This window comes from Pseudomonas sp. GW822-FHT07A10, assembly GCF_058798795.1.
Genome location: NZ_JBXAKV010000002.1, coordinates 567,086 through 624,756, shown reverse-complemented (window position 1 = coordinate 624,756; position 57,671 = coordinate 567,086). Strand labels below are relative to the sequence as shown.

Annotated in this window: 45 protein-coding genes; 14 read left to right on the top strand and 31 right to left on the bottom strand. The window is 60.4% G+C overall.

Annotation, left to right across the window (positions count from 1 at the left end):
* Positions 1-67 precede the first annotated feature (67 nt).
* From bioD to bioB, 5 genes are all read right to left on the bottom strand, one after another.
* On the bottom strand, positions 68-748 hold the full coding sequence (gene bioD / locus AC1RL4_RS06325; protein WP_230175406.1) for a dethiobiotin synthase: 681 nt from the start codon (positions 746-748) through the stop codon (positions 68-70).
* Entirely contained in the window at positions 745-1,557 is an 813-nt protein-coding gene (gene bioC / locus AC1RL4_RS06320; RefSeq protein ID WP_019580706.1) for a malonyl-ACP O-methyltransferase BioC, read from the bottom strand. Before bioC ends, bioD begins: the two co-directional genes overlap by 4 nt.
* Positions 1,550-2,281: an alpha/beta fold hydrolase gene (locus AC1RL4_RS06315; RefSeq protein WP_028940261.1), complete on the bottom strand. Its 732-nt coding sequence runs from the start codon at positions 2,279-2,281 to the stop codon at positions 1,550-1,552. Before AC1RL4_RS06315 ends, bioC begins: the two co-directional genes overlap by 8 nt.
* Positions 2,274-3,452, bottom strand: a complete 1,179-nt coding sequence (gene bioF, locus AC1RL4_RS06310; RefSeq protein ID WP_019580704.1) for an 8-amino-7-oxononanoate synthase — start codon at positions 3,450-3,452, stop codon at positions 2,274-2,276. The genes AC1RL4_RS06315 and bioF overlap by 8 nt, the downstream gene beginning before the upstream one ends.
* A gap of 121 nt (positions 3,453-3,573) precedes the next feature.
* Positions 3,574-4,629, bottom strand: a complete 1,056-nt coding sequence (bioB, locus tag AC1RL4_RS06305) for a biotin synthase BioB (RefSeq protein WP_008008198.1) — start codon at positions 4,627-4,629, stop codon at positions 3,574-3,576.
* A gap of 90 nt (positions 4,630-4,719) precedes the next feature.
* Between bioB and AC1RL4_RS06300 the strand changes: the two genes are divergently transcribed.
* The 5 genes from AC1RL4_RS06300 to rarD all read left to right on the top strand — a co-directional run bounded on the left by AC1RL4_RS06300 (position 4,720) and on the right by rarD (position 10,448).
* On the top strand, positions 4,720-5,460 hold the full coding sequence (locus AC1RL4_RS06300; RefSeq protein ID WP_493119300.1) for a ComF family protein: 741 nt from the start codon (positions 4,720-4,722) through the stop codon (positions 5,458-5,460).
* A gap of 63 nt (positions 5,461-5,523) precedes the next feature.
* On the top strand, positions 5,524-6,288 hold the full coding sequence (locus tag AC1RL4_RS06295; protein ID WP_493119298.1) for a TOBE domain-containing protein: 765 nt from the start codon (positions 5,524-5,526) through the stop codon (positions 6,286-6,288).
* 72 nt (positions 6,289-6,360) lie between these two features.
* Positions 6,361-8,262: a PhoX family protein gene (locus AC1RL4_RS06290; RefSeq protein WP_230175410.1), complete on the top strand. Its 1,902-nt coding sequence runs from the start codon at positions 6,361-6,363 to the stop codon at positions 8,260-8,262.
* 163 nt (positions 8,263-8,425) lie between these two features.
* The gene (locus tag AC1RL4_RS06285; protein ID WP_018928813.1) at positions 8,426-9,400 is read left to right on the top strand and encodes a serine/threonine protein kinase; all 975 of its coding nucleotides are present in this window, start codon (positions 8,426-8,428) and stop codon (positions 9,398-9,400) included.
* A 160-nt stretch (positions 9,401-9,560) separates the two neighbouring features.
* Positions 9,561-10,448, top strand: coding sequence for an EamA family transporter RarD (rarD, locus tag AC1RL4_RS06280; RefSeq protein WP_019580701.1), 888 nt, complete (start codon positions 9,561-9,563; stop codon positions 10,446-10,448).
* Between the two features lie 215 nt (positions 10,449-10,663).
* On the opposite strand, the gene AC1RL4_RS06275 is transcribed toward rarD, so the two are convergent.
* Positions 10,664-11,182 carry a glycine cleavage system transcriptional repressor gene (locus tag AC1RL4_RS06275; protein ID WP_493119295.1) on the bottom strand — a complete coding sequence of 173 codons (519 nt, stop codon included), beginning with the start codon at positions 11,180-11,182 and terminating at the stop codon, positions 10,664-10,666.
* 581 nt (positions 11,183-11,763) lie between these two features.
* Here AC1RL4_RS06275 and AC1RL4_RS06270 point away from each other — a divergent pair.
* Positions 11,764-13,941 carry a malate synthase G gene (locus AC1RL4_RS06270; protein WP_230175412.1) on the top strand — a complete coding sequence of 726 codons (2,178 nt, stop codon included), beginning with the start codon at positions 11,764-11,766 and terminating at the stop codon, positions 13,939-13,941.
* 261 nt (positions 13,942-14,202) lie between these two features.
* Here AC1RL4_RS06270 and AC1RL4_RS06265 read toward each other — a convergent pair whose 3' ends face one another.
* On the bottom strand, positions 14,203-14,649 hold the full coding sequence (locus AC1RL4_RS06265; RefSeq protein ID WP_019580699.1) for a response regulator: 447 nt from the start codon (positions 14,647-14,649) through the stop codon (positions 14,203-14,205).
* Between the two features lie 265 nt (positions 14,650-14,914).
* Between AC1RL4_RS06265 and AC1RL4_RS06260 the strand changes: the two genes are divergently transcribed.
* The 3 genes from AC1RL4_RS06260 (at position 14,915) to AC1RL4_RS06250 (ending at position 18,350) form a co-directional block, all read left to right on the top strand.
* Positions 14,915-16,855, top strand: coding sequence for a putative nucleotidyltransferase substrate binding domain-containing protein (locus tag AC1RL4_RS06260; protein WP_230175413.1), 1,941 nt, complete (start codon positions 14,915-14,917; stop codon positions 16,853-16,855).
* Entirely contained in the window at positions 16,852-17,559 is a 708-nt protein-coding gene (locus AC1RL4_RS06255) for a 3'-5' exonuclease (RefSeq protein ID WP_413697357.1), read from the top strand. Before AC1RL4_RS06260 ends, AC1RL4_RS06255 begins: the two co-directional genes overlap by 4 nt.
* A gap of 161 nt (positions 17,560-17,720) precedes the next feature.
* Positions 17,721-18,350 carry a glutathione S-transferase gene (locus AC1RL4_RS06250; RefSeq protein WP_018928807.1) on the top strand — a complete coding sequence of 210 codons (630 nt, stop codon included), beginning with the start codon at positions 17,721-17,723 and terminating at the stop codon, positions 18,348-18,350.
* A 234-nt stretch (positions 18,351-18,584) separates the two neighbouring features.
* Here AC1RL4_RS06250 and creD read toward each other — a convergent pair whose 3' ends face one another.
* The 4 genes from creD to rloA2 all read right to left on the bottom strand — a co-directional run bounded on the left by creD (position 18,585) and on the right by rloA2 (position 22,748).
* The gene (creD, locus tag AC1RL4_RS06245; protein WP_019580697.1) at positions 18,585-19,955 is read right to left on the bottom strand and encodes a cell envelope integrity protein CreD; all 1,371 of its coding nucleotides are present in this window, start codon (positions 19,953-19,955) and stop codon (positions 18,585-18,587) included.
* Between the two features lie 119 nt (positions 19,956-20,074).
* Positions 20,075-21,502, bottom strand: a complete 1,428-nt coding sequence (gene creC / locus AC1RL4_RS06240) for a two-component system sensor histidine kinase CreC (RefSeq protein WP_230175554.1) — start codon at positions 21,500-21,502, stop codon at positions 20,075-20,077.
* Positions 21,502-22,182, bottom strand: coding sequence for a two-component system response regulator CreB (gene creB, locus AC1RL4_RS06235; RefSeq protein WP_096479449.1), 681 nt, complete (start codon positions 22,180-22,182; stop codon positions 21,502-21,504). Before creB ends, creC begins: the two co-directional genes overlap by 1 nt.
* A 59-nt stretch (positions 22,183-22,241) precedes the next feature.
* Positions 22,242-22,748, bottom strand: a complete 507-nt coding sequence (gene rloA2 / locus AC1RL4_RS06230; protein WP_019580694.1) for a retropepsin-like aspartic peptidase RloA2 — start codon at positions 22,746-22,748, stop codon at positions 22,242-22,244.
* Positions 22,749-22,968: 220 nt separating this feature from the next.
* Here rloA2 and yihG point away from each other — a divergent pair, with 220 nt between their 5' ends.
* Positions 22,969-23,853, top strand: coding sequence for a 1-acylglycerol-3-phosphate O-acyltransferase, YihG family (gene yihG, locus AC1RL4_RS06225; RefSeq protein ID WP_028939046.1), 885 nt, complete (start codon positions 22,969-22,971; stop codon positions 23,851-23,853).
* 1 nt (position 23,854) lies between these two features.
* Here the strand turns inward: yihG and AC1RL4_RS06220 are convergent, their stop codons facing one another.
* From AC1RL4_RS06220 to AC1RL4_RS06180, 9 genes are all read right to left on the bottom strand, one after another.
* A complete protein-coding gene (locus tag AC1RL4_RS06220) occupies positions 23,855-24,469 on the bottom strand; it encodes a DUF2780 domain-containing protein (protein ID WP_230175553.1) in 615 nt (204 codons plus the stop codon).
* A gap of 350 nt (positions 24,470-24,819) precedes the next feature.
* Complete coding sequence (fdhA, locus tag AC1RL4_RS06215; RefSeq protein WP_019580688.1) at positions 24,820-26,019, bottom strand: formaldehyde dehydrogenase, glutathione-independent; 1,200 nt, start codon at positions 26,017-26,019, stop codon at positions 24,820-24,822.
* A 138-nt stretch (positions 26,020-26,157) separates the two neighbouring features.
* Positions 26,158-27,015, bottom strand: coding sequence for a formyltetrahydrofolate deformylase (gene purU, locus AC1RL4_RS06210; RefSeq protein ID WP_018928799.1), 858 nt, complete (start codon positions 27,013-27,015; stop codon positions 26,158-26,160).
* Positions 27,016-27,213: 198 nt separating this feature from the next.
* Positions 27,214-27,846 (bottom strand): sarcosine oxidase subunit gamma, encoded by a 633-nt coding sequence (locus AC1RL4_RS06205; RefSeq protein WP_019580687.1) that lies wholly within the window; start codon positions 27,844-27,846, stop codon positions 27,214-27,216.
* A gap of 58 nt (positions 27,847-27,904) precedes the next feature.
* On the bottom strand, positions 27,905-30,922 hold the full coding sequence (locus tag AC1RL4_RS06200; RefSeq protein WP_018928797.1) for a sarcosine oxidase subunit alpha: 3,018 nt from the start codon (positions 30,920-30,922) through the stop codon (positions 27,905-27,907).
* Positions 30,919-31,248, bottom strand: a complete 330-nt coding sequence (locus tag AC1RL4_RS06195; RefSeq protein ID WP_007907563.1) for a sarcosine oxidase subunit delta — start codon at positions 31,246-31,248, stop codon at positions 30,919-30,921. The genes AC1RL4_RS06200 and AC1RL4_RS06195 overlap by 4 nt, the downstream gene beginning before the upstream one ends.
* A 14-nt stretch (positions 31,249-31,262) precedes the next feature.
* Positions 31,263-32,513 carry a sarcosine oxidase subunit beta gene (locus AC1RL4_RS06190; protein ID WP_007936415.1) on the bottom strand — a complete coding sequence of 417 codons (1,251 nt, stop codon included), beginning with the start codon at positions 32,511-32,513 and terminating at the stop codon, positions 31,263-31,265.
* Between the two features lie 23 nt (positions 32,514-32,536).
* The gene (gene glyA / locus AC1RL4_RS06185; RefSeq protein WP_019580686.1) at positions 32,537-33,790 is read right to left on the bottom strand and encodes a serine hydroxymethyltransferase; all 1,254 of its coding nucleotides are present in this window, start codon (positions 33,788-33,790) and stop codon (positions 32,537-32,539) included.
* A gap of 316 nt (positions 33,791-34,106) precedes the next feature.
* Complete coding sequence (locus AC1RL4_RS06180; RefSeq protein WP_230175552.1) at positions 34,107-34,823, bottom strand: TraX family protein; 717 nt, start codon at positions 34,821-34,823, stop codon at positions 34,107-34,109.
* 127 nt (positions 34,824-34,950) lie between these two features.
* Here AC1RL4_RS06180 and AC1RL4_RS06175 point away from each other — a divergent pair, with 127 nt between their 5' ends.
* The 3 genes from AC1RL4_RS06175 (at position 34,951) to AC1RL4_RS06165 (ending at position 37,785) form a co-directional block, all read left to right on the top strand.
* Positions 34,951-35,991 (top strand): threonine aldolase family protein, encoded by a 1,041-nt coding sequence (locus tag AC1RL4_RS06175; RefSeq protein WP_018928794.1) that lies wholly within the window; start codon positions 34,951-34,953, stop codon positions 35,989-35,991.
* Positions 35,992-36,288: 297 nt separating this feature from the next.
* Positions 36,289-37,113, top strand: a complete 825-nt coding sequence (locus AC1RL4_RS06170; RefSeq protein WP_019580684.1) for an SDR family oxidoreductase — start codon at positions 36,289-36,291, stop codon at positions 37,111-37,113.
* Positions 37,114-37,374: 261 nt separating this feature from the next.
* Positions 37,375-37,785: a hypothetical protein gene (locus AC1RL4_RS06165; RefSeq protein ID WP_019580683.1), complete on the top strand. Its 411-nt coding sequence runs from the start codon at positions 37,375-37,377 to the stop codon at positions 37,783-37,785.
* A gap of 92 nt (positions 37,786-37,877) precedes the next feature.
* Here the strand turns inward: AC1RL4_RS06165 and gbcB are convergent, their stop codons facing one another.
* A complete protein-coding gene (gene gbcB, locus AC1RL4_RS06160; RefSeq protein ID WP_019580682.1) occupies positions 37,878-38,978 on the bottom strand; it encodes a glycine betaine monooxygenase reductase subunit in 1,101 nt (366 codons plus the stop codon).
* Positions 38,979-39,261: 283 nt separating this feature from the next.
* Here gbcB and gbca point away from each other — a divergent pair, with 283 nt between their 5' ends.
* Positions 39,262-40,557, top strand: a complete 1,296-nt coding sequence (gbca, locus tag AC1RL4_RS06155; protein WP_019580681.1) for a glycine betaine monooxygenase oxygenase subunit — start codon at positions 39,262-39,264, stop codon at positions 40,555-40,557.
* A gap of 48 nt (positions 40,558-40,605) precedes the next feature.
* Here gbca and AC1RL4_RS06150 read toward each other — a convergent pair whose 3' ends face one another.
* From AC1RL4_RS06150 to AC1RL4_RS06105, 10 genes are all read right to left on the bottom strand, one after another.
* A complete protein-coding gene (locus AC1RL4_RS06150; RefSeq protein ID WP_230175551.1) occupies positions 40,606-41,850 on the bottom strand; it encodes a metallophosphoesterase family protein in 1,245 nt (414 codons plus the stop codon).
* Positions 41,851-41,876: 26 nt separating this feature from the next.
* The gene (locus AC1RL4_RS06145; protein WP_019580679.1) at positions 41,877-43,745 is read right to left on the bottom strand and encodes a c-type cytochrome; all 1,869 of its coding nucleotides are present in this window, start codon (positions 43,743-43,745) and stop codon (positions 41,877-41,879) included.
* A 208-nt stretch (positions 43,746-43,953) separates the two neighbouring features.
* Positions 43,954-47,406: a GMC family oxidoreductase N-terminal domain-containing protein gene (locus AC1RL4_RS06140; protein WP_230175550.1), complete on the bottom strand. Its 3,453-nt coding sequence runs from the start codon at positions 47,404-47,406 to the stop codon at positions 43,954-43,956.
* Between the two features lie 1,708 nt (positions 47,407-49,114).
* On the bottom strand, positions 49,115-49,681 hold the full coding sequence (locus AC1RL4_RS06135) for a GNAT family N-acetyltransferase (protein WP_230175549.1): 567 nt from the start codon (positions 49,679-49,681) through the stop codon (positions 49,115-49,117).
* A 99-nt stretch (positions 49,682-49,780) separates the two neighbouring features.
* Positions 49,781-50,557 carry an electron transfer flavoprotein subunit beta gene (gene etfB / locus AC1RL4_RS06130; protein ID WP_018928786.1) on the bottom strand — a complete coding sequence of 259 codons (777 nt, stop codon included), beginning with the start codon at positions 50,555-50,557 and terminating at the stop codon, positions 49,781-49,783.
* A gap of 15 nt (positions 50,558-50,572) precedes the next feature.
* Entirely contained in the window at positions 50,573-51,793 is a 1,221-nt protein-coding gene (etfA, locus tag AC1RL4_RS06125) for an electron transfer flavoprotein subunit alpha (protein WP_064620846.1), read from the bottom strand.
* Positions 51,793-53,742, bottom strand: coding sequence for a dimethylglycine demethylation protein DgcB (gene dgcB, locus AC1RL4_RS06120; RefSeq protein WP_230175548.1), 1,950 nt, complete (start codon positions 53,740-53,742; stop codon positions 51,793-51,795). The genes etfA and dgcB overlap by 1 nt, the downstream gene beginning before the upstream one ends.
* 173 nt (positions 53,743-53,915) lie before the next feature.
* Positions 53,916-55,976 (bottom strand): dimethylglycine demethylation protein DgcA, encoded by a 2,061-nt coding sequence (gene dgcA, locus AC1RL4_RS06115; protein WP_086944436.1) that lies wholly within the window; start codon positions 55,974-55,976, stop codon positions 53,916-53,918.
* Positions 55,977-55,991: 15 nt separating this feature from the next.
* Positions 55,992-56,522, bottom strand: a complete 531-nt coding sequence (locus AC1RL4_RS06110) for a DUF5943 domain-containing protein (protein WP_007926354.1) — start codon at positions 56,520-56,522, stop codon at positions 55,992-55,994.
* A gap of 79 nt (positions 56,523-56,601) precedes the next feature.
* Positions 56,602-57,579: a dipeptidase gene (locus AC1RL4_RS06105; RefSeq protein ID WP_007907542.1), complete on the bottom strand. Its 978-nt coding sequence runs from the start codon at positions 57,577-57,579 to the stop codon at positions 56,602-56,604.
* Positions 57,580-57,671 lie beyond the last annotated feature (92 nt).

The following is a 57,671-nucleotide window of genomic DNA, read 5'->3' as shown; positions in this document are numbered from 1 at the left end:
CTAAAAGGCCCGACAAAAACACTAATGGCACAGTGCCTTATCATAGGTAAAACCCACGCCAGAAACGTCAGTCCAGCAGATCCAGCTGTAGATGTTCGGCCACCGCTTCGGCCGTCACCGACTTGAGTTTCGGCACCCGCCCCAGGCACGGCGCGGGAATCCGCTCGGCCAGTGTCGCCAGGTTCTCTTCAAGACGCGAGGTCTTCGGATCGATGATGTTCGCCACCCACCCCGCCAACTGCAAACCATCGCGAGCAATTGCCTCGGCCGTCAGCAGCGCATGGTTGATGCAGCCCAGGCGCACGCCGACCACCAGGATCACCGGTAGATCCAGCGCCATGGCCAGGTCTGACAGATTGTCTTGATCCGCCAACGGCACTCGCCAGCCGCCAGCGCCTTCGATCAAGGTGAAGTCCGCCCGCATATCGAGAATCTGCCGCATCGGTGCCAGCAGCGATTGCACGGTCAACGCCACGCCGGCCTCCCGCGCCGCCAGATGCGGTGCGATCGCCGGCTCGAACGCGACCGGATTGACCTGATCGTAGGTCAACGGTATCGAGCATTCGGCCAGCAGTGCCAGTGCGTCGGCGTTGCGTAATCCCTTGGGCGTCAGCTCACACCCGGAGGCTACCGGCTTACCCGCCGCTGTGCTCAAGCCTGACAATCGCGCGGCATGCAGCAAACCTGCGGCGACGGTGGTCTTGCCGACATCGGTGTCAGTACCGGTGATGAAATAGGCTGCGCTCATAAGGGTTTCTCCAGCACGGCGTAAACCACTTGATAAGTCGCCGGCAGTCCCTGTGCCTGACGAAACTGCTCGTAAGCCTCGATCAAGCCGAGGATTCGCGCCCTGCCGGTCAAACCGCCCGGCCGACCGGGGTTCAGGTTATGCGCCCCGAGTGCCTTGAGCTCATGGGTCAGGCTGCGGACATCGGGGTAATGCAACACATGTGGATGTGTTTCAAGGCTGATGACCTTCAAGCCACTGCCTGCGCAAAGCTGCTGGTAAACACCGAACTCGCGGAAGCGGTTGACGTGCACCATGCCATCCACCTGACGCCAGCTGTCGCGCAATTCGTACAGAGTCCCTACACACAGACTAGCAAACGCGAAAATACCACCCGGTTTCAGCACCCGATGAGCTTCGTTGAGCACCGAGGCGAAATCCGCGCACCATTGCACCGCCAGGCTGGAGAAGACCAGGTCGCAGGTCGAATCCTGCAACGGCAAGCGTTCGGCATCACCGGCGATGAAATGGTTGGCGCCGCCCAAGGGACGGGCGTGATTGAGCATCCCCTCTGCGATATCAAGGGCCAGCCCGTTGCCGGCAGGAAAACGCTCACCGAGCGCACGGCTGAAATACCCGGTGCCACAACCCATGTCCAGCCATCGACCCGGGACAAAATCCTCCGGTAAGCGACGCAACAATTCATTGCCAACGTCGCGCTGCAATTCGGCCACGCTGTCGTAGCTCGCTGCCGCTCGGGAAAAGGACGCCGCTACCTGGCGTTTATCGGGCAAGCCGCCGGGCAGGTTGGGAAGGGACAAATCAGTCATCACCGGACTCATGCAAAAAGGCCTGAATCGCCCCCGCCACACCATGGGGGTCTTCCAGAAGAAACGCGTGGCTGGCCTGTTCAATCAGACCGATTTCGACATCCGGCAGCAGCGTCAGCAAATCCCCCGCCGCTTCGGCCGGGACCAATCCGTCGAGGCCACCGAACAAGTGCAATTGCGGACCACGAAACGCCTGCAACGCTTGCCGGGTATCCAGCTGTGCAAGCAACTCCAGGCCGCTCATCAGCACCGATGGAGACGAAAGCGGTGCGCCAGCGAGCAACAGCCGCGATAGCCCGCGCGGGTCTGCGGCACCTTGGGTGCACAGCAGCGAGAAACGTTTCAACGTTATGCCTGGGTCGACTTTGCAACCGGCCAGAAACGCGTCGAAGGTCTCGCCGGGCATCCCGCTCGACCACTGCTCATGGGCGACAAAAGAAGGATTACTCGCCAGGGTCACCAAACCGCAGCAACGGTCACCACGCTTCGCCGCCAATTCGGACGCCAGCATGCCGCCCAATGACCAGCCACCGAGCCAGGCATCCTGGGGCAGCGTCGAATCCAGTTCATCGAGCCATTCTTCAAGGTCGCTCGATTCCAGTTCCGGCAGTGGTTCGATTTCGACGCGCAGATGCTCATCCAAGCCTTGCAAGGCAGCCGCCAAGGGTTCCAGCGGCGAAATCCCGAGACCCCAGCCCGGCAGCAGAATCAGACGATCACGCATGGCTTGGCTCCGGTCCCAGTTGTTGAAAACAATCGGCCAGTCCATTTAACAATAGCTGCACCTGCGCCTCGCTGTGAGCGGCGGTCAGGGTTACGCGCAAGCGGGCGCTGCCGGCAGGCACGGTCGGTGGACGGATCGCGGTCACCATCAAGCCACGCTCACGCAGCATCTGCGACAGCCGGACCGCGCGCCCGGCATCGCCAATCATGATCGGCTGAATCGGCGTGAAGCTGTCCATCAACTCCAGGCCAATCTGCTCGGCGCCTTGGCGGAACTGGCGAATCAGCGCCTGCAAATGCTCACGTCGCCAGTGTTCGCTGCGCAACAATTCCAGGCTTTTAAGCGTCGCGCAGGCCAGCGCCGGCGGCTGGCTGGTGGTGTAGATGTAGGGGCGAGCGAACTGGATCAGGCTCTCGATCAACTCCTCACTGCCAGCCACAAAAGCACCGGCCGTACCGAACGCCTTGCCGAGGGTGCCAACCAACACCGGCACGTCCTCCTGACTCAGGCCGAAATGCTCGACGACCCCACCGCCATTGGCGCCCAGCGGACCAAAGCCGTGAGCGTCATCGACCATCAACCAGGCGCCTTTGGCCTTGGCTTCCCGCGCCAGCGCCGGCAGATCGGCGATGTCGCCGTCCATGCTGAACACGCCGTCGGTGACCACCAGCGTATTGCCGGTGGCCTTCTCAAGGCGTTTTGCCAGACTGGCCGCGTCGTTATGCAGATAGCGGTTGAAACGCGCACCGGACAGCAAACCGGCATCCAGCAACGACGCGTGATTGAGCCGGTCTTCCAGCACCGTATCGCCCTGCCCGACCAATGCAGTGACCGCACCGAGGTTGGCCATGTAGCCGGTGGTGAACAGCAATGCGCGCGGACGTCCGGTGAATTCGGCAAGGGCTTCTTCCAGCGCGTGATGCGGGCCGCTGTGGCCAATCACCAGATGTGAAGCACCACCGCCCACGCCCCAACAAGACGCGCCGGCACGCCAGGCTTCGATCACTTGCGGATGATTGGCCAGCCCCAGGTAATCGTTGTTACAGAACGCCAGCAATGGTTGACCATCGACCACCACTTCCGGGCCTTGAGGGCTTTCAAGCAGCGGGCGCTGGCGATAAAGGTTTTCGGCACGACGGGCAGCAAGGCGTGCGGCGAGATCGAAAGACATGCAGGCCTCGAAGATCAGAGTGTAGGAGCCTGCTTGCTGGCGATAGCATCAACACGGTCTGTCTGAATGACCGTTGTGATGCTATCGCCAGCAAGCAGGCTCCTACAGGGTTTTGCGTGGGTTAAACAGCAGCGTTATAGAACTGCTCGCTGCTCTTCTGCTCCACCAGTGCCTGTTCGATAGCGGCCTGATGCACTTCGTCGGCGTGCTCTTCGCGGGCTTCCGGCAGGATGCCCAGACGCGAGAACAGTTGCATGTCCTTGTCTGCCTGCGGGTTGGCGGTGGTCAGCAGTTTTTCGCCGTAGAAAATCGAGTTGGCGCCGGCAAAGAACGCCAGGGCCTGCATCTGCTCGTTCATCGCTTCGCGACCGGCGGACAGGCGGACATGGGATTTCGGCATAAGGATGCGTGCAACGGCGAGCATGCGGATGAAGTCGAACGGATCGACGTCGTCGGCATTTTCCAGCGGCGTGCCGGCGACTTTCACCAACATGTTGATCGGCACCGACTCTGGATGCTCTGGCAGGTTGGCCAGCTGGATCAGCAGGTTGGCGCGGTCGTCGAGGGACTCGCCCATGCCGAGAATGCCGCCGGAGCAGATCTTCATCCCCGAATCACGCACGTAGGCCAGGGTTTGCAGGCGCTCGCTGTAAGTGCGGGTGGTGATGATGCTGCCGTAGAACTCCGGCGAGGTGTCGAGGTTGTGGTTGTAGTAGTCCAGGCCGGCTTCGGCCAGGGCGACGGTCTGGTCCTGATCGAGACGACCAAGGGTCATGCAGGTTTCCAGGCCCATGGCTTTCACGCCTTTGACCATCTCCAGCACGTAAGGCATGTCTTTGGCCGACGGGTGTTTCCACGCCGCGCCCATGCAGAAACGGGTCGAACCGATGGCCTTGGCGCGAGCGGCCTCTTCGAGGACCTTCTGCACTTCCATCAGTTTTTCTTTTTCCAGGCCAGTGTTGTAGTGACCCGACTGCGGACAATATTTGCAATCTTCAGGGCACGCGCCGGTCTTGATCGACAGCAGGGTAGAAACCTGGACGCGATTGGCGTCGAAATGCGCGCGGTGCACCGTTTGCGCCTGGAACAACAGGTCATTGAATGGCTGAACGAAGAGTGCTTTGACTTCAGCCAAAGACCAGTCGTGACGCAGGGTGGCAGTGGTGCTGGCGCTCATGGGCGATTCCTTGGTTATGCTTGGCAAGCGACTGGGGAATGGAATACCCACAGACGCGACACGGATGTTCGGCATATTTAAGGAAGACTCATGCACTGTCAACCACGATACGAAGGACCGGTTTACATCTGGTTAAAAAACAAACAATCCTGTTTGCTCTGCTCAGAGGTCGCGGACGACACCATACCGATCTGCATGGCCTGCGAAACCGAGCTGCCCTGGCTGGGCGACCAATGCCATACCTGCGCCCTGCCCTTGCCCGCCACCGGCCTGACGTGCGGCCAATGCCTGAAACAACCGCCAGCCTTCGAGCGAGTCGCCGCGCCCTGGACTTACAGCTTTCCCGTCGACAGTTTGATCACCCGCTTCAAGCACAGCGCAAAATGGCCGTTTGGCCGCCTGCTCGCCGAACTTCTTGCTCAGTTCCTGCAACATCGCTTCGATGAAGATCTGGATCGGCCCGACGCGCTGATACCGGTACCGCTGGCCCCCAAGCGGCTGCGCCAGCGGGATTTCAACCAGGCGGCGATGCTCGCCCGCTGGCTCAGCGCCGGCCTCGACATTCCCTGCGATGAAACGCTGTTATTGAGGACTCAGGACACCAGCGCGCAACAAGACCTGAACGCCGAGGCACGTAAAAAGAACCTGCGCCACGCTTTTGCCCTGGCGCCTGCGGCTTCGGTCAAGGGCCGCCACTTCGCACTGGTGGATGACGTGCTGACCACCGGCGCCACCGCACAGGCCTTGGCCCGGCTGTTGATGGCGGCGGGGGCGACGCGGGTCGACGTCTACTGCCTGGCCCGTACCCCCAAACCTGGCGATGGGGCCTGACTTGACTCCCGCACGCCAAGTCGCCAACGTCCCATCCATCGCCACAGCCCAAAGCGCCTTGCCATGTCCTTGCCTACGTTGTTGTCCCAGCAAATTGTCCGTCGTCCGCAACGCATTGCGTTGCTGCAACACATCGCCGAACAGGGCTCGATCACCCGCGCCGCAAAAAGCGCCGGCCTGAGTTACAAGGCCGCGTGGGACGCCATCGACGAGCTGAACAACCTCGCGCAGAAACCACTGGTGGAGCGCAGCGTTGGTGGCAAGGGCGGCGGTGGCGCCAAATTGTCCAGCGAAGGCGAGCGCGTGTTGCGCCTGTATCAAAAGCTGCAAGCGTTGCAGGCTCAGGTTCTGGAAGCCGCCGAAGAGGCCAGCGACCTGGACTTGCTCGGTCGGCTGATGCTCAGAACCAGCGCGCGCAATCAATTGCACGGCAAGGTCGTGGCGATCGATGCACAGGGGCGCAACGACCGGATCCGCCTTGAACTGGCCGAAGGCTTGCTCATCGACGCGCAGATCACTCACGACAGCACCCTGCGCCTGGAGCTGGAAACGGGTACCGAAGTGGTCGCACTGATCAAGGCCGGTTGGCTGGAACTGCTTGGCATCGATCAAGCTGCAACACATGGCAACAATTGCCTGAAGGGCACGATCGAAGAAATCCTCGACGCCGAAGACAGCCCCAGCGAAGTGCGCATCGGCCTGCCCAATGGCCAGACACTTTGCGCCCTGGCCGAGCCGCTGCACCTGAAAAACCTCGGGCTTGCCGCCGGTAAACCGGTGCAGGTGCAGTTCGCGCCATCGAACATCCTGCTGGGTACACCGCTCTAGCCTGTAGACACTGCAACAAAAGCTTCATCAACCGCCCTTAAGGTGACTGCAAAAACCCGCAGGGAGCCTGATGTGAGCCTATTAGAAGACAACCAACCCACCGACCTCGAAAAAATGGTCGGCCTCAGCCGTCGTGGCTTCATCAGCGCCGGCGCCCTCTGCGGTGCGGCGATGTTTCTCGGTGGCAACCTGCTGAGTCGCAGTGTGCTGGCCGCCAGCGTCAGCGCCGGCTCCAGCAAATTGTTGGGTTTCGACAGCATCGCCGCCGCCACGACCGACACCATCACCCTGCCGCCGGGCTACAAGTCCTCGGTTTTGATTAGCTGGGGCCAGCCTCTGCAAAAGAATGGTCCGGCATTCGACCCTAGCGGTAACGGCACGGCCCAGGCGCAGGAAGTCCAGTTCGGCGACAACAACGACGGCATGAGCCTGTTCGAATTCCCCGGTGACAAAGACCGGGCGCTGATGGCGATCAACAACGAATACACCAATTACCGCTACCTCTACCCCCACGGCGGCATGCCGCAATCGGCGGAAGATGTGCGCAAGGCCCTGGCCTGCGAAGGCGTGTCAGTGATCGAAGTGCAGCGCAAGAACGGCCAGTGGCAATTCGTCCAGGGCTCGCGCTACAACCGGCGCATTCACGGTAATGCGCCCATCAAACTGAGCGGCCCCGCAGCGGGTCACGACCTGCTGAAAACCAGTGCCGACAAACACGGCAAGAAAGTCCTCGGCACCTTCCAGAATTGCGCCAACGGCAAAACGCCGTGGGGCACTTATCTGACCTGCGAAGAGAACTTCACCGACTGCTTCGGCAGCAGCAATGCCGAGCAAAAATTCGACGTCGCGCAGAAACGCTACGGCGCAGTGGCAACCAGCAAAGACATCAACTGGCATCAACACGATCCGCGCTTCGACCTGGCGAAAAATCCCAACGAACTCAACCGCCACGGCTGGGTGGTGGAAATCGACCCGTTCGATCCGCAATCGACGCCGGTCAAACGCACCGCGCTGGGCCGCTTCAAACATGAAAACGCTGCCCTGGCTGAAACCAACGACGGTCGTGCCGTGGTGTACATGGGCGACGACGAACGTGGCGAGTTCATCTATAAATTCGTCAGCCGCGACAAGATCAACCACAAAAACCCCAAGGCCAACCGCGATCTGCTGGACCACGGCACCTTGTACGTGGCGCGTTTCGATGCGGGCGACGGCAACGCCGATCATCCGAAAGGCCAGGGTCAGTGGATCGAACTGACCCACGGCAAGAACGGCATCGACGCCAGCAGCGGCTTTGCCGATCAGGCCGAAGTGCTGATTCATGCACGTCTCGCAGCCAGTGTGGTAACCGCCACGCGCATGGACCGCCCGGAATGGATCGTCGTCAGCCCCAAGGACGGCCAGGTTTATTGCACCCTGACCAACAACGCCAAACGCGGCGAAGAAGGCCAACCGGTGGGCGGCCCGAACCCACGCGAGAAGAACGTCTACGGGCAGATCCTGCGCTGGCGCACCGACCGCGACGATCACGGTTCGAATAGCTTTGCCTGGGACCTGTTTGTGGTCGCCGGCAACCCGGGCGTCCACGCCGGCACGCCGAAGGCCGGCTCGTCAAACATCACCCCGCAGAACATGTTCAACAGCCCGGACGGCCTGGGCTTCGACAAGGCCGGACGCTTGTGGATTCTGACCGACGGCGACACGAGCAACGCGGGCGACTTCGCGGGCATGGGCAATAACCAGATGCTGTGCGCCGACCCGGCAACCGGTGAGATCCGCCGTTTCATGGTCGGGCCAGTGGGCTGTGAGGTGACGGGGATCAGCTTCTCGCCGGATCAGAAGACCTTGTTTGTCGGGATTCAGCATCCGGGGGAAAACGGCGGGTCGACATTCCCTGAACACCTGCCCAATGGCAAGCCGCGGTCTTCGGTGATGGCGATTACCCGCGAGGATCGCGGGATCGTCGGCGCCTGACAGGGCCTCTTCGCGGCAAGTCTCGCGCCTACTGTAGGAGCAAGGCTTGCCCGCGAAAGCGTCAGCCCAAACCACACTTACCTCAAGCCCACCCCCTAAAGATGCCCCGTCTGCGCTACCATGCTTGGCCGGACGCGGCAGCCTGCCGCGCGCAGGAGTCAGCATGGCCCACCCGTTTGAAACCCTCACCCCAGACCTCGTGCTCGATGCCGTCGAAAGCATCGGCTTTCTCAGCGACGCGCGCATTCTGGCGCTCAACAGCTACGAGAACCGTGTCTATCAGGTCGGCATCGAAGACTCCGAGCCGCTGATCGCCAAGTTTTACCGTCCGCTGCGCTGGACCAACGAAGCGATTCTCGAAGAACACCAATTCACCTTCGAACTTGCCGAGTGCGATATACCTGTGGTCGCGCCGCTGATCCACAACGATGAAAGCCTGCACGAACATGCCGGATTCCGTTTCACCCTGTTCCCGCGCCGGGGTGGTCGCGCACCGGAGCCGGGCAACCTTGATCAGCTGTATCGCCTGGGCCAACTGCTGGGTCGTCTGCATGCGGTCGGCGCTACAAAACCGTTCGAACACCGTGAAGTGCTTGGGGTGAAAAACTTCGGTCACGACTCACTGGCCACCTTGCTCGAAGGCAATTTCGTACCGCGCAGTCTGCTGCCGGCCTACGAGTCCGTCGCCCGCGACTTGCTCAAGCGCGTGGAAGAGGTCTACCAGGCCACGCCACACCAGAACATCCGCATACATGGCGATTGCCACCCCGGCAACATGATGTGCCGCGATGAAATGTTCCACATCGTCGACCTCGACGACTGCCGCATGGGCCCGGCGGTGCAGGATATCTGGATGATGCTGGCGGGTGACCGCCAGGAATGTCTGGGGCAATTGTCGGAACTGATGGACGGCTACAGCGAATTCCACGACTTCGACCCGCGGGAACTGGCACTGATCGAACCGCTGCGCGCCTTGCGGTTGATGCACTACAGCGCCTGGCTCGCCCGTCGCTGGGACGACCCGGCCTTCCCTCGCAGCTTTCCGTGGTTCGGCACCGAACGCTATTGGGGCGATCAAGTGTTGGCGTTGCGTGAGCAATTGGCGGCGCTGAATGAAGAGCCATTGAAACTCTTTTGACGCCGCGCCCCTTGCAGGAATGAGGCTTGCCCGCGAAAAGATCGATGCGGGCTAGCCGGCAAACGGCGTTAAAGTTCTTCGCGAGCAAGCCTCGCGCCTACAAAAGTCATGACACATCTATACAATCCCCTCTTTGTTAGCTGCCTAAGCAAGGATTCTCATGCAAGCCGCAAACCTGCGTCGCGGGTACATCCTGGGCCTGAGTGCCTACATCATCTGGGGACTTTTCCCGCTCTACTTCAAAGCCATCGCCAGCGTGCCCGCCGTGGAGATCATCATCCACCGAGTGCTTTGGTCTGCGTTGTTCGGCGCCTTGCTGCTGCTCGTCTGGAAGCATCCCGGCTGGTGGCGTGAGCTGCGTGAGAATCCACGGCGGCTGGCGATCCTGGCCCTGAGCGGCACGCTGATCGCGGCCAACTGGCTGACTTACGTCTGGTCGGTGAACAATGGACGCATGCTTGAAGCCAGCCTCGGTTACTACATCAACCCGTTGGTAAACGTGCTGCTGGGGATGCTGATCCTCGGCGAGCGGCTAAGGCGCATGCAGTGGATCGCGGTTGGCCTCGCGGCGGTTGGTGTCGCGCAGCAAGTGTGGCAGGTCGGCAGTCTGCCGTGGGTGTCGCTGGTGCTGGCATTGACCTTCGGCTTCTACGGCCTGATCCGCAAACAGGCGCCGGTCAAGGCGCTGCCGGGGCTGGTGGTGGAAACCTGGATGCTGGTGCCGATTGCTGTCGCCTGGCTGCTGTTCAACCCGACGGCGACCAGCGCGCAAGCCGCATTCTGGACCAGCTCCGAAGCCTGGTGGCTGGTAGCCGCCGGTCCGGTGACGTTGGTGCCGCTGGTGTGTTTCAACGCCGCCGCACGGCACTTGCCCTACACCACCCTCGGATTTCTCCAGTACCTGGCGCCGACGCTGGTGCTGTTGCAAGCCGTCCTGCTGTTTGGCGAACACTTGTCGTCCAGCACGCTGGTGGCGTTCATCTTTATCTGGGCAGGTCTGGCGGTTTACAGCATCGACGCGTGGATAAGTCTGCGCCGCCGCAGCTGATCAGAAAACGTACAAACCTCTACAGGCCACGTCTCCCGTGGCCTGTAGCCATCCTTCCCAAGGTTATCCACAGCGTGATCCCCGGCGTTTGTGCGCAAGTCACTGAAACTGCTGGTTTTTTGATCAGATCCTGAAGAGCCCCGGCCGGCGTGGGCTGGCGGGGTGTCTCTACAGGTTATCCACAGGCAGGTGCACGTATAACTTGGATAACCTGCTCAAGGTTCGCTGCGCAGCACCAATTCGACCATCAAATCGTCCGCCAGGGTTTCCAGGCGCGATTGCAGCACCTCTAAAGACAACGTCAGGGGCACCGCAAGAATTGCCTCGGCATGGAACAGTGGCTCGCTGCTCATCGGCGCCGGACGCACTTCGGTCACCAGCCGCTCCAGGCTCACCCCTTGCTCACTCAACAGACGCGTAATGTCCCGCACAATGCCCGGACGATCATTGCCCATCAGTTCCATGGCAATCGGCTTCCAGGTGCAGGATTGTTCGATGCTGCTTTCGGCGATCATCACGCGGATGCCCTGGGTCGACAGTCCCTGTAGGGCGTCTACCAGTTCATCGTAGGCTTCGGCCGGTACGCCTACCCGAAGAATCCCGGCGAACTGCCCGGCCATGCGCGACATGCGGCTCTCCAGCCAGTTGCCGCCATGCTCGGCAATGCATTGGGCAATGCGCTCGACCTGCCCGGGCTTGTCCGGGGCAAATACCGTGAGTACGAGATGGTCCATGGCGCAGCCCTCTAGTCATGACTTTTGTTATGGAAAGGCAAGTATAGGCAAGGCGCTGGTTGTGGCGAGGGGGCTTGCCCCCGTTGGGTCGCGAAGTGGCCCCTTGAGTTTCTCCAGCGTATTCGCATCAGGCGATCTACGACTGCTTCGCAGCCGAACGGGGGCAAGCCCCCTAGCCACAAAAGCCCCATCTCCATAGCAGGGCATCGAAGATTATGTGTACAAGTTTTTATATTTAACTGGAACAATCCAATAGTTTTTTGAGAACATCCCGTTCCCCGACATGACTGCAATGCGTCATGGGGTCGCAGAACGACGTAATTAGTCTAATTTTCACAACCGCAATTCATCATGTAGTATGCCGCAGCGCGCACTACATAACGTTGGATCGATGTCTGCCGCAGGCACACTCGCAACCCTGAAAGCCCCGTCAGCAAGGCCGCAATGCCGTTGATCGGAACGAACCCAGCCGCCAGCAATGGCATGTACTGGTAGAAGGGTTTGTGGTTTAAATGGCCAGAGGCTTCATTGTTAAATTGAAGAGCTGAAAAGCGAAATAGCTGAGCAGAGTGAGGCAAGCAATGACTGAACACGTTCAAGTCGGTGGCCTGCAGGTCGCCAAAGTCCTGTTCGACTTCGTGAACAACGAAGCCATTCCCGGTACCGGCCTCACCGCCGACACGTTCTGGGCCGGTGCTGACAAGGTCATCCATGACCTGGCACCGAAGAACAAAGCCCTACTCGCCAAACGCGATGATTTCCAGGCTCGCATTGATGCCTGGCACCAGGCTCGTGCAGGTGTTGCGCACGATGCGGTGGCCTACAAAGCCTTCCTGCAAGACATCGGTTATCTGCTGCCAGAAGCGGCCGATTTCCAGGCAACGACACAAAACGTCGATGACGAAATCGCCCGCATGGCCGGCCCACAGTTGGTGGTGCCGGTAATGAACGCCCGTTTCGCGCTCAACGCCTCGAACGCCCGCTGGGGTTCGCTGTATGACGCGCTCTACGGCACCGACGCCATCAGCGAAGCGGATGGCGCGGAAAAGGGCAAAGGCTACAACAAGGTACGTGGCGACAAGGTTATTGCCTTCGCCCGCGCTTTCCTCGACGAAGCCGCGCCATTGGCTGCCGGCTCCCACGTCGACTCCACCGGCTACAAAATCGTAGACGGCAAACTGGTGGTCGCCCTCAAAGGTGGCAGCAACACCGGCCTGCACAACGATGCTCAACTGATCGGGTTCCACGGCGATGCAGCGGCTCCGACCGCGATCCTGCTGAAGAACAACGGCCTGCACTTCGAAATCCAGATCGACGCCAGCACCCCGGTCGGCCAGACCGACGCGGCCGGTGTCAAAGACATCCTGATGGAAGCCGCGCTGACCACCATCATGGACTGCGAAGACTCGGTCGCCGCAGTCGATGCCGATGACAAAGTGGTGATCTACCGCAACTGGCTCGGCCTGATGAAGGGCGACCTGTCGGAAGAAGTCTCCAAGGGCGGTCAGACCTTTACCCGCACCATGAACGCCGACCGCACCTACACCGCTCTCGATGGCAGCGAACTGAGCCTGCACGGTCGCTCGCTGTTGTTTGTGCGCAACGTCGGTCACCTGATGACCATTGACGCGATCCTCGACAAAGACGGCAACGAAGTGCCGGAAGGCATTCTCGACGGTCTGGTGACTTGCCTCGCGGCGATCCACAGCCTCAATGGCAACAGCTTGCGCAAGAACAGCCGTACCGGATCGGTCTACATCGTGAAGCCGAAGATGCACGGCCCGGAAGAAGCCGCGTTCACCAACGAGCTGTTCGGTCGCATCGAAGACGTCCTCGGCCTGCCGCGCAATACGCTGAAAGTCGGGATCATGGACGAGGAGCGCCGTACCACGGTCAACCTCAAGGCCTGCATCAAGGCTGCCAGCGAGCGCGTAGTGTTCATCAACACCGGTTTCCTCGACCGCACGGGCGATGAAATCCACACCTCCATGGAAGCCGGCCCGATGGTGCGCAAGGCCGACATGAAGGCCGAGAAGTGGATCAGTGCCTACGAGAACTGGAACGTCGATATTGGCTTGAGCACCGGCCTGCAAGGTCGTGCCCAAATCGGTAAAGGCATGTGGGCCATGCCGGACCTGATGGCAGCGATGCTGGAACAGAAAATCGCTCACCCATTGGCCGGTGCCAACACCGCCTGGGTTCCATCGCCGACCGCTGCTGCGCTGCACGCGCTGCATTACCACAAGGTCGACGTGTTCGCCCGTCAGGCCGAACTGGCCAAACGTGCGCGTGCTTCGGTGGACGACATCCTGACTATCCCGCTGGCTGTGAATCCGAGCTGGACTGCGGAACAGATCAAGAACGAACTGGACAACAACGCCCAGGGCATTCTCGGTTACGTGGTGCGCTGGATCGACCAGGGCGTAGGTTGCTCGAAAGTGCCGGACATCAACGACGTCGGCCTGATGGAAGACCGTGCGACGCTGCGTATTTCCAGCCAGCACATCGCCAACTGGCTGCGCCACGGCATCGTTACCGAAGCGCAAGTGATGGAAAGCCTCAAGCGCATGGCGCCGGTGGTTGACCGTCAAAACGCCAACGACCCGCTGTACCGCCCGCTGGCACCCAACTTCGACAGCAACATCGCCTTCCAGGCGGCGGTCGAGTTGGTGGTCGAAGGCACTAAACAGCCGAACGGCTACACCGAGCCGGTTCTGCACCGTCGTCGTCGCGAGTTCAAAGCTGCCAATGGCCTTTGAGTAAACGCTGAAGCCGGACGTAAAAAAGCCCTGATCGAGAGATCAGGGCTTTTTCATTTACGCTGTCTAGTCCTGAAATAGGTTCACACCTGTTTCAGGACTAGACATGCAATTCCTGTGGTGAGGGGGCTTGCCCCCGTTGGGTTGCGAAGCAGCCCCATACATTCTTTCGTACACCGCATCGGCAGAATCTACGACTGCTGCGCAGCCGAACGGGGGCAAGCCCCCTCGCCACAAAAGCTGCCAACCTGGAAGTCCGCGCTACACATCCATCCCCAGCTCATGCTTGACCAATTCAAGCAATTTTTCGCTATCGATGGGCTTGAGCAAAAAGTCCACGACGTGCAAATGCATGGCTTCGATCGCATCCTTCACGTCGGCATCGCCGGAAACGATGATGATCGGCAACGCCGCGCGTGGCGACTCCCGCACCAGGCGGATCAGTTCCAGGCCGTCGACGTGGCCCATCCGCAGGTCGGTAATCACCAGACCGATCGATGGCTTCTCTTCCAGCATTTTGAGCGCCGTTTCGCCACTGGCCGCCGTCATGCAGTGAATGCCATCGAGCCCCAGAATTTCCGACAGCAATTCGCGGGCATCCTTATCGTCATCGACGATCAGCACCCGCTGCGGCGGCAAGTCTGGTTCCAGCATGACGGCGCTGAGCGCTTCGCGCTCGGCATCACTCAAAATATCGTGGTCGGACATGGCGTTCTCAACGTTTTCGATGCGATCCCTGACACAGGGTGTCAGACATCGCTCAGCAGACTTCAATGTGCACTTCGTCGGAATCTTTTCCAATAGACAATGTAGGAGGTTTTTCCCACCGTTGTGTCAGACATTTCCCATATTCCGGCCGCTGCACTGCCTACCTAGACTTACGTCCAATGGGCACCCTGCCCGCAGGGGTCGACCATGCCTGGAACGATCTGAAACAACGATCCGACACAACAATCAGAAAAAGACTGCGGTAATGGTTATGAGTAAAGCGGACGCCTTCACCCAGGCAGGGAAAACCGCGGTGTTGCAGAACATCCAGGGCACTTTGCAATTCCTGCAGCGCTTCCCCCCCTTCAATCAGATGGAAAACGCTCACCTGGCCTATCTGGTGGAGCAATGCCAGCTGCGTTTTTATGCCCCCGGCGAGAGCATCATCAAACCCGCCGATGGCCCGATCGAGCATTTCTACATCGTCAAACAGGGCCGGGTCGTGGGGGAGCGCCCGCACACGGCCAAGGGCGGCACCGAAACCACTTTCGAAATCACCACCGGCGAGTGCTTTCCCCTTGCCGCGCTGCTGGGCGAACGTGCAACCCGCACCGAACATCTGGCGGCCGAAGATACCTTTTGCCTACAGCTGAATAAGCTCGCGTTCATCAAACTGTTCGCACTGTCCAATCCGTTCCGTGACTTTGCCCTACGTGGTGTCAGCAGCTTGCTGGACCAGGTCAATCAGCAAGTCCAGCAAAAAGCCGTGGAAACCCTCGGCACCCAGTATTCGCTCAATACCCGGCTGGGCGAATTGGCCATGCGTCACCCAGTTACCTGCAGCCCGATCACACCCCTGCGTGAAGCGGTGACGCTGATGCACGATCAGCAAGTCGGCAGCATTGTGGTGGTCGATGAACAAAAGGCGCCGCTGGGCATTTTCACCCTGCGCGACTTGCGGCATGTGGTGGCCAACGGCACCAGTGATTTCAATGAATCCATCGAGCGGCACATGACCCCGGCACCGTTTTACCTGACGCCGGACCACAGTGCCTTCGACGCAGCGATCGCCATGACCGAGCGACACATCGCCCACGTCTGCCTGGTCAAGGACCAGCGCCTGTGCGGCGTAGTTTCGGAGCGCGACCTGTTTTCCCTGCAAAGGGTCGATCTGGTGCACCTGGCGCGGACCATTCGCAGTGCCCAACGGGTAGAGAACCTGGTGGCGATCCGCGGCGAGATTGGCCAATTGGTCGAGCGGATGCTGGCCCACGGCGCGTCCTCGACGCAGATCACCCATATCATCACCCTGCTCAACGACCATACCGTGTGCCGGGTGATCGAACTGGCCTTGGCGGAGAAAGGTGACCCCGGCGTGCCGTTCAGTTGGCTTTGCTTCGGCAGCGAAGGCCGCCGCGAGCAGACGCTGCACACCGATCAGGACAACGGCATTCTGTTCGAAGCTCGCGATGCGGCCCACGCCGCCGAGATTCGCGGCAAGTTGCTGCCCATCGCCCAGCAGGTCAATCAGAGCCTCGCACTGTGCGGCTTTACCTTGTGCAAAGGCAACATCATGGCCGGCAACCCCGAGCTGTGTTTGTCCCGGATCGAGTGGGCACGACGCTTTGCAGCGTTTATCCGCGAGGCGACACAGGAAAACCTGCTGGGGTCGAGTATCTATTTCGATCTGCGCGTGGTCTGGGGGGATGAGCGAGGCTGTGAGCAACTGCGCCGGGGCATTCTCGATCAGGTCGGCGACAACCGGTTGTTCCAGCGCATGATGGCCGAGAACGCCCTGCGCAACCGTCCGCCCGTAGGGCGTTTCCGAGAATTCGTCCTGGCGCGCAAGAATGGCGAGAAAGCCACCCTCGACCTGAAACTCCAGGGCCTGACTCCATTCGTCGACGGCGCGCGAGTGCTGGCCCTGGCCCACGGCATCGATGCCAACAACACCCTGGAGCGCTTTCGCCAATTGGTGGAAAAAGAGGTCATCGATCAGCTGGACGGCGCGGCCTATGAAGAGGCGTACCACTTCATCCAGCAAACCCGCATGCAGCAACATCAGCTACAGACCCGGGAGAACTTGCCCTACTCCAACCGAGTCGATCCCGACAGCCTCAATCATCTGGACCGACGCATCCTGCGTGAATCCCTGCGCCAGGCCCAGCGCCTGCAAAGCAGCCTGACCCTGCGGTATCAGTTATGAGCCTGTTTTCATGGCTGCGCCCGGCCAGTCCCGTTTTGTCCGGTGAACTGCAACAACGTCTGGAGCGCTTGCCGACCGTGGCCGAGCTGAGTGACTGCAGCCTGCGCGAGCAACGCTGGGTGGTGCTCGACCTGGAAACCACTGGACTGAATCTGAACAAGGATCGGCTGCTGTCCATCGGAGCCGTGGTGATCGAGGATGGGGCGATCGACTTCAGCCAGCAGTTCGAGCGCACGCTGCAATGCACCGAACTCAAACTCGGCCCCAGCGTGTTGATTCATGGGCTGGGCCCGAGCGCCATTGCCGCGGGCAGCGACCCGGCGCAAGCCTTGCTCGAGTTCATGGAGTTTGTCGGCGACAGTCCGGTGTTGGCCTTTCATGCGCCGTTCGACCAGCACATGCTCGGGCGTGCACTGAAAGAGCATCTGGGTTACAAGTTGCAGCATCCGTTTCTGGACGTGGCGGACATCGCCCCGCTGCTTTGTCCCCAGGCGCACTTTCGCGAGGCGGGGCTGGACGAGTGGATCGACTGGTTCAAGCTGGAGGTCTTCGAGCGGCATAACGCCAGCGCCGATGCCTTGGCGACGGCGGAGCTGATGCTGATTTTGTTCAGCCGGGCGCGGCAGCAACAGATTCATAGCCCGTTGAACCTGCAGCAGCGGCTGAGTCAGTGGAAGCGGCGGCGGCAAGCGCCTTCTTTCTGAATCTGCGGTGGCTGTGCTGATGCCTTCGCGGGCAAGCCTCGCTCCTACAGGCTTTGTGTCGCTTGCGACATCGGCGAACGGTACAAAACCTGTGGAAACGAGCTTGAGCTCAGGCACTAAAGCGCTATGCTCCCGACTCTGCCCATGATCGAGATGCCGACATGTCCGCCCCCAGCATGACCTTGTTCCACAACCCCGCCTCGCCCTTTGTTCGCAAAGTCATGGTGCTGTTGCACGAGACCGGTCAAACGAACCGCGTGGCGCTGCAAGCCTGCCAGCTCACGCCGGTCAGCCCGGATCAGGCTCTCAACAAAGACAACCCGCTGGGCAAGATTCCGGCGCTGCGCCTGGCCGACGGCAATGTGTTGTACGACAGCCGGGTGATCCTCGATTACCTCGATCACCAGCACGTCGGCAATCCGCTGATTCCTCGTGAAGGCTCGGCGCGCTGGCGGCGCTTGACCTTGGCTTCTCTGGCAGACGGGATCATGGATGCCGCCGTGATGATTCGCTATGAAGTGGCCCTGCGCTCACCGGAGAAACATTGGGACGCATGGCTCGACGGTCAGCGCGACAAGATTCGTCGCGCCCTGGCGCTGTTGGAGGCCGATGCGATTGCCGAGCTGACCAGCCATTTCGATGTGGCAGCGATCAGTGTGGCCTGCGCCTTGGGTTATCTGGATTTGCGCCATCCGGATCTGGAATGGCGCAAGGAAAATCCAAAGTTGGCCGAGTGGTATTTCGAAGTGAGTCAGCGGCCTTCGATGATCGCGACGATGCCCAAGGCTTAAATCTTCGCTGGCTGTACCGGCCTATTCGCGGGCAAGTCGGATCGCCGCACCGCTCGCTCAGGTTGAAGTGATCCGTAGGAGCGAGGCTTGCCCGCGAACGAACCACTGGAGATCTGTTGTGGGAACGAGCCTGCTCGCGTTGGCGCCACACCGGACCCAACGGAAACAACCCGGCAATCCGCGTCGCCAACACCTCACCCACACGCTGATCCTCGCGCAACCCCAACCACCGGCTCATTCCACGGCACCTATATCAAAGTCCAAGGGCTTCGCGGCTTTCTGCCCGATCCGGTACCAGTCCAGCTTGCGGGTCAGCACCATGAACACGCCCAGCAGCCCGAACAACAGCAGCGAGCCCATCAACAGCGCGTAATCCTCGGCACTCAACAAGCCGTAAAGCAGCCCGTATAACGCCGCCAACCCCGCCGAAAAGCTCAAACCGTGACGCACGCTGCGCAGCACATGACAGACATAAAAACCGATCAACGCCACACAGCTACTCGCCGACAGCAGATACGCCAGGGCAAAGCCGATGTGTTCGGACAGCGACAACAGCAACAGGTAGAAGAACGCCAGCGCTACACCCACCAAGGCGTACTGCACCGGGTGCACCGCCAGGCTTTTCAGCACTTCGAACAGGAAGAAACCGGCGAAGGTCAGGACGATGAACAGCAATGCGTATTTGATTGCCCGGTCGCTTTTCAGGTACTGGTCCACCGGGTCGATGAAACTCACGCCGAAACTACGACCGCTGAACGCCTCGCAATGACCGCCCGACACGCAACTGTTCAACGCTTCTTGCAGGTTGGTGGAGAAAAACGAGGTCTGCCAGTTGGCAGTGAAGCCCTGATCGGTGATTTCCCGCTGGGCCGGCAGGTAATTGCCGATGAAGCTGGGGTGAGGCCAATTGGCCGCCAGTGAAACCTTGCTGGTCTTGCCCACCGGCAGAACTTGTAACTGGCCGGTGCCTTGCAGACGCAAGTCGAAACCGAAGGCCAGCTCCGTGGCCTGTTGGGTGTCCAGTACCGGCAACGTCACATGCACACCCTCGCCCAGCCAGCCCACCTGGCTACCCGGTACAAAATCCAGCTTCTGGCCATTGAGTTCGAGTTTCAGCGCATTCTCGATGCCGCGAATGTCGCTGATGCCGACAGCGAGGAACGGTTGATCGAAGCGGTAATCGGCGAAGTCCTCCTTGATGCCCAGTTGTGCCGGAACCGAAAAATGCCCGCTGATGCGGTTATCGGCATGGAACAGTCGCGCCTCGTAGATACCCCGGGCGCGCAGCTCCGTCTGGACCTGGCCGTCGAGTTCGAAACGCTCCGGCAAGAAATACAAACGCCCGCGCTCCTCGCCGACATCCTGATAACGCTGGTTGGTTTTTTCGTTGGTTTTCCAGGTGCGCACCGTTTTGCGATAGGGCACCACCATCAGCGGGCCGCTCAATTGCTGGCTGTAACTGGAACTGCGGGCGATGTCTTCGAGCACACCGTCACGCAGTTGCTGGCGCTCCTGGATCACGCCGTTGATCATCAGTAGCGGGATCAGCAGCAACAGAATCAGCAGGGCAATTGCCCCGAGTTTTAGGGTCAGGCTTCGGTTCATGGGACTCTCCCTGTTTGGATGGGGAAAGTCTGGATTGGGTATGTGGGGGTTTTGTGGGAAGAATGTGGAGAGTGTGTGGAATTTGCGCTCGGCGCAGGAGCTGCCGAAGGCTGCGATCTTCAGCGGCTTGAAGGCAACCGCAAACGCACTTGAACACCGCCGTCGACGTTGCCGATACTCATCACACCACCATGCAACTTGACCACTTCCTCAACGAAGTTGAGCCCCAAACCGGTGCTCTTGCGTCCACTGTCCGGACGCGGCAGTGAGTAGAAGCGCTCGCTCAAGCGTGGCAACGCATAGTCGGGAATCGCTTCGGCCTGGTTGAACAGCCTGAACTCGATCTGCTCACCGACTCGCTCGGCACACAATCGCAGCACGCCATGCGCCTGGGTGAAGTCCAAGGCATTCTCCAGCAGATTGCCCAGCGCCTGGCGCAATAGGAACTGCTCGCCAAGCAGATTCAGATCCGCTGCAATTTGCCGTTCCACACGCAATTGCTTGCCTTCGATTCGTGCAGCCTGCGCGTTCAACAGTTCTTCCACCAAACCCGCCAACGGCACCGCCACCCGCTCCTCCAACCCTTGGCGTTGCTCAACCTGCGCCAGGTTCAACAGTCGCTCGATTAACTGTTGCATGCGCGCACTTTCGCTGTCGATGTTACTGACGAAGCGCTGCTGTTGGGCCGGCGGCATTTCGCCTTGCAGCAGCTCCGCCGCGCCACGAATCGCCGCCAGCGGGCTTTTCAATTCATGGGTCAGGGTGTGCACATAACGCTCGACGTAGGCTTTGCCTTCGAGCTGGGTGCGCATGTGCTCCAGTGCCGTGGCCAGTTGCTCCAGCTCGCCGCCGCGGTAATGCGGCACCTCCACCCGGCGGCCTTCACTGACGGCCTGGGCATAGGCCGTCAACCGCCGCAGCGCCGCGCTCAGCCACCAGGACAACAGCGCACCGAACAACAAACCGAGGCCAATCAATCCGGCGCCATACGTCAGCAATCGCCGTTCGGTGCGATCGACGTAAGGCTGCAGTGAGCTGTTGGGTTTGGCCACGGTCACCACGCCGATGATCTGGCCATTGTCGCGAATCGGTGCCCCGACGTGCATCACCGACGAGTTCGAATCATCGGGGTTGCTGCGCGTCGAACGCGCGCCGTACTCGCCACGCAGGGTCAGGTAGACGTCGTTCCAGCGCGAGTAGTCCTGGCCCACCGCAATCCCGCTGGAGTCCAGCACCACAATGCCCTTGGCATCGGTGACGTAAATGCGGTGGTTGACCTGATTCTTCGACAGGCCCCAGATTTTCGCCTTCGGTTGCCGCTCGCCATAAGCCTTGAGCAACTCGGGCCAGCGGTTCTGGCTGAGGGTGCCGGCCTTGAAGTCGTCGCGCAGGATCTCGGCCATCAGGTTGGCGGTGTCCACCAGGGTTTCTTCGGTGGACTGGCGCACACCGGGGCGGATTTCTTCCATCACCGTGTTGAGCACGAAGTAGCCGGTCAGGCCGATGAACAGCACGTAAACCAGAAAAATCCGGATCCCCAGTGACATCAGCTGTGCCCCGGGCTGTAGCTGTAGCCGAGGCCGCGATGAGTCTGGATCGGCTCGGCGTCGGCCTTCACCAGGCGCAACTTGGCGCGCACGCTCTTGATGTGGCTGTCGATGCTGCGCTCGTAACCGGCATCGGCGGCCACCCCCAGCGCATCGAGCAATTGCTCGCGGCTGAAGACTCGCTCCGGTTGTTCCAGCAGGCATTGCAGCAAACGAAACTCATGGCGAGTCAGGCTCAGCGGCTGGTTGCGATAGCTGATCTGCACCCGTTCGCCGTCGATGCGAAACAGCGCTGACGCCACCTCCGCCACCGGTCGTGGCGCCATGCGCTTGAGAATCGCCCGGACCCGCGCCGCCACTTCCCGAGGGCTGAACGGCTTGACCACGTAGTCGTCGGCGCCGATTTCCAGGCCCACCACGCGGTCGATCTCGGCGTCACGGGCACTGAGGAAAATCACCGGCACATCACTGAAACGCCGCAACTGCTTGCAGGTCTCGAAGCCGCTGATATCCGGCAGGCCGATATCGAGAATGATCAGGTCGGCCGGGGTGGCGCGCTGATGTTCGAGCGCCGCCGCGCCAAGGCTCAACCAGGTGGTGGTAAAGCCCTCGCCCTGCAAGGCGAAAATCAGGGTGTCGGCAATCGCCGCTTCGTCTTCGACAATCAGGATATGAGGCATGGCGTCCGAGCCCGCTGGTTAAGTGGGCGAACGTTGCCCCAAGGCTGATTCGCCGTCAATCAGCAGTCGGGTTTGTCGGCTGTAAAGCGACGCGCCGGGTTCACTGCCGCGCCAAACTCACGCAGGGCTTTGGCGCCGATCAGCAACGGGTAGTTAAAGCTGCTGCGGTCGGTGAGGTTGACCTCGACGGTGCGCTTGACGTTGCCCAGGCACAGTTCCAGATCGACCACCGGACGCTTGGTCACTTCGCTCACGACCTTGTCTTCATCTTCTTCATCGGCACGGTTCTTGATCTTGCTGATCCGCGCGACCTTATGTTCATAGACCTTGTTGCTCGCGCCTTTGGTGGCGAGGCGAAAGCGCACCCACTCGTCGCCGTCGCGGGTGAAGGTTTCGATGTCTTTGGCCGACAGCGACGCGGTCAGGGCGCCGGTGTCCATTTTGGCCTTGAGGACTTCACCGCCGATTTCCGGCAGCGCGATGTATTCGTAACGCCCGTACAGGGTCGGCTCGGCGGCCAGGACCGGCAGGGCCACGAGGGTAAGCAGTGCAAGGAGAGATTTCACGTAAGGGCTTCCTTGAGGGATGTGGACGCATGGCCGAATTCTAGACCGCAAAAAACAACGATAGTTGGACCACGTCCCACTTTTGTGGCCCTCGCCACAATGGCAATAGCGATACGCTGAGAGCATACCGTTGCCAAGGTGAAACATTCGTCACCACCGATTTGGCCTGCCAACCGAAGCTGCTTATCATGGCGCGCCCACACGCTTTCAAGAGTTATCTATGCGCCGCCTGCTCACCGGCTGTTTCGTTACCCTGCTGCTATTGCTCAACACGCTGGTCCTGTTCGGGCCTTTGATGGTGTTCGCGCTGCTCAAACTGCTCCTGCCCGGGCGCTTTCGCGATTACGCCTCGTGGGCGGTGATGTGGATTGCCGAAACCTGGGCGGAGATCGACAAGCTGATCTTTCGCCTGTGCATTCCCACCCAATGGGACATTCGCGGCGGCGATGAGCTGCGCGGCGACACCTCGTATCTGGTGATCGGTAACCATCAGTCCTGGGTCGATATCCCGGCGCTGATCCAGGCACTGAACCGGCGCACGCCGTTCTTCAAGTTCTTCCTCAAGAAAGAACTGATCTGGGTGCCGTTCCTGGGCCTGGCGTGGTGGGCGTTGGACTATCCGTTCATGAAGCGCTACAGCAAGGCGTTCCTGGAGAAGCACCCGGAGCTGGCCGGCAAGGACCTGGAGATCACCAAACAAGCTTGCGAGTTGTACAAGCGCCAGCCGGTGACCGTGGTCAACTACCTGGAAGGCACCCGCTACACCGCGGCGAAAAGCGCCCAGCAGCAGTCACCGTTCACCCACCTGCTCAAGCCCAAGGCGGGCGGCGTGGCGTTTGTGCTGGCGGCGATGGGTGAACAGCTGGACGCCATTCTCGATGTGACGGTGGTGTATCCGCAGCAGAAGATTCCGGGGTTCTGGGATTTGCTCAGTGGCAACGTGCCCAAGGTGATCATCGACATCCACACCCGCGAATTGGACCCGGCACTGTGGCAAGGCGATTACGAAAACGATCCGGAGTTTCGCGAAACAATCCAGAACTGGGTCAACCAGCTCTGGATTGAGAAGGATCGGCGCATCCAGGCACTACGCGATGAGGGCTGACTCAGCTACCGGCGCCGGTACCCCAGATCCCGCCGAGGTTTTGCAACAGCGAACCGGCAACGCCTTGCTGACCGAGGTATTGCAGGATCACCGGGGCAAACACGCCGACCATCCCGGTGTCCATGCCCAAAGCGCTGAAGGCGTTGTTCAGGTCCTTGGTGTCCTTGACGTTACCCAGCAAGCCATTGAGCAACGCATTCTTGTCCGAACCGGCACCGAGCACCCCACCCAAGCCAGTCAGGCCACTGATCGCGCTGTTGCCGGCGATCTGAGCGAGGCCCGGCACGTTTTTGCTCAGTTCGGAGAAGTCCTGGCCGCTGAGCTGATTCCGCGCCAGCCCCAGCATCGCACCGGCGCCACCGATGGCCTGTTCCGGGGTGATATCGAGCTGCGAGCCCAGGGTATTGAGCAAACCGGCCGCCTTGGGCGCCGCCGCCACGATGCCATCGACATCATCGGCCTCGACACCCTCGACATCCTCGTCGTCCTGCATCGATGACACCGCCTTGACCGCATCGCTGAGGCTTAACTGTGCAAAGGCCGGGCTGGCGGCCAGCGTCGTCAACGAAGCGACAGCCATGAGCGATGCCAATGCAAAACCGCGTGAAACGTTCATCCAGACATCCTCTTGTGCCATGAAAAACCGCTCGATAACGGGAGCGACAAAACTGCCGATTGGACCGGATGTACGCCAGCATGTTCCTCGTTTGCGTGGGCATTTTTCCCCAGGTGGCGTCTATAAAACGTGCCTCCTGGGACGCAACCGATGAACGGTATGACCGAACCGGCTGCGTCTGAGTTCTGGACAATGAGGTCAACTGGAAAGCGACGTCTACGGCATGGAGCAAATCAGATTACCGTTCGAGGTCCATTGGTGATTGCTCATTTTCTCTGAGCAATTACGTGCCACTCGCCATAAAAAAGGGCGACATCACTGTCGCCCTTTTTTCCGTCTTGCTCCAGGCCTTACGCCGCACTAAACAACTTGTGCGGATCAATCACAAACTTCTTCGGCACGCCCGCATCGAACTCGCCGTAACCCCGTGGCGCGTCATCCAGGCTGATGACTTCCACGCCGACGATGTCGGCAATCTTGATGCGGTCCCACATGATCGCCTGCATCAGTTGGCGGTTGTACTTCATCACTGGCGTCTGGCCGGTGTGGAAGCTGTGGGATTTGGCCCAGCCCAGGCCGAAGCGGATGCTCAGGCTGCCCATTTTCGCGGCAGCGTCCACTGCACCCGGATCTTCGGTGACGTACAGGCCAGGAATACCGATTTTGCCAGCGACGCGAACCACGCCCATCAGCGAGTTGAGTACGGTGGCCGGAGCCTCGTGCTTCACGCCGGCATGGCCGTGACCGCGAGCTTCGAAGCCTACGGCATCGACGGCGCAGTCCACTTCTGGTTCGCCCAACAGTGCAGCGATTTGTTCGTGCAGTGGGGTGTCTGTCGACAGGTCGGCGATTTCGAAACCCTGAGCCTTGGCATGGGCCAGGCGGATCGGGTTGACGTCACCGATGATCACCACCGCAGCACCCAGCAGGCGAGCGGAAGCGGCAGCTGCCAGGCCAACCGGGCCGGCGCCGGCGACGTACACGGTGCTGCCAGGGCCAACGCCGGCAGTCACTGCGCCGTGGTAACCGGTAGGCAGGATGTCGGAGAGACAGGTCAGGTCACGGATTTTTTCCATGGCCCGGTCGCGATCTGGAAGTTTCAGCAGGTTGAAGTCGGCATACGGCACAAACGCGTATTCGGCCTGGCCACCGGTCCAGTCACCCATGTCGACATAACCATAGGCACCGCCCGGACGCGCCGGGTTAACGCTCAGGCAGACGCCAGTATGTTGCTCTTTGCACGAACGGCAACGGCCACAGGCAACGTTGAAAGGTACCGACACCAAGTCGCCGATCTGCAGGTTCTCGACACCGCTGCCCTTCTCGATCACTTCACCGGTGATCTCGTGGCCCAGCACCAGACCGGTCTGAGCGGTGGTGCGACCGCGCACCATGTGCTGATCGGAACCACAGATGTTGGTGGAAACTACGCGCAGGATGACACCGTGTTCGATCTTCCTGCCACGCGGGTCCTGCATTTTGGGATAGTCGATTTTCTGTACTTCGACCTTGCCTGCGCCGAGATACACCACACCACGATTACCAGACATGCTTTCACCTCGCTGTTGTTTTTATGTAGCGGTCGCGTCGCCAGGAAGCGGCGGCGCGTTGATTGCTCGGTAAATCAAAAGATCGCAGACTTCGGCAGCGTCTACAGAGACAGGCGATCTTTTCAGGCAGTAAAAACGCTAGAGAACAACTGTCCTGTTAGCGTTAAGGAACACGCGTCTTTCAATGTGATAACCCACGGCCCGCGCCAACGTCAGCCCTTCGATATCCCGCCCCTTGGCGATCAAGTCTTCGGGATAGTGGCTGTGATCAACGGCTTCCACGCCTTGGGCGATGATCGGACCTTCATCCAGATCGTTGTTGATGTAATGCGCCGTGGCGCCGACCAGTTTCACGCCTTTGTTGTAGGCTTGGTGATACGGCTTGGCGCCCTTGAAGCCCGGCAGCAGCGAGTGGTGAATGTTGATCGCCTTGCCATCGAGTTTGCGGCACAGCTCTGGCGACAGAACCTGCATGTAGCGGGCAAGGATCACCAGCTCGGCGCCGGCCTCTTCGATCACCTGCCAGACCTGGCGCTCTTGCGATGGTTTGTCGTTGGGGTCCAGCGGAAAGTGGTAGTACGGAATCTGGTGCCAGTCGGCCAACGGCTTGAGGTCCGGGTGGTTGGAGACCACCGCGACCACGTCCATCGACAACTGGCCGATGCGCTGGCGGTAGAGCAAGTCGTTGAGGCAGTGATCGGCCTTGGAGACCATGATCACCACTTTTGGCCGGTAGTTCGGTGGGGTCAGCTCGAAGACCATCCCGAAGGCGGCACCACGCTCCGCCAGACCTGCGCGGAAGGCTTGTTCGTCGAAAGCGTCGGGTTGCCGAAACTCCACGCGGATGAAGAAACGGCCTGAGAGCCGGTCATCAAAGGAGTGGTGCTCGGTGACGTAGCAGCCCTGCTCGAACAGAAAGCGGGTCACCGCATCCACGGTGCCGAGGACGCTTGGGCAGTCGGCGGTCAGAATCCATGTGTCTGGGGCGCGGCTCATAGTGCGGTGACTCCTGCTGCTACATCTGTGATCAGAGAGAACTCTGTGGCGAGGGGGCTTGCCCCCGTTCGGCTGCGAAGCAGTCGTAAAACCAATCAATACGGTTTAACTGATGGGCTTTGGGGCCGCTTCGCAGCCCAACGGGGGCAAGCCCCCTCGCCACAAAAACCCCCTCGCCACAGGTGGGAACGATCAATCTCAAGCTTGGACGCTAAGCCCGTACTCAGCAGCCGCATCCTGCAACCACAACCACCAGTAATCCGAGAAGCTGCGGCGAATCAGCAGTTCCCAGGTGTCTTCGGCGGTATGGCGGATCATCAGTTGCGACTTGGCGAACACCGTGCCAACAGCCTTGCCCACCGGGAAGTTGTTGGGGTGCACGTCGTAGCTGGTGGACTTCATCAGCACCTGACGCACGTTCGGGCCGCTGAGTTCGAGGATCTGCTGGCCACCGCTGACGTTGACGATCTGAATGTGCAGGTCGCCCAGCGCTTCACGGAGTTTTTTCTCGGCGGCGAATTCTTCACCAGTCGGCACGATCAGCAGCCATTCATCCGGCCCCATCCATTGCAGGCTGGTTTCGCCTTTGATGATCACGGTCAGCGCACCTGGCAATTCGATGCCAAGGGCCTTGTGCACACCAGCGGCGAACGCGGCGTCGTGGCCATCGCCACGGATGGTCAGGTGACCGAGGAGTTTTTTCTCACGCACGATCACGCCGGCGTTCTTGCGACCCTTGCCCACCAGGCTGGCGAGGTCGGCATGATGCAGCGACGACTCGGCCTTGGCCCCGGTGGTTGGGCGTTGTTGGTAAACATTGGCTGCGGTCATAAAGCACCTGTTCCTGAATTCTTTGTCGCCCCCCGCGCCTGGCGCGGGGGGTGATCGATTACACGTTCTGGCGATCGCCTTTCGGATCGAAGAACACCGAAGAAACGATTTCCGCCTCGATCACGCTGCCGTCGGCCAGCGGTGCGAACACCCGCTCACCCATGCGCTTCAAGCCGCCTTTCACCACGCCCATGGCAAACGAATAGCCCAGGGAGTTGTGCAAGTAACTGGAAGTCACGTGACCCACCATGGTCATCGGAATCGCTTGCTTGGTGTTGAACACCAGTTGCGCACCTTCCGGCAGCCATTTGGTCGGATCGATCGGCTTCAGGCCAACCAGCTGTTTGCGCTGATCACGCACACAGTCTTCGCGGTTCATGCCACGCCAGCCGATCCACGAGAACGGTTTGGTGCGACCGACACACCAGCCCATGTTCAGGTCGTCCGGGGTCATCGAGCTGTCAGTATCCTGACCGACGATGATGAAGCCCTTCTCGGCCCGCAGTACGTGCATGGTTTCAGTGCCATATGGCGTCAGGTTGTACTTCTTGCCAGCATCAACAATTTTTTCCAGCACGCCCATCGCATAGTCGGCCTGCACGTTGACTTCGTACGACAGCTCACCGGTAAACGAAATCCGGAAAATCCGCGCCGGCACGCCACCGACCAGGGCTTCTTTCCAGGTCATGAACGGGAAGGCTTCGTTGCTCAGGTCGGCGTCGGTGACTTCGCTGAGCAGCTTGCGGCTGTTCGGCCCGGACAGGGTCATGGTTGCCCAGTGATCCGTCACGGAAGTGAAGTACACCTTCAGGTCTGGCCATTCGGTCTGGTGGTAGATTTCCAGCCATTGCAGCACGCGCGCAGCGCCGCCGGTGGTGGTGGTCATCACGAAATGGTTGTCGGCCAGGCATGCAGTCACGCCGTCGTCGAACACCATGCCGTCTTCTTTACACATCAGGCCGTAGCGCGCCTTGCCCACGTCGAGCTTGGTCCAGGCGTTGGTGTAGATACGGTTGAGGAACTCGCGGGAGTCCGGGCCCTGGATGTCGATCTTGCCCAGGGTCGAAGCGTCCAGCAGGCCGACGCTGTCGCGCACGGCTTTGCATTCGCGTTTTACGGCGGCATGCAGGTCTTCACCGTTTTTCGGGAAGTACCAAGGACGTTTCCACTGACCGACGTCTTCGAACTCGGCGCCATTCTTCACGTGCCAGTGATGCAGCGCGGTGAAGCGAACCGGCTCGAAGATGTGCCCACAGTGACGACCGGCCACGGCGCCGAAAGTCACCGGCGTGTAGTTCGGACGGAACATGGTGGTGCCCATCTGCGGGATGGTCACGTTCAGCGAACGGGCGGCAATGGCCAGGCCGTTGACGTTGCCGAGCTTGCCCTGATCGGTGCCGAAGCCCAGTGCGGTGTAGCGCTTGACGTGCTCGACCGACTCGAAGCCTTCACGGGTCGCCAGTTCGATGGCGGCCGCGGTGACGTCGTTCTGCAGGTCGACGAATTGCTTCGGCGCACGGGCAGTGGCTTTTTCGTGAGGCACCTGGAACAGCGCCAGCGTCGGCTCTTCGAGTCGGCTCAGGGCTTTGGGCAGTACGCCTTCGACCTTGCCGAAACCGGCTTCGCTGGCAGCGCGAGCACCGCCTTCAAAACCATCGGCCAACGAATCGCCGAGGCTGTAGACGCCGTTGATGCCACCGACGCATACGCGTTTCTGCGGTGCTTCGCCCGGTACGAAACCGAGGATGTCTTCACGCCAGATAGGCTTGCCACCCAGGTGCGAAGCCAGGTGAACCACTGGGCTATAACCGCCGGAACTGGCGACCAGGTCGCAATCGAGCCATTCGCCCGGGCTGGTCACGGTGTGTGCTTTTACATCAATCGCGGCAACGCGAGCAGCGGTCACGTGCTTGCTGCCACGGGCCTCGATCACGGCGCTGCCGGTCAGGATGCGAATGCCTTTGGCGCGCGCTTCTTCCACCAGCGCACCGCGAGGGTTGCTGCGGGCGTCGGCGATGGCCACCACTTGCAGGCTGGCGTCGAGCCAGTCCAGGGCAACGCGGTAGGCGTGGTCGTTGTTGGTCGACAGCACCAGTTTCTTGCCCGGTGCCACGCCATAGCGACGTACATAAGTCGACACAGCGCCGGCGAGCATGTTGCCCGGCACGTCGTTGTTGCCATAAACCAGTGGACGCTCGTGAGCACCGGTCGCCAGCACCACGCGCTTGGCGCGAACCCGGTGGATACGCTGACGCACCTGGCCGATCGGGGCGCGGTCGCCGAGGTGATCGGTGAGGCGCTCGTGAATAGTCAGGAAGTTATGGTCGTGGTAACCGTTGACCGTGGCGCGCGGCAACAGCAGCACGTCAGGGGTGTTTTTCAGCTCGGCGATGACGCTGGCAACCCACTCGGTGGCAGGCTTGCCATCGAGGCTTTCGCGGGAGTCGAGCAGGCTACCGCCGAACTCTTCCTGTTCATCGGCCAGGATCACACGGGCGCCGCTGCGGGCAGCCGCCAGTGCAGCCGCCAGACCCGCAGGGCCAGCGCCGACGATCAGCACGTCGCAGTGCTGGTTCATGTAGTCGTAGGTGTCCGGATCGTTCTCGGTCGGCGAACGGCCAAGACCGGCGGCCTTACGAATGTACTTCTCGTAAGTCATCCAGAACGATTGCGGGTACATGAAGGTTTTGTAGTAGAAGCCCGGTGGCATCAGCTTGCCGCCGACCTTGCCGAGAATCCCCATCATGTCGTTGTTCACGCTTGGCCAGCCGTTGGTGCTGGTGGCGACCAGGCCTTGATACAGCGCCTGTTGCGTGGCGCGTACGTTCGGGATCTGCGTGGCTTCGGTCGCACCGATCTGCAGCACGGCGTTCGGCTCTTCGGCACCGGCGGCGAAGATGCCGCGTGGGCGCGAGTACTTGAAGCTGCGGCCGACGATGTCGACACCGTTGGCCAGCAAGGCTGCGGCCAGGGAGTCGCCTTCAAAGCCTTTGTAGACCTGGCCGTTGAAGGTGAAGCTCAGCACTTTGTTGCGGTCGATGCGTCCGCCGTTGGACAGGCGATTGATCTGGCTCATACCTTCTCTCCCAGAGCCGTGGCGGCCGCTTTCGGGCTGTCGGTCTTGTCAGTGAACTGCGGCTTGGTGCCGATCTTGTAGGTTTCGAGAATCTCGTAGGTCACGGTGTCACGGGTCACGTTGAAATACTGACGGCAACCGGCGACGTGATCCCACAGTTCGTGGTGCAGACCGCGAGGGTTATCGCGGAAGAACATGTAGTCGCCCCACTCCTCGTCGGTGCAGCTGTTCGGATCCAGTGGACGCGGGATGTGCGCCTGGCCGGATGCATGGAATTCCTCTTCGGAGCGCAGTTCGCCACAGTGAGGACAGAAGATATGTAACATAGGGATTTCTCCTGTTAGTGGGCGACTGCTGCAGCGCCGTGTTCGTCGATCAACGCACCGCTATGGAAGCGGTCGATGGAGAAAGGTGCAGCCAATGGGTGCATTTCACCCTTGGCCAGGCTTGCGGCAAACACGTTGCCCGAGCCAGGTGTAGCCTTGAAGCCACCGGTGCCCCAACCGCAGTTGAAGAACATGTTCGGTACCGGAGTCTTCGAGATGATCGGGCACGCATCCGGCGTGGTGTCGACGATGCCGCCCCACTGACGGTTCATGCGTACGCGCGACAGCACCGGGAACATCTCGACGATGGCCTGGATGGTGTGCTCGATCACCGGGTACGAACCACGCTGGCCGTAGCCGTTGTAGCCGTCGATACCGGCGCCGATCACCAGGTCGCCCTTGTCGGACTGGCTGATGTAACCGTGTACGGCGTTGGACATGATCACGCTGTCGATAATCGGCTTGATCGGCTCGGACACCAGCGCTTGCAGCGGGTGCGATTCGATCGGCAGGCGGAAACCGGCGAGTTTGGCCATGTGCCCGGAGTTACCGGCAGTCACCACGCCGACGCGCTTGGCGCCGATGAAGCCCTTGTTGGTTTCAACACCGATGCACACACCGTTTTCCTTACGGAAACCGATCACTTCGGTCTGCTGGATCAGGTCCACGCCCAAGGCGTCGGCGGCACGGGCAAAGCCCCACGCCACGGCATCGTGACGGGCCACGCCGCCGCGACGCTGAACGGTTGCGCCCATCACCGGGTAGCGGGTGTTCTTGGAGCAGTCGAGGTACGGGATCTCGTCTGCCACTTGCTTGGCATCAAGCAGTTCGCCGTCCACGCCGTTGAGGCGGTTGGCGCTGACCCGACGCTCGGAATCACGAATGTCCTGCAGGGTGTGGCACAGGTTGTAGACGCCACGCTGGGAGAACATCACGTTGTAGTTCAGGTCCTGGGACAGGCCTTCCCACAATTTCATCGCGTGTTCGTACAGGTGCGCCGACTCGTCCCACAGGTAGTTGGAACGCACGATGGTGGTGTTGCGCGCGGTGTTACCGCCGCCCAGCCAGCCTTTCTCGACCACGGCCACGTTGGTGATGCCGTGCTCCTTGGCCAGGTAGTAGGCGGTCGCCAGACCATGCCCGCCACCGCCGACGATGACTACGTCGTAGACCTTTTTCGGGGTCGGCGTACGCCACATGCGCTGCCAGTTTTCATGGTGGCTGAGGGAGTGTTTGAAGAGGCCGAAGCCCGAATAGCGTTGCATAGTCATTTACTCCAAAACCGCGCTCAGCGATAAACCGGGAAGTCCGCGCACAGGGCTGCCACATGCTTGGCGACATTGGCCTCGACATCGGCGTCGCCGAGGTTGTCGAGGATGTCGCAGATCCAGCCGGCCAGTTCCGTGCACTGGGCGACCTTGAAGCCGCGAGTGGTCACCGCCGGGGTGCCGATACGCAGGCCGGAGGTCACGAACGGCGACTGTGGATCGTTCGGGACAGCGTTCTTGTTCACGGTGATGTGGGCGCGACCGAGTGCTGCGTCCGCCTCTTTACCGGTGAGGCCCTGACGGATCAGGCTGACCAGGAACAGGTGGTTATCGGTACCGCCGGACACTACATCGTAGCCGCGTTTGATAAATACGCCGGCCATTGCCTTGGCGTTGTCGATCACTTGTTGCTGGTAGGCCTTGAAGCCAGGCTCCAGTGCTTCCTTGAAGCACACTGCTTTACCGGCGATGACGTGCATCAGCGGGCCGCCCTGGGCACCAGGGAACACCGCGGCGTTGAGCTTCTTCTCGATTTCTTCGTTAGCCTTGGCCAGGATCAGGCCACCACGTGGACCGCGCAGGGTCTTGTGGGTGGTGGTGGTCACCACGTCAGCGTATGGCAGCGGGTTCGGGTACAGGCCAGCGGCGACCAGACCGGCAACGTGAGCCATGTCGACGAACAGCAGGGCACCGACCTTGTCAGCGATCTGGCGGAAACGCGGGAAATCGAGGGTCTTGGAGTAGGCCGAGAAACCGGCGACGATCATCTTCGGCTTGCATTCGACGGCCAGACGCTCGACTTCGTCGTAGTCGATCAGGCCGGTTTTGGTGTCGATGCCGTACTGCACAGCGTTGTACAGCTTGCCCGACGACGACACTTTGGCACCGTGGGTCAGGTGACCGCCGTGGGCCAGGCTCATGCCCAGAATGGTGTCGCCAGCTTGCAGCAGGGCCAGGTAAACGGCGCTGTTGGCCGAAGAACCGGAGTGCGGCTGCACGTTGGCGTAATCGGCACCGAACAATTGCTTGGCGCGTTCGATGGCCAGGGCTTCAACCTTGTCGACGTGCTCGCAGCCACCGTAGTAGCGCTTGCCCGGATAGCCTTCGGCGTATTTGTTGGTCAGGCCACTGCCTTGCGCTTCCATCACGCGCTTGCTGGTGTAGTTCTCTGACGCGATCAGCTCGATGTGATCTTCCTGGCGTTGCTCCTCGGCATTCATCGCCGCCAGCAGTGCATCGTCGTAACCCTGGATCTGGTCTTGCTTGCTGAACATCGCGTCTCTCCCAGCGGCATCTATGCGCCATTCGTCTCGGTAAGGCACTGGCGTTACGGCAGTGCCCTTTGGATGCGATGGTATGACCGGCGCAGACAGGTCAAATGCCTATGGACGCCACGCAAAGGTGCGTTTACGACATGGACCGAGAAGGCTGAGCCAGGAAGGCTCTTGTGGCGAGGGGGCTTGCCCCCGTTCGACTGCGCAGCAGTCGCAAAATCAACAAACGGGGTTTGCCTGATAAACCACGCTCTGAGGGTTTAGGGCCGCTTCGCAGCCCAACGGGGGCAAGCCCCCTCGCCACAGGGGACGGGCGTCAGGCGATGAGTTGGCGCAAGGCCAGAAGCGCGAGGAAATGCCCGGGATAGAGCGCGTAGGCCCAGCGGCGCATCGGCGGTGGCTGGATGCCTTGGGCATGTCGCAATAACAGCAGCCCCAACAATGGCGCAATCAGACAAGCGGCAATGCCGAAAATCGCCGCACCGCTGCCGAACCAAGCTGCGGAGTACAGCACCTGCCATTGATTGGCCGCCAGGCACACCAACCCCGGCAACAGGCTGAAATACCAGGGCCGCTGGATCACCAGCAACATCGCCAGCGGCAACAGTACGCCGAAGAAACCGAACATCAGTCGCTGCGGAAACATTGCCGCCAGCACCAAGGCAACGACCGCCAACAGACGCGACTGAACTGGCCCGTGCTGCCAGCCACGGGCCACCAACAACCCCAGGGCCAGCGTGGGCAACACGTTTAAGGTGTCGGGATCGGGGATGTACATCCGGTAGGGAATTTCGCTCAGGGCACTAAACAGCAACAACCAACCGAGGTAGCGCCACTGGCCATCGGTCGTCACTGTATGGACACGCGCCAGGTTCGCCGCCATCGCCAGACAGAACCATGGGAACGCCAATCTGCCCGGCACATACAGCAGATCGAGGGAATAACCGACATATCGCAGGTGATCGAGCACCATGCTCAACAGCGCCAGCCACTTGAGCAGATCCAGTGCACCGTCCCTCTGCGTCATGTGCATAATTGCCCAAGGCGTTTGTATTTTTCTGACAGACTCATCCCGTGTGCTCCCCGGACGATCTTCGGTAAAGTGCACATCATCATTGACCAACGAAGCGCCACAAGCGCCTCGATCACGGAAGCCGGCCATGACCGACAAGAGCCAACAATTCGCCAGCGACAACTATTCCGGTATCTGCCCTGAAGCCTGGGCTGCCATGGAACAGGCCAACCACGGACACCAGCGCGCTTATGGCGACGATGAGTGGACCGCACGCGCCGCGGATCAATTCCGCAAACTGTTCGAAACCGACTGCGAAGTGTTCTTCGCCTTCAACGGCACCGCGGCCAACTCGTTGGCCCTGTCGTCGCTGTGCCAGAGTTACCACAGCGTGATCTGCTCGGAAACCGCCCACGTCGAAACCGACGAATGCGGCGCTCCGGAGTTTTTCTCCAACGGTTCCAAGCTGCTCATCGCCCGCACCGAAAACGGCAAGCTGACGCCGGAATCGATCCGCGAAATTGCCCTCAAGCGCCAGGACATCCACTACCCGAAACCACGCGTCGTGACCCTGACCCAGGCCACTGAAGTCGGCAGCGTGTACACCCCGGAAGAAATCCGCGCCATCAGCGTCACCTGTAAAGAACTGGGCTTGAACCTGCACATGGACGGTGCCCGTTTCTCCAACGCCTGCGCTTATCTGGGTTGCTCGCCAGCCGACCTGACCTGGAAGGCCGGCGTCGACGTACTGTGCTTTGGCGGTACGAAAAACGGCATGGCGGTGGGCGAAGCGATTCTGTTCTTCAACCACAAACTGGCCGAAGACTTCGACTACCGCTGCAAGCAGGCCGGGCAACTGGCGTCGAAGATGCGCTTCCTCTCGGCCCCCTGGGTCGGGATTCTTGAAAACGACGCCTGGCTCAAATACGCCCGCCACGCCAACCACTGTGCGCAGTTGCTGGCCGAACTGGTGAGCGACATTCCTGGCGTCGAGCTGATGTTCCCGGTGCAGGCCAACGGTGTGTTCCTGCAACTGTCGGAGCCGGCCATTGCCGCGCTGACCGCCAAGGGCTGGCGCTTCTACACCTTCATCGGCAACGGCGGCGCGCGGTTCATGTGCTCGTGGGACACCGAAGAAGAACGCGTGCGGGAACTGGCAGCGGATATTCGGCACGTGATGACAGCCTGACACCCCACCAACTTTTGTGGCGAGGGAGCTTGCTCCCGCTCGGCTGCGCAGCAGTCGTAAAACCAGCCAACGCGGTCCACCTGACAGACCGCATGCTCAGGCTTTGGGGCTGCTTCGCAACCCAACGGGAGCAAGCTCCCTCGCCACAGGTTCTGCGCTCGACCTCAGCTATTTGATTGGCAAGAGATCTTATGGCTAGGGGGCTTACCCCCCCTTGCCACAGTCCCGCACGAGTTGGTCTACATTGACTGCGAGCCATTTCGATCCGCTCGGATCACGCCAATCGGGAGCGTCCGCATGTCATTACAAGGCAAAACCCTGTTCATCACCGGCGCCAGTCGCGGGATCGGGCGTGAGATTGCACTGCGGGCCGCGCGGGACGGGGCCAACATCGTGATTGCCGCGAAAAGCGCCGCCCCTCATCCCAAACTGCCTGGCACTATTTTCAGCGTGGCGGCGGAAGTCGAAGCCGCGGGCGGCAAGGCGCTGGCCCTGGAGGTGGATGTGCGCGATGAAGCCATCGTGCGCCAGGCCCTGGCTGACGCCAATGAGCATTTCGGCGGCATCGACGCGCTGGTCAACAATGCAGGAGCGATCAAGCTGACCGGTGTGCAACACATCGAACTCAAGCGCTTCGACCTGATGCACCAGATCAACACTCGCGCCGTACTGCTGTGCAGCCAGGCCGCCCTGCCCTATCTGAAAAAATCCAGCGGCCACATCCTCAACCTGTCACCGCCGCTGAACCTGGCCACCAAATGGTTCGCCCAGTACAGCCCCTACACAGTGACCAAATACGGCATGAGCATGTTGACCCTGGGCATGAGTGAGGAATTTGCCGCCTATGACATCAGCGTCAACTCCCTGTGGCCGCAGACCATGATCGCCACGGCTGCCATCGAATTTCAGCTGGGGTCGCGCGAATCCTTCAAGCATGCCCGCACACCGGCGATCATGGCGGATGCCGCCCACATCATTCTCGACAGCAGCGGTCGCAGCATTACCGGTCGGTTGCTGATTGATGAAGAGATTTTGCGCGAACACGGAACGACTGAGTTTTCCCACTATCGCTACGAACCGGACAGCAACGCTACGTTGATACCGGATCTGTTCGTAGATTGAGTTTTCAACGCCAATTTTAAAACGGCGTAAATCTGTCGATCCAACGGTCGGACTTCTTGCGCCGCTTCACTTAAATAAAGCTCTTGTTGAAAGTTAAAAATTTTCAGCGCACAAAAATCACAGCCCTACAGATTTGTCTAGCTGTAAGAACTGATAGCTAGACGACTTATCACACCCCTATTAAATTCATGCTCACTCAGCGGGTTGATATCCCCCATGAGTCTTTGCCTCATAGACGCTTTATATCTAAAGGAAAATAAAATGGAACGCCAAGATGACAAACACCTCTTGTACAACGTCCCTTCATCCGCAGAATTTCTAGCGGCTAGAATAGGCGACATCGTTGTAGCCGACGGCGGCATTGGAGCGAGATCTGTCAGCTACAAGTTCTATCAGAGGAAAGACGATAGATACTACGTCCAGGTATTAGCTCTTAGAGGGCAGGACAACAATGAAGGCGAGTTCTGGTATGCTCCCGACAAAGCGGTAAACCCTGACGGTTATAATGAAATGCTATCGATCACCAACTCCGACACCATTTTCATTAGCGAAGAAGTAGCTGTTAAAGCATTACGCAAAAAATTCATACTTGATTCCCACCCAGGCGGCTCAAGCGACCTAACACTCATTGGCATGTACATCGACCACTTCACACAAAAACAACACCAATAATATTAATTAAATATCTGCACAAACTCATGACCAACAATGTTTTACCGAGTAAAAATGAGTGACCATGCCCAGGTCACTCATTACCCCGGACTTTAATACTCGATCCGCACGTCACCCTTCGGCACGCTGCAGCAAGACAGGATGAACCCTTCGGCTTCGTCTTCCTCGGTAATCCCGCCGTTGTGTTCCATTTCCACTTCGCCGGCAAGCTTCATTACCTTGCAGGTACCGCAGATACCCATGCCGCAGGCCTTGGGGATCATCAGGCCCAGTTTGGCGGCAGCGGCGTGGACGGTTTCGCCCGGGGCCACGCGGATGCTCTTGCCGGAGGCGGTGAATTCCACCTGGTGCAGATCCGCCGCATCGACTTCCGGCGCGTCCGCTGCTTGCTCGGCTTGTTCCACCGCGTCGGCACGAGCTTCCGGCGGCGTGGCGCCGAAGGATTCTTCGTGATAACGCTTCATGTCAAAGCCCGCCGCCTCGAGCATGCGCTTGACCGCATTCATGTATGGGGTCGGGCCGCAGCAGAAGACTTCACGGTCGAGGAAGTCCGGCGCCATCAATTCGAGCATCTTGTGATTCAGGTAACCGCGATAACCGGCCCACGGCTCGCCCAGACCGTGCTTCTCGCAAATCAGGTGCAGGCTGAAGTTATCGATCCGCGACGCCATGTGCTCCAGCTCGCGATGGTAAATGATGTCTTTGGGCGAGCGGGCGCTGTGGATAAACACCATGTCGACGTTGCCGTTGGTGTCATAGAACCAGCGGGCCATGGACATGCACGGCGTGATGCCGACGCCGCCGCTGAGGTAGAGCACTTTCGGCGCCGGGAAGTCCATGGCATTGAACAACCCGACCGGCCCGTGCACCGCCAGCTCCTGGCCTTCGTGCAGGGTGTCGTGCAGCCAGTTGGAAACCTTGCCGCCCGGCACGCGCTTGATGGTCACCGAAAAGCTGTACGGCACCGAGGGCGAACTGGAAATGGTGTAGGAGCGCATGATCGGCACGCCGTCGATTTCCAGCTCCAGGGTGACGAACTGCCCGGGCTTGAAGAAGAACAGGATCGGCTGGTCGGCCATAAAGCAGAAGGTGCGCACATCCCAGGTTTCCTGGATGACTTTGACGCAACGGACAATATGTCGACCATTGGCCCAGGTCTGGGTGGTTACCGGGTTCAGGAAGTTGTTGGACATGCTGATCTCCACGGCCGACTACCGGCCTTTATGGTGGCGATTCTGCGTATAGAGCAGCCCCGCCATTTACCTATCTGCGACATTGACATACTTATCGCGACCAGCCCCCAATTACCGGGGGTTGCGCGTCGGGAACAGATTGGGGCATGTCGCCCATGGATAAGGTTGTGGTGCGCGCCGGCCCCACACTCGCCCCATACCAAGACATAATCTTTACACCTTGCGTAGCAAACCTGATTAGCCACTTTCGCCGGCCACACAGAATGGCCTTGAGGATTAAACGATGGACGTCACCACTACCCTGAGCCTGGGCGATCCACTGGAACCCGCACGCAAGGCCACTGCGCAGATGCTGCAAGAGCGCGAGCGCACTTTCTCGCTGCCGCAGCCGTTTTACTCTGACGAGCGGCTGTTTGATATCGACATGCAGGAAATCTTCCAGAAAGAGTGGTTGATCGCTGGCATGACCTGCGAGATCCCGACCAAGGGCAACTACCTGACCCTGCAGGTCGGCAAGAACCCGATCATCGTGATTCGCGGCGCCGACGGCGTGGTGCATGCGTTCCACAACGTCTGCCGCCATCGTGGTTCACGCCTGTGCACCAGTGAAAAAGGCAAAGTCGCCAAACTGGTCTGCCACTACCACCAGTGGACGTATGAACTGGACGGTCGCCTGCTGTTCGCCGGCACCGAAATGGGCGCCGACTTCGACATGAAGCAGTACGGCCTCAAGCCGGTAAACGTGAAAACCGCTGGCGGTTACATCTTCATCAGCCTGGCGGAAAACCCGCCAGCCATCGATGACTTCCTGTCGACGCTCAGCCATTACATGGAACCGTACGACATGGAGAACACCAAGGTGGCGGTGCAAACCACCTTGATGGAAAAGGCCAACTGGAAACTGGTGCTGGAAAACAACCGCGAGTGCTACCACTGCAACGCGTCGCACCCGGAATTGCTGAAAACCCTGTTGGAATGGGACGACGTCACCGACCCCCGTGCCGACCAGGCCTTCAAGGACCACGTAGCCGCTTCCGCCGCTGCCTGGGAAGCCGAGAAGATCCCTTACGCCCACGCCAGTTTCGGCCTGCGTAACCGTATCGTGCGCATGCCGCTGCTCAAGGGCACCGTATCGATGACCATGGACGGCAAACAGGGCTGCGCCAAACTGATGGGCCGCATCAAGAACCCGGACCTGGGCTCGATGCGCATCCTGCACCTGCCGCACTCGTGGAACCACTGCATGGGCGACCACATCATCGTGTTCACCGTGTGGCCGATCAGCGCCCAGGAAACCATGGTTACCACCAAGTGGATCGTCCACAAGGACGCGGTCGAAGGCGTGGACTATGACGTGGAGCGCATGCGCCAGGTCTGGGATGCGACCAACGACCAGGACCGTCGCCTGGCCGAAGAGAACCAGCGCGGGATCAACTCCACCGCGTACCAGCCAGGGCCTTACTCCAAGACCTATGAGTTCGGCGTGGTGAACTTCGTGGACTGGTACAGCGAGCGGATGCTGAACAACCTGGGGGCCGAGCCTGCGCCTTACCTCAAAGGTGTTCCGGTTCAGGGTTAATCGAAATCGGATCGTTCCCACGCTAGGCATGGGAACGATCCTTCCTCGCTAATTTGAAGACCACCGCACCGAACCATCCTCGCCAATAAACGTCTCTTCGATGTTCTCCCCCACCAGCCGCACCTTCACATAACCGTTCAACACCCGATCCGGGTACGCCTCATCCCGCGCATTTTGCGTTTCCGACCACAGCACCCCCGGATGCCCGTTCAGCTCGCTGGCATTGCCATAGGGAATCGCCCCGTGCCCGGCGCAACGTGCATGCAAGCCACCTTGAGTGGCATAGCAGATGCCGTTATGCAAATGCCCCCAATACCAGTAATCCGGCTCGCGCCCCAAGGCATCGCAGACCGGCTTGTACAGCGCGGTCTTGTCACGCCCGGTAATGTCAAAGCCCTGGTGATGACTGAGCACCATGATCTTCTTGCGTTTGGGCAAGTCTTTCATCCAGTCGATCTGCTGCTTGTTCAGCGCACCGTCCATGTACAGGTTAATCGGATCCGAGGCATAAGCCGTGTCGAGCCCGATCACCAGCCAGTCATCGTTGTACAACGCAAAATAACTGGTGCCCTGTTGCGCTGGGAAACGCTTGGCCAGTTCCTTGAAGTAGCCATGGGCGCCGCTGTACATCTCATGGTTGGAGTTGAGGGTGAACGAGCCCTGCTTGCCCATCGGCCAGCCGACCATGTCGACGTCTTCCTGGGAGCGGGTGCCGGCGTAATACACATCCCCCAGATGAATGGTGAAGTCAGCCTGGGCCAGTTGCATCTGATTGGCCACCGCCACCGCCGGGGCATGACTGTCGAACGGCCCGGTGCCCCAGTCGCCGGCAATGGCCAGGGTCACGTCACTGTCCATGCGCATCAACGCCGGATTGGTGGCGAACGGTGCGTGATGCCGCAGGTTCTCGATCCACTTGAGCAGCGCTTCGCTCCACAACAGATCCAGCAGCTCCCATTTGCGACAACCGAGCAGGCTGCCGTCCTTGAGCACTTGGGTTTGCAGCTCGTCTACCGATTGCGGCAAGGGGCTGGCGTTGCCGATGTGCAGGATCGACAAACCGTGGGACAACTCCCACGGCACACTCGGTTGATCGTCCGGCAAGTCGCCGTGCTTGAGCACGTATTGCGCCTGATCGTGCCCCCGTTGCAGCAGCGCGACGATGGCCTGGTACTCCTCGGGTTCAAGCTCGCTGACAAGCTTCTTCCAGGCCATTTCCAGGCGGGTGAACAAGCCGTGCAAACGCAGCTTGACCTTGTCGTACTCGTGTTCCCAATGACTGACCAATGACATGTCGCCTTCCTCCATCCGTAGTGGAATCACAGGGTTTTCATGAACTCGATGAGCGCCCGCTTATCGAGTTCCGACAACTGCGTGCCGTACAGGTGGCCACTGTTGTGGTTGCCCTCCAGGCGCGTGTCGTATTTGAAGTCCGCCGAGGCTTTCACCTGCTCGCCACTGGTGACGAAGCCGACCTTGTCCTTGTCGTAAATGTCGGAACCGGTGAAGAACACCTGCGGCCGCAGTTCCGGCGGTTGCAGCAAATCCCACAGGGTCGGCACCGAGCCGTTGTGCAAGTATGGCGCGCGCAACCAGATGCCGTCGGTGGGCGTGTTGCTATAGCTCTGGGTCTTGCGGTAGGCACCAAAGTCGAACGGCGGTTTCTTGAAGCCGTGGAAAGCCGTCACTAAACCAGTGGTGAACGAGTTCAGCCGATGGGGATCGGTGCCCAGTTCATCAATCGTGGTGGTGACCTGACCGGTGTCGGTGCGACCGAAGTCATGGCAACTGGCGCAATTTTTTTCCCAGACCGGCTTACCCCGGGCGACCTTGGCCTGATCCAGCGCGAACGGCCAGGCCGGTGCCTTGTGGCCCAGCAGCCAATTGGTCACCCGGTTGAAACTGTCCGGCAGCACCGACTCCGGCGTCGCGCCCACGGCCATGGCCGCCGCGTAGTTGCGCTCATGGATATCGTTGTTGTTGCCGTCCCAGTGCAGGTACAGCGACTCCCGGGGTTTCTGGTTCCAGACTTGCGGCAAGTCGACGGTGCCGATGGTCGAGTCATCCGGGAAGCCGAACACCACCATTTTCGTCGGGTTGAAGGTGTCGGTGCGCCCCGGCCCTTGCGGTGCGCGCAGTTGCTGCCAGGCGTAGGCCTGTTTCTGTTTGATCAGCGCGCTAGTGGCCATCGGGATGATCAGATAACGGTTGTACAGGCGCTCGAAAAACCCGAGCTGGAACTTGCTGTTGATCGCAGTCATCACCGCATCAGGCGTAAATTTCGGGTCGCTCGCGCAATCGTAGGCGAACCACTGGAAGGCCTGCAGTTGCAGGGTATTGGCCGGCGCGGAAGCCACCGGGGTAGCAACGTCGCTGGCATTGGCGCGGTAGGAGCCGGTGTGGCACAAGGCGCAATTGGGCTCCACGGTCGGGTAGCCGATCTGCCGCTTGGCCATGCCGATCGGCAGGTCCTTGCCGTTCTCGTAGAGGAAACCGAACACTTCGTAACCGCCGGGCTTCGGCAGTTTCTCCGGGCACATCTGCGGCAACACGGCGAACAGGTAATAGGGAATCCGTGCTTCGATGCCCAGGCCGATGGCGGCGTATTTGTAGTGGTCTTCGTCAGAAGCGTATTGCTCGGCCGGCACCACTCGCAGCATCTGGTACCAGGTTTCGTAGCCGATAAACCCCAGCGCCAGCACCACGACCAGCGTGGCGACCTTGAAGCTGTGCCGCCGCCAGCGTCGCGCCCACGCTGCGCACCAATCACGCCAGCCATCGCGAAGCAGGGCGAACGGCCGATTGGCCGGCGCGCTGCCCAGGTACAGCAGAATCCCGAGGATCAGGAACATGCCCAGATCGCCCAGCAGCATCGGCACGAACACCTGAGCCTGGTTGCTGGTGTTGATCAGGTAGATCCAGAACGCCACGGCGACCAACCGCGACAATACGCACAGCCACGAATGCACCACGTATTTGGGGGCATTGAAGCCTGACGGCATGTAAAAAAGGCTGATCCCCACCAGCAACATGCCGGCGTTCTCCAGCCAAGGATCGGAGAGCTGCGGAGGCATCCCGAGCATCGAGGTCAGCAACGCCGGCGCAAACAGCGCCGGAATCGCGAAGACCATGTTCATTGCGATGCCTATCCAGATGAAGCGTTGAAACCAGCGGATGTAACTGTCCATGGCATCCATTTCCTTGTAGTCGCCAATCCCAAGTCAGCACACGGCTATTGTGGCGAGGGAGCTTGCTCGCGCTCGGCTGCGAAGCAGTCGTGAAACATGCAATCGCAATGTTCCTGAATGACCGCATTTGCCGATTTGGGGCCGCTTCGCAGCCCAACGGGGGCAAGCCCCCTCGCCACAACAAGCCCCAAGCCACAGATGAGCAGTGCTAGCCGAGGGCGGTTTTCTCCAGGTGCTGCAGGATGATCGGGTACACATCGACCACCGCGTTCTTGCCGAACATGCAGTCGATATGCCCGTAGCCCGGCACCACATGCCGGCTGTAGCGTTCCGGTCCATGGACTTTGCACACGCGCTCATAGGTCTTGAGCGTGCTTTCAGGCAAGTAGCACTGGTTGTCTTCGCCGCTGATGAAACAGATCGGCATGGTCAGCCGGTCGAAGTGCGGCATATAGACATCCTGGCCCTTGAAGTCCACCAGATGGCCTTTGCGCAGGATCAGCGCCAGGTGCTCGAAGGTCTGTATGTTCGACTCGCCGAACAACTCGTGCAGGTTGTCGTGCAGGGTTTCGTTGAGCGTGTCGTGGCGGTACAGCGACGCGTACATGAAGGTGATGCGGTGGCACACCGGGTTGGTGCAGTAGCCTTGAGCCTCGATGCGGGCGTAGATGTTGAGGGCCTTGTCGTAGAGTTTGTTGAACCAGCTCTCCTTGTTGTCGGCATACGCGGTGAGGGATTTGATGCCGATGGCGTCGAGCATCCCCGGCAAATGCAGACCGGCCTTCAGCCCTGTTGCCGTGGCGACCACCGTGTCCGCAGCGATCTGCGAACAGACCACCGAGCGCACGCCCTGCAAACCGGCCAGCAGCGACATGAAGAAGGTCGTCGCGCCGTAGCAATGCACCACGCACTGCACGTCAGCGGCGAGGGTTGCCTGCTGGATATGCTCGATGGCGGCCTTGAAGTCGTACTGGGCAATCTGGTCGCCGTTCCATTCATGTTTGCTGGCCGGCAGCAGGATGCTGACCCGGAAATCCAGGAGCCAGACGTCATACTCGTGCTTGCACAGGTATTCCAGCAGGTTGGTCTGGATGGTGTCGGTAGAGAAAATATTCGAGCCCACCCCCAAACCATGCACCAGCATCACCGGCCCCTTGCTGCCGCCCTGATAACGGGTCAGGCGGAGCTGGACGCTGTCTTCGGTCTGGAAGAACTGCACGCTTGGCGTCGGCGCATCCAGCGGCCGTTTCTGCCGGGGCGGCGCATCGGGGTTGAAGTAGATGTCGCCCGCGAACACCCCGCCATAGCTCTCCCACAAGATGCCGGCGAAGAACTTGCCGAACCGCGCCAGCCCCTCAATGCGTTCGCGTTCGTTGCGCGCGTTGAGCACCTTCATGGTGGTCATCTGCTTGGCGAAATCGGCCGGCTCGATGTGCATCACCCCCGAGCCGATCACCTCGCCTGTCTTGTCCGGCCCGCGATACAGCGTCACGTAGAGCGTACTGGTGTCGTGCCAGACGTTAAGCACGCCGTTGTCTTCGGGCACGGTCTTGAATGCGCTGAAGTAATAATCGCTGCCGTCCTCAGCGGTCAGCTTCATGTCGTAATTCATGTGCCGCACGCCAACCTGTTCCTGATACTCCTCGAACAGATTGAACACGCCGTTGCTGGCAGTCAGCGGCTCTGGCGACAGGCCCGGCGCATCCAGGGTGCCGACCAGTGTCGCGGCATGTTCCGGCTCCTTGATCATGCGATTGAGGTCGTTGGCGGTGATGGTCAGGGTGAACTCGATCGGCGAGTTATCCGACTTGCCGCGTTTGGCCGCCGCTTCGTAGAGCTTGAGATCGGTGCCCTGGGGCTGGGTGAAATCTTTGGAGAAATAGCCCTTCATCGTTTCGGTGAACTGCACGCCGAGGGTCGGTGCCACCACCGGTTTGCGCGGTGCCGAGGGCAACGTGTAGTCGATGTGCCAACCACGATCGGCCGCCAGCAGCCCCATGTTGCGCTCGCTCACGGCGGAGATGGTCAGCAACGGATTGACCGCCAGTGAGGTCGGGATCACCGCGCCGTCGGCCACGTACAGCCCGGCATAGACATCGGTGCCGCTGACGCCGCTGAACACCTGGCCCTTGTGGTTGACCACGCCTTGCGTCGCATCCTCGCCCATCACACAACCGCCCAATGGGTGCACGGAAACGATGCTGTGTTTGAGCAGCTCGGTCCAGATCGGGTTCTCGACCCAGATCCCGCCCAAGGCCTTGGTGCTCTGGTGCAAGCGCTCGTTGCCGATCTTGACGTTTTCCTGCTCGCCAACGCCCGGCCAGTCGATGCGCAACTGATCCTTGCTGTCGAGCACCATGCGGCCCTTGCCATCGTCGTGGCTCATGATCAGGTAGGTTTGCATGTTGTGCAGGGCGCCGTGGTACGGGCCACGCAGGAAACTTTCGGCTTCGCGCTCGGCGTACTTGAGCTTGCCGGTGAAGCTGTCATCGGTGGGTTTGCCGATCAACCCGGCGAATGTGGCCATGCTCGGCACCATGGGCCGGCCGAGTGCGCCGGGAATCGAGCCTTCTTCAATGACCATGCGGCTGCGCCAGTCGCCTTCGGTGCGCATGTCGATGATCGAGGTGATGCACGGGCCGACCGGTTTCATTTCCGAGGCTGGATGGGCACCGAAACCGATGCCGTTGATCGTTTCATCGCAGTTGTGGCCAAAACCGAGGATGTCGCCGTTGCCGCTCATGTTTTCGCCAAGCTGATTGGACGTCGACAGGCCTTTGTCCCGAGAGCGCAGGAGGATTTCGGTGGAACCCAGGGTGCCGGCCGACACCACGACAATGTCCGCCTTGACGAACAGCGTCGGCGCGGAGAATTTCTCGCGGCCGCTGTCCAGGTATTGGAAGTGCACGATCCAGCCATCGCCGTCGCGCTCCAGATGCCGGACCTCGGCCTGGCAGAAAATCTCTGCGCCGTGGTTGCAGGCATCCGGCAGGTAATTCATCAACGTGGTGTTCTTGGCCTTGTTGTTACAGCCCGAAACGCAGTCGCCGCAGTGGTTGCACGGCAATTGCTCGACGCCGACGTGGTTGAGGTTGTTCGGCAGCTTGTCGAAGGTCACGTTGATCGGCGGCTTGTAGAAGTGTGCGCCTTGCTTGAGGTAATCGGCGGACTTCTGGTTAGCCTCGAGTTTGGGCAAGGTCGGAGCGGTTTTCGGATAGGGATTGGGCTTGAGCATCTCCCGAGCCCGGGCGTAACCGTCCTTGAGCAGCGTGTCGCGATGTTCACGCACCGCCAGCGGCCAGCGCGGATCGTCGAATACACCGGGTTCCGGTTCCAGCGCGACGTTGGCGTTGATCAGCGACGTGCCACCCAGACCGCATCCGACCACTACGTTCTGCTGGGCGTTGACGTGCAGGTCGAACAGCCCGGTGCGCGAGCCGATGTGCCCGTCCGGGTCATGCACTTGTAGCTCTTCAGTGGCCGCCAGCATCGTATTGGGGTATTCGCCGGGCTGGATTTCCCGGCCTCGCTCCAGCAGGCATACCCGCTTGCCGGCCCGAGACAGACGCGACGCCGCGATCCCGCCGCCGTAGCCGGAGCCAATGACGATCACGTCGTAATGTTCCTTGATATCGCTGATGGGCGTGGCGATCCGTGTCATGGGTCATTTCCTCTCAGGCAGATGGAGCAACTCTGCGGTTGCCTGCAATCGATAGACGAACAAACGCCTGGTCACCGGGCACGGTCGGGCCTCAATGGCAGCGGCGTAATGGCATAAGGGGGCCAGGTGCTATAGACGAGCGCGCTGATTGGCGGCGCGACGATGAATCCGCTTGTGCAACGAGGTGGCGGATGTCGGAACACAGGTCACGCAGGGGCTGGGGTGCGAATGTGGCTGCGAGCGATGTGGCTGGCTATCCATCACGCGTTCTCCCTGAACCAGATGTGGATAAGTGACAGTTGTCCTTATGCGATGAGAGTGAAGACAGGCGACAGATCGAAGTCAAGGAAGTGCCTTAGAACTGTATGAAATCTGATCTATCGCGTTCCGGCCTATACGGGCCGTGGCTTACAGGGTTCAGCGAACAAGTTATCCACATCTCCACCCACAGCAAATGGGGACAACTGTGGGTGACAGGTTAAATCTATTCACAAAAACCGAAGAAAAACCGTGACTTATCCAGAAGCAGGGTTTTAGCCAGACACTGGTTGTTTTTTAATCAGAAGCTTGCAGGCCATGTTTTACATAGCGTACAGGGGATGGCGAACACCTTATCCACAGAAGCACCAACAGACTTTGGGGGCAACTTTTCGGGTTCTGTGGAAAACCGCTGAAACCCGCGAGAATTCGGGGTTTGCGGGAGGATTAGTGGGGGAAAACGTCGAATTGGACAATATTTGATCAACCTACTGAAAGCCGCGATCCATATGGGCTGTAGCGATGGGCGAACATGTTATCCACAGAAGCGCCAACAGAGATTGGGGGCAAGTGTCGGCCAGTGAGCGAGCTTATTCTGTGGAAAAAGCCCGAAAAAACCGTGGCTTAGGCTGGTTGTTTTTTGTACGGAGGGCTGTAGGGCTTGATTGGCATGGGGTGTAGCGAGGGGCGAACATGTTATCCACAGAAGCGCTAACAGGGATTGTGGGTAACCCAGATACTTGCCCCGCATCTACGGTATCGGGAGTACATATCCATTTCTGCGGTAACGGCTACTTAGGGTTCCGCCCTTACGGCGGGTCACTTTGGAAAAGCCCCAAAGTAACCAAAGGGCTCTTGCCCCTTTCGTTCGGTGCCTCGCCTAGGCTCGGCATGCCCTCGCTCCGGTCCTGCTCCGTGGGCCCGCCGCCATCGGCCATCCATGGCCGGGGGCGGCTAACCCGGCATCCATGCCGGGTTGCCCACTGCGCAGAACCTCCACTCGGCCTCTCGAGGGGGCGGTGCGTCAAAATCAAAAGCAAGGCGGCCTACCGGCCGGCCTGATCTCACGTGCACACATTTCCCTGTAGGAGCTGTCGAGCGAAGCGAGGCTGCGATCTTTTGATCTTGCTGTGGCTTCTGCTTTGGCTTTGGATCTGCCGCCCCTTTCCCAGAGGCCGAACGCAGGCGTTGCGCAGGGGGCACCGCGGCAAGGATGCCGCGGTAGCCGCCCCCGGCCATGGATGGCCGATGGCGGCGGGCCCCCGGAGCAATGCCGGAGTGAGGGCATGCCGAGCCTAGGCGAGGCACCGAATGGAGGGGCAAAAGCGCTTTGGTTACTTTCGCCTGGGCCGGCATTCCGGCTTTTCGAAAGTGACTCGCTGTAAAAGCGAAACCGCCAGCCGCCGTGACCGCAGAAACGGATATGTACTCCATCAAAAACGGGAGGCCCCTAAGGCCGATGCATGAGATAGGCATCACCCGTCACCCGAATCAACGGATGAGGAACAACCTGACAGGTTTTGACGATCCCAAAACCATGGCGCTCATAAAAACGCCGAGCCCCGGTATTCGCCGCATAGTCGATCAGGCTCAGGCCGTTGAGTTCCAGTTGATCGGCGCGATGTTGAGCGTGCTCCAGAAAGCGCACACCCAGCCCCTTGTTTCGCCACCCCTCATGCAGGGCCAGGCTCGAAATATAGAGGGTATCGGGGACTTCCATGTCGGCGTAAGGCGCCAGCACCGGATCGGTCACGGGAGCTGCCAATGGATCGTGACGCATCACATAGCTGTGCATCATGCCGATGACCTGTCCGTCAGCCTCTGCGACAAGGCAGTTCTGATAGGAGAAATCGACATCTTCACGGGCGTAACGAACGGCCCCCACTTCCAGCAGATCCTGCCCGGGCTCCGCCAGCTGGCTCCAGATGTAATCCGAAGCACCCTCTGACGAAATCTGGAACAAACGAGCAATCTCTCGCGCATCCGTGCGCAATGCCGGACGAAATTCAACTTCCATTGGTGTAACTCCCCAGAATACGAGCGACCTTCTTAGCGTGCAGGTTGATGCGTCACAACCGGCCAGGCCAACGGTTTTATGACCGGTTGTTGCCGTCGCTCAACCCTGACGAACCACGCCTTCTTCAATCAGCAACTTGAGGATGGCTTCAGCGCCCGCCTGCGCGGTCACGCCCTTGAGCACTTGCCCACCGCCGCCACTGGCCTTGGCCGTCGCGGCCTTCATGCGGTCGGCACCGCTCTTGGCCTTGATCACTTTCAGGCGCTTGGGTCGTGGCTTTGCCGGTTGCAGCGTGGCCACTGCCAGAAGTTCATCGTCGACCACTTCAACTTCATCTGCCTGCAATACCCCGCGTCGCGCCGGACCGTAGGCACTTTGCCGAGGCTTGGGCGCTGCGTTATCCACAGTCGCCAGAAACGGCAGGCGCACTTTCAAGCGACGGCGCTGACCGCGCGGCAAGGCCTGCAGAACCAGCGCCGAACCACCGTCGATGGATTCGACTTGCGCCAAACCCACTACCAGCGGCCAGCCGAGACTTTCGGCCAGCAGGAACGGCAACATGCCCGAGCCTTCACCGGTTTCCGCCTGGCTGCCGGTCAACACCACCTGCGCCCCGGCGTCACGCAAATAGTCGGTCAACGCTGGCAGCGCATCTGCGCCGACCGGTTGTTCCAGCACATGCAACTGTTCCAGGCCCATGCCCAGATAGGCACGCAGCGCCGGTTCCGCAACGTCGCCGGCGTGCAGCACTTGCAGGTTATCCCCAGCCAGCTGCAGACCCAGCTCAACGGCCCGCGCGTCCTGCTCGGCGCGGCGTGGCCGGCCGGAGGTCGGGTGGGCGCCGATGGACACCAGGCTGATGATTTTCGTGCTCATAACCCTTTCCTTCCCTTAAGCCGCATCGCGCTTGGCGTCGTTGCGGTAAGCCTCTACCGCATCGATCAAGGCTTGAAGAATCTCGGCGCTCTCGCCGATCACCGACAGGTCGGCCCGTTTGATCATGTCGCAACCCGGATCAAGGTTGATCGCCACCACCTTGTCGCAGGCACCGATGCCTTGCAGGTGCTGGATCGCCCCGGAAATCCCCACCGCCACGTAAACCCGCGCGGTTACCCAGGTGCCAGACGCGCCAACCTGACGATCGCGCGCCATGAAACCATCGTCCACCGCCACCCGCGACGCACCTTCGGTCGCGCCCAACGCTTCGGCCGTCCTGTGGAAAAGTCCCCAGTCCTTGACCCCGTTGCCGCCAGAAAAGATGAACTCGGCTTCGGCCATCGGAATCGCCGCCGGGTCCACCGCCACCGCGCCCAGATCTTCGATCCGCGACAAGCTGCGAGCGACCGTTGTGGATAACTCCACCGGCAACGCTTCGTGACGGGTTTCGCTGACCGGTTCGGCGCATTCGGCAGCCGCCAGAATCAAGCGGGCCACCGGCCGCGCAAGGTCCTGCAAACCGGCACCGGCACGGCCGATGCACTCCTGATCCTTGACCTGCCAGACCCGTGTGGCCGGACGTTCGCCCAGTGCGGCAGCAAAGCGTCGACCCAGTTCGCCGCCACCACTGCGGCTGTCCGGCAGCAGCCAGTGACGCGGGCTGAACTGGTTATCCACAGCCCGCAGGCCCTGGACGCGTTGTTCCGGTGCATAACCGCTGAATTCGTCGCCTTCCAGTACCAGCAAGCGGTCAACGCCCGCCGTGGCGAAGGCGTTTTCCTTGTGCTCACCGAAGACCACCGCCAGTACCGCGCCGTCCTTGCCGGCCAACTGATGGGCCAGGCCGAGCAAATCGCGGTCGTGGCTGCTCAAGCGACCGCCGACCATATCCGGCACCACGCTGATGTAGAACGCGGGTGCAGCCACTTGATGCAGCGGCAATTGCACTTCAACCGCGGCCGAGCGTTTCGTCGCCCCGCCCTGCTGAGCGCCACTGCGGTCGATCCGTTTGATCCCGTTGGGACCAATAAAGCCGATCCCGTGGGGATTCTTGCGGATGACGCCGTTAGGCCCCATCCAGCTGTGTTGCACCGGTTGCATGGCCGCGTGCAGCGGGTGCAGACGGTTGCGGGCGATCCATTCAGCGCGAGGGTCGCGGCGGATAATGTCGCTCATCAATGCACCTCCGCAGGTTCACGTTTGGCCGGTGCCGAAGGCTTTCCCGGCGCGGCGTCTTCAAGCAGCGCATCAGCCACCAGTTCGGCGATGTCCTTGATCAACGGCCGTGGTTCGACCACGCCTTCAAGCATCGCGGTGCACTGTGGACAACCCACGGCCACCAGTTCGGCGCCGGTTTCGCGGATGTCTTCCATACGCATGTCAGGGATCCGTTGCTTGCCCGGAATGTCGGTGATCGGCGCACCGCCACCACCGCCGCAGCAGCGCGAACGGAATCCGGAACGTTGCATTTCCTTGATCTCGATGCCCAGGGCGCGCAGCACTTCGCGTGGCGCCTCGTATTCGCCGTTGTAGCGGCCGAGGTAGCACGGGTCGTGATAAGTCACGCTGTTGCCTTTGTGCTGACCGAGGTTCAGTGCGCCTTCGCCAATGATCTCCGCCATGTAAGTGCTGTGGTGCTGCACGAGGTAGTTGCCATCGAAGGCGCCGTACTCGTTTTTCAGCACATGGAAGCTGTGCGGGTCACAGGTGACGATGCGGTTGAAGCGGTATTTGGCCAAGGTCTGGATGTTGCGTTTGGCCAACAGCTGGAACGTCGCCTCGTCGCCCAGACGCCGGGCCACGTCACCGCTGTCGCGCTCTTCAAGGCCCAGCACTGCGAAGTCGACCTTGGCCGCTTTCAGCACTTTGACGAAGGCACGCAGGGTGCGCTGGTTGCGCATGTCGAAGGCACCGTCGCCGACCCAGAACAGCACGTCGGTGGATTTCTTCTCGCTGAGCAGGCTCAGGTTCAAATCCGCCGCCCAGTTCATCCGCCCGCCCGGCGCGAAGCCGCCAGGGTTGTCGGTGGCGATCAGGTTTTCCAGGACTTCAGCGCCCTTGTTCGGGGTCGCGCCTTTTTCCAGGGTCAGATGGCGGCGCATGTCGACGATGGCATCGACGTGCTCGATCATCATCGGGCATTCCTCGACGCAGGCACGGCAGGTGGTGCAGGACCACAGGGTTTCAGCGTCCACCAGACCGTTGACGATCGGTTGATGCGGATTACCGGCGTGCTCACCGATCGGCTTGCCTGGGTAAGGGCTGCCGGCAAACTTGGCATCCGTACCACCGGCCAGGCCGACGACCATGTCCTGAATCAGTTTTTTCGGGTTCAGCGGCTGGCCGGCGGCGAACGCCGGGCACGCAGCTTCACATTTACCGCACTGCACGCAGGCGTCGAAGCCGAGCAGTTGGTTCCAGGTGAAATCCTTGGGTTTTTCCACACCCAGTGGCGCGGTCGGGTCGTTCAGATCCAGCGGCTTCAAGCCGGTGGAACGACCGCCGCCAAACCGTTCGGAGCGACGGTGCCAAGCCAGGTGCAAGGCACCGGCGAAGGCGTGCTTCATCGGCCCGCCCCAGGTCATGCCGAAGAACAGTTCCGACACGCCCCACAGCACACCGACGCCGAGAATCGCCGCCAGTACCCAGCCACCGAAGTTTTCCGGAAGGATGCCCGCCACCGGCAGGGTCAACAGGAAGAACGACGCCGAGAACGCCAGCAGGCTTTTCGGCAGGCGCATCCACGGACCTTTGGACAACCGAGCCGGCGGGTTGCGGCGGCGCAGGAAGACAAAGATCGCACCGACGAACATCACTGCCGTCATCAACAGCAGTGCATAACCGAGAATGCGGTTATGCAGGCCGAAACCGTGAACCAGAATCGCCAGCACAATGGACGCCACCGCACCACCGGCCGTGGCGACGTGAGTATTGGCGATGTATTTGTCCCGCGCGACGACGTGGTGCAAATCGACCATGTAACGCTTGGGCATGGCGAACAGACCGCCGATCAGGTCGACTTTCGAAGCCCGGCCCTGACGCCACATAGCCACCCGCCGCAACGCGCCCAGGACAGCCAGGCCCAGGGCAGCGAACAACAGGATTGGAAGAAGGGTGTTCAACATGTGGAGCTCCCAAAGACCGCAGGGTCTTGCAGGCCAAACTACCTGGATGCCTTGCTCGATTACCTGTAGGAGCGAGGCTTGCCCGCGAAGGCGCTGTGTCATTCAGAAATGATGTTGACTGACACACCGCCTTCGCGGGCAAGCCTCGCCCCCACAGGGTTATCCACAAGCTCTTAGAAATCCTTGCACAACCGCAGCGCGTCGTAGATCGCCGCGTGAGTGTTGCGCTGGGCCACGCAGTCACCGATGCGGAACAGCAAGTAGCCGTCGCCCGCCTGGCTCAGCGAAGGTTGTGGCTTGATCGCGAACAGGGCTTCGATGTCCATCTGGCCTTTGTTGCGCGAGCCTTCCTTCATGGCGTAGTAGATTTCTTCGTCCGGACGCACGCCGTTCTCGACGACCACCTGGTCAACCACCCGCTCCTCTTTGGCGCCGGTGTATTCGTTTTCCAGTACCGCCACCAGCTTGTCGCCTTCGCGATAGACCTTTTCCAGCATCATGTCGCCGGTCATGATCACTTCTTTCGGGTACATGCTGCGGTAGTAAGTCGGGAACGACGTACCGCCGATGGCCACGCCCGGCTTGATGTCGTCAGTGACGATCTCGACCTGGCTGCCTTTGTCGGCGAGGAAGTCGGCTGTCGACATCCCGGTGAACTCGCAAATGGTGTCGTAGACCAGCACGTTCTTGCCCGGCGCCACTTTGCCGTCGAGGATGTCCCAGCTGCTGACCACCAGGCCTTCAGCCGCACCCCAGTGCTCGTTCTGCTCCAGGAATGGATGGCCGCCAACGGCAAGCACCACGACGTCCGGACGCAGGTCGAGAATGGTCGCCGCATCCGCCGCCACGCCCAGGCGCAGGTCGACTTTCAAACGCGCCAGTTCCAGCTGGAACCAACGGGTGATACCGGCGATCTGGTCCCGTTGCGGGGCTTTCGAGGCGGTGGTGATCTGCCCGCCGATGAATTCTTTCTTCTCGAACAGGGTCACGTCGTGGCCACGTTCAGCGGATACACGAGCAGCTTCCATCCCGGCAGGGCCGGCACCAACGACCACAACTTTGCGCTTCGGCCCGGTGGATTTCTCGATGATGTGCGGCACGCCCATGTATTCACGGGAGGTCGCGGCGTTCTGGATGCACAAGACGTCCAGGCCCTGGTACTGACGGTCGATGCAGTAGTTGGCGCCCACGCACTGTTTGATCTGGTCGACCTGGCCCATCTTGATCTTGGCGATCAGGTGCGGGTCGGCGATGTGAGCGCGGGTCATGCCGACCATGTCGACGTAACCGCCTTCCAGAATACGGGTTGCCTGGTTCGGGTCCTTGATGTTCTGCGCGTGCAGCACAGGAGCCTTCACCACTTCCTTGATACCGGCGGCCAGGTGCAGGAACGGCTCCGGTGGATAACTCATGTTCGGAATAACGTTGGCCAGGGTGTTGTGAGTGTCGCAACCCGAGCCCACGACACCGATGAAGTCGATCATGCCGGTGTCGTCGTAGTACTTGGCGATCTGCTTCATGTCCTCATGGCTCAGGCCATCAGGGTGGAATTCGTCACCACAGATACGGATACCAACGCAGAAGTCCGGACCGACTTCCTTGCGCACAGCCTTGATCACTTCCAGGCCGAAACGCATGCGGTTCTCGAAGCTGCCGCCCCATTCGTCGGTACGCTTGTTGACCCGCGGGCTCCAGAACTGGTCGATCATGTGCTGGTGCACGGCAGACAGCTCGACGCCATCCAGGCCACCGGCCTTGGCACGCGCCGCGGCGCTGGCGTAGTTGCCGATCACCCGCCAGATTTCTTCCGGCTCGATGGTTTTGCAGGTCGCGCGGTGCACCGGTTCACGGATGCCCGACGGCGACAGCAGGGTTGGCCAATGCTCACCGTCCCAGCGGGAGCGGCGCCCCATGTGGGTAATCTGGATCATGATCTTGGCGCCATGCTTGTGCATGGCATCGGCCAGATTCTGGAAGTGCGGAATAATCCGGTCGTCGGCCAGGTTGACCGACTTCCACCAGCCTTGCGGGCTGTCGATGGCCACGCTGGAGGAACCGCCGCAAATCGCCAGGCCGATCCCGCCCTTGGCTTTCTCTTCGTAATACTTGACGTACCGATCGGTGGTCATGCCGCCGTCGGTGGCGTAGACCTCAGCGTGCGCGGTGCTGAGCACGCGGTTGCGGATGGTCAGTTTGCCGATCTGGATCGGCTGGAACATTGCTTCGAAAGCCATGGCGGGTTCCTCGACTTACAACGGCTTGACGGTGAACAAACCGTCGTCGTGGCCTTCTTCGGAGCCACCGTAAACTTGTTCGGCGACGGTGCGGATCTTGCTGCCGCGAGCAGCCAGGATCTGGTCCATGGCGCCGGCGAACCAGCCAGTGAACATGTAGTCGACCTTGCGCCCGACCTTGCCGTACACGTAGACGAATGCGGAGTGTTCGAGCTTGACGCTGGCGGTGCCTTTGTCGAGGTCGATGTCCTGGATCTTGAACAGACCCCAGCCGCGCTGCGACAGGCGCTTCATGTAGTGCTCGAACACCGCGACGCCTTCCAGGCCATGGCATTCAGCTTCTTTTTCACACCAGTGCCAGGCGGACTTGTAGCCGGCCTTGTAGAGGATTTCGGCGTAGGCGTCGGCGCCCAGCACTTCCTCGATGCCCATGTGGTTGTTGACGAAGAAGTGACGCGGCACGTACAGCATCGGCAGGGCATCAGAGGTCCAGACACCGGTTTCGCTGTCGACTTCGATTGGCAATTGCGGGGCGATCTTGGCCATGGAAACTTAACTCCAGAAAATTCGTTGTGTTGCCCCCGGCACGGACGGCCGGGGGAAAGGATTCTTCAGATGCGGCGGCTTATTCGCCCCAAACGTCTTTCAAAACGTTGACCCAGTTTTCGCCCATGATCTTGCGCACCACACGCTCGGAATGGCCGCGCTTGAGCAGGGTTTCGGTCAGGTTCGGGAACTCGCCCACGGTGCGGATGCCCAGCGGGTTGATGATCTTGCCGAAGCTGGTCAGACGGCGGGCGTAGCCCTTGTCATGGGTCAGGTATTCGAAGAAGTCCTGGCCATGGCCCTGGGTGAAGTCGGTGCCGATGCCGATGGCGTCTTCGCCGACGATGTTCATGGTGTATTCAATGGCTTCGGCGTAGTCGTCGATGGTCGAATCGATACCCTTGGCCAGGAACGGCGCGAACATGGTCACGCCGACGAAACCGCCGTGATCGGCGATGAACTTCAGTTCTTCATCGGACTTGTTGCGCGGGTGCACTTTCAGGCCCGACGGCAGGCAATGGGAGTAGCAGACCGGCTTCTTGGATTCGAGGATGACTTCTTCGGAGGTCTTCGAGCCGACGTGGGACAGGTCGCACATGACACCGACGCGGTTCATCTCGGCAACGATTTCACGACCGAAACCCGACAGGCCGCCATCGCGTTCATAGCAACCGGTACCGACCAGGTTCTGGGTGTTGTAGCACATCTGCACAATACCGACGCCCAGCTGCTTGAAGACCTCGACATAGCCGATCTGGTCTTCGAAGGCATGAGCGTTCTGGAAGCCGAACAGGATGCCGGTCTTACCCTGCTCCTTGGCTTTGCGGATGTCGGCGGTGGTGCGCACCGGGATCACCAGGTCGCTGTTCTCGCGAATCAGCTTCTGACTGGCAGCGATGTTGTTGACGGTGGCCTGGAAGCCCTCCCACACCGACACGGTGCAGTTGGCCGCGGTCAGACCGCCCTTGCGCATGTCTTCGAACAGCTCACGGTTCCACTTGGCAATAATCAGGCCGTCGATAACGATGCTGTCGGCGTGTAATTCGGCTGGGCTCATCAGGCAGTCCCCTATTAACGATTCATGCGCCGAATCGTGTGCCGGCGCTTTGGGGCCAGCATATGCCTGAGGGACGGTGCAGCCGGGTGCAA

What these genes read in the sequence shown, in the direction of transcription:
- AC1RL4_RS06285 (WP_018928813.1), top strand. Translation starts at nt 8,426, where the DNA reads ATGGCCCACCCGTTTGAAACCCTCACCCCAGACCTCGTGCTCGATGCC.
- purU (WP_018928799.1), bottom strand. Translation starts at nt 27,015, where the DNA reads ATGAGCCGCGCCCCAGACACATGGATTCTGACCGCCGACTGCCCAAGC.
- etfB (WP_018928786.1), bottom strand. Translation starts at nt 50,557, where the DNA reads ATGAGCACGAAAATCATCAGCCTGGTGTCCATCGGCGCCCACCCGACC.
- glyA (WP_019580686.1), bottom strand. Translation starts at nt 33,790, where the DNA reads ATGTTCAGCAAGCAAGACCAGATCCAGGGTTACGACGATGCACTGCTG.
- AC1RL4_RS06165 (WP_019580683.1), top strand. Translation starts at nt 37,375, where the DNA reads ATGGAACGCCAAGATGACAAACACCTCTTGTACAACGTCCCTTCATCC.
- etfA (WP_064620846.1), bottom strand. Translation starts at nt 51,793, where the DNA reads ATGAGCGACATTATCCGCCGCGACCCTCGCGCTGAATGGATCGCCCGC.
- AC1RL4_RS06195 (WP_007907563.1), bottom strand. Translation starts at nt 31,248, where the DNA reads ATGTTACATATCTTCTGTCCTCACTGTGGCGAACTGCGCTCCGAAGAG.
- bioD (WP_230175406.1), bottom strand. Translation starts at nt 748, where the DNA reads ATGAGCGCAGCCTATTTCATCACCGGTACTGACACCGATGTCGGCAAG.
- AC1RL4_RS06190 (WP_007936415.1), bottom strand. Translation starts at nt 32,513, where the DNA reads ATGCAACGCTATTCGGGCTTCGGCCTCTTCAAACACTCCCTCAGCCAC.
- AC1RL4_RS06300 (WP_493119300.1), top strand. Translation starts at nt 4,720, where the DNA reads ATGCACTGTCAACCACGATACGAAGGACCGGTTTACATCTGGTTAAAA.
- bioB (WP_008008198.1), bottom strand. Translation starts at nt 4,629, where the DNA reads ATGAGCGCCAGCACCACTGCCACCCTGCGTCACGACTGGTCTTTGGCT.
- AC1RL4_RS06175 (WP_018928794.1), top strand. Translation starts at nt 34,951, where the DNA reads ATGACCGACAAGAGCCAACAATTCGCCAGCGACAACTATTCCGGTATC.
- AC1RL4_RS06250 (WP_018928807.1), top strand. Translation starts at nt 17,721, where the DNA reads ATGTCCGCCCCCAGCATGACCTTGTTCCACAACCCCGCCTCGCCCTTT.
- bioC (WP_019580706.1), bottom strand. Translation starts at nt 1,557, where the DNA reads ATGACTGATTTGTCCCTTCCCAACCTGCCCGGCGGCTTGCCCGATAAA.
- yihG (WP_028939046.1), top strand. Translation starts at nt 22,969, where the DNA reads ATGCGCCGCCTGCTCACCGGCTGTTTCGTTACCCTGCTGCTATTGCTC.
- AC1RL4_RS06110 (WP_007926354.1), bottom strand. Translation starts at nt 56,522, where the DNA reads ATGGCCAAGATCGCCCCGCAATTGCCAATCGAAGTCGACAGCGAAACC.
- AC1RL4_RS06265 (WP_019580699.1), bottom strand. Translation starts at nt 14,649, where the DNA reads ATGTCCGACCACGATATTTTGAGTGATGCCGAGCGCGAAGCGCTCAGC.
- gbcB (WP_019580682.1), bottom strand. Translation starts at nt 38,978, where the DNA reads ATGTCCAACAACTTCCTGAACCCGGTAACCACCCAGACCTGGGCCAAT.
- AC1RL4_RS06105 (WP_007907542.1), bottom strand. Translation starts at nt 57,579, where the DNA reads ATGAGCCCAGCCGAATTACACGCCGACAGCATCGTTATCGACGGCCTG.
- AC1RL4_RS06270 (WP_230175412.1), top strand. Translation starts at nt 11,764, where the DNA reads ATGACTGAACACGTTCAAGTCGGTGGCCTGCAGGTCGCCAAAGTCCTG.
- AC1RL4_RS06260 (WP_230175413.1), top strand. Translation starts at nt 14,915, where the DNA reads ATGGTTATGAGTAAAGCGGACGCCTTCACCCAGGCAGGGAAAACCGCG.
- AC1RL4_RS06275 (WP_493119295.1), bottom strand. Translation starts at nt 11,182, where the DNA reads ATGGACCATCTCGTACTCACGGTATTTGCCCCGGACAAGCCCGGGCAG.
- AC1RL4_RS06135 (WP_230175549.1), bottom strand. Translation starts at nt 49,681, where the DNA reads ATGGAAGTTGAATTTCGTCCGGCATTGCGCACGGATGCGCGAGAGATT.
- AC1RL4_RS06140 (WP_230175550.1), bottom strand. Translation starts at nt 47,406, where the DNA reads ATGACACGGATCGCCACGCCCATCAGCGATATCAAGGAACATTACGAC.
- AC1RL4_RS06170 (WP_019580684.1), top strand. Translation starts at nt 36,289, where the DNA reads ATGTCATTACAAGGCAAAACCCTGTTCATCACCGGCGCCAGTCGCGGG.
- creD (WP_019580697.1), bottom strand. Translation starts at nt 19,955, where the DNA reads ATGAACCGAAGCCTGACCCTAAAACTCGGGGCAATTGCCCTGCTGATT.
- creB (WP_096479449.1), bottom strand. Translation starts at nt 22,182, where the DNA reads ATGCCTCATATCCTGATTGTCGAAGACGAAGCGGCGATTGCCGACACC.
- bioF (WP_019580704.1), bottom strand. Translation starts at nt 3,452, where the DNA reads ATGTCTTTCGATCTCGCCGCACGCCTTGCTGCCCGTCGTGCCGAAAAC.
- AC1RL4_RS06315 (WP_028940261.1), bottom strand. Translation starts at nt 2,281, where the DNA reads ATGCGTGATCGTCTGATTCTGCTGCCGGGCTGGGGTCTCGGGATTTCG.
- dgcA (WP_086944436.1), bottom strand. Translation starts at nt 55,976, where the DNA reads ATGGCTTTCGAAGCAATGTTCCAGCCGATCCAGATCGGCAAACTGACC.
- AC1RL4_RS06200 (WP_018928797.1), bottom strand. Translation starts at nt 30,922, where the DNA reads ATGAGCCAGATCAATCGCCTGTCCAACGGCGGACGCATCGACCGCAAC.
- AC1RL4_RS06255 (WP_413697357.1), top strand. Translation starts at nt 16,852, where the DNA reads ATGAGCCTGTTTTCATGGCTGCGCCCGGCCAGTCCCGTTTTGTCCGGT.
- AC1RL4_RS06205 (WP_019580687.1), bottom strand. Translation starts at nt 27,846, where the DNA reads ATGACCGCAGCCAATGTTTACCAACAACGCCCAACCACCGGGGCCAAG.
- AC1RL4_RS06145 (WP_019580679.1), bottom strand. Translation starts at nt 43,745, where the DNA reads ATGGACAGTTACATCCGCTGGTTTCAACGCTTCATCTGGATAGGCATC.
- rarD (WP_019580701.1), top strand. Translation starts at nt 9,561, where the DNA reads ATGCAAGCCGCAAACCTGCGTCGCGGGTACATCCTGGGCCTGAGTGCC.
- AC1RL4_RS06295 (WP_493119298.1), top strand. Translation starts at nt 5,524, where the DNA reads ATGTCCTTGCCTACGTTGTTGTCCCAGCAAATTGTCCGTCGTCCGCAA.
- dgcB (WP_230175548.1), bottom strand. Translation starts at nt 53,742, where the DNA reads ATGTTGAACACCCTTCTTCCAATCCTGTTGTTCGCTGCCCTGGGCCTG.
- fdhA (WP_019580688.1), bottom strand. Translation starts at nt 26,019, where the DNA reads ATGTCTGGTAATCGTGGTGTGGTGTATCTCGGCGCAGGCAAGGTCGAA.
- AC1RL4_RS06220 (WP_230175553.1), bottom strand. Translation starts at nt 24,469, where the DNA reads ATGAACGTTTCACGCGGTTTTGCATTGGCATCGCTCATGGCTGTCGCT.
- AC1RL4_RS06150 (WP_230175551.1), bottom strand. Translation starts at nt 41,850, where the DNA reads ATGTCATTGGTCAGTCATTGGGAACACGAGTACGACAAGGTCAAGCTG.
- creC (WP_230175554.1), bottom strand. Translation starts at nt 21,502, where the DNA reads ATGTCACTGGGGATCCGGATTTTTCTGGTTTACGTGCTGTTCATCGGC.
- AC1RL4_RS06180 (WP_230175552.1), bottom strand. Translation starts at nt 34,823, where the DNA reads ATGCACATGACGCAGAGGGACGGTGCACTGGATCTGCTCAAGTGGCTG.
- gbca (WP_019580681.1), top strand. Translation starts at nt 39,262, where the DNA reads ATGGACGTCACCACTACCCTGAGCCTGGGCGATCCACTGGAACCCGCA.